This window comes from Oribacterium sp. C9, from assembly GCF_002007235.1.
Lineage (GTDB): Bacteria > Bacillota > Clostridia > Lachnospirales > Lachnospiraceae > Oribacterium.
The window spans coordinates 1-57671 of record NZ_MUHW01000024.1 but is presented as its reverse complement, the minus strand read 5'-3'; the positions used below and the strand labels follow the sequence as shown (position 1 = coordinate 57671).

The window sequence follows — 57671 nt, the reverse complement described above, 5'->3', positions numbered from 1 at the left end:
GAAAGGAATGATCTCGGCATCGTTACCTCCTACTTCTTTCCAGTTTGTGATCTTTCCTGAGTAAATGTCTCTGATCTGGTCAGTGGTCAGGGAATCAACAGGGTTATCCTCATTGACAACGAAAATGAGCGCATCTGTAGCTATGTTTTCGATCCTGTATTTGAACCCGGCGGCATCCATTTCCTTGAAGACCTTGGCATTGGGTTCACCGACGATGAGGATATCTGCATCTCCTGAAAGAAGGTTTCTGAACGACTGGGTGGTTCTGTTGAACTGACAGAGATCCCCGGCTTTTTCAGGGGCAATGTTCAGAAAAGCTCCTGCAATGGCTTTCCCGAGAGGAACTGTGGCTGTTGAGCCATCCATACGAGGGAAGTTTTCTCTGGTGTAACGGTAGTCAGGAAGCTTTATGGGAACTGTAGAAGATACCGTCTCTTCCGCTGTTTCTGCTTCTGTTTTCTCAGGAGCTGTGGTTTCAGTTTTCTTTAAAGCTTCTGTAGTTTCAGGACTTTCTTTAGTGGTTTCCGGTGCTGTGACAGGTTTGTTAACGGAACATCCGGACACAGCAAGAGCTGCCATGGCGATCATGGCAGCTGAAATGCGTTTTCTCATAATAATCTCCATTCCGCCGCTTTGAGCCTAAAAATTCTGTTCTCTACTCTTTCTCATTCTTGTAAATGCAAGGCTCACTACTTCCTGAATGGTGCTTGCTTCTGAAGCTCTGGCTATGCCGTAATCAGCATGTACAGTACAGTTGAAGCCATTCAGAGAATGGATATTATGGATTTCCGTCTGGGCTTTTTGTACGAGATCCATCATGTCATTGAAGCCGGTGGTGGCTTTACAGATCGAGAATTGTCCACCGCTGGCTCTGGCAAGTATGAAGCTCGTTTTGAAAATGCTTCTCAGTATGTCCGCAACCTTACAGAGAAGCTCCTGAGATGCAGTATCCCCATAATCCTCCTGGATGTCTGTGTACTCAGGAATGTCCAGTACAACATGTATATAATTCTCACGATTCTTATGATAGTTGTCATGAAGTTCCAGTGAAGCTACCATAAGTCCGCGTCCGTTCATAAGTCCGGTAACAGGATCTGTGAAGTTGAAGACGCCTGATTCTACAGTGTTCTCTTCGGTATCCACAAAGAATCCCATGAGACCTTGTATCTTACCTTTATTATACAGTGGATACTTGGTTACTGCTATACGGTGGGATACACCATTTACTATATTTTGTCTTAATGCTTCCTTAACAACTTCGCCTTTATTTATGATAGATTCATCTGTTTTTTTCGAGATGGAATTATCTATGTGCCATCCCATCTCCTCACTGGTCCTTCCGACAACCTGCTCTGCAGTAAGACCATAGTAATCGTAAAAGGCTTTACTTGCCCCGAGGAAACGTAAGTTTCTGTCCTTCCAAAAGAACTTAACATCACTCTTGTTCATGAGCAGATCCCAGATATTTTCAGAAACGATATGAGTATTTTCAGTATTTCCAGAATCATTCCGCACAAGCTCTTCTACGACATTCATTACATCAGGATCATTGATTATGGCAGGCTTGCTGCTCACCAGAAGCTTATGGGAGTTGGCGCCTCTGAAGGAGGTGACAGTAAACTCTGTCCACTCAAAGCTTCCATCTATCTGACGCATCCGGAACAGTGCGGAGAAATTTCCTCTTTTATTGTTCTTCAGTATGCTGCGAATGTTTCCATAAGACACGAACTCTGTCCATCTTTTATGCTCGTTAGGATGGATGTACTGCATCACATGCTCGGAATAGTATGAAGTTGTATCCTCTATCACGTCGCCCACCTTTTCTGTAGGGATATTGCTTGCGATGATAGAGCCGGTATGTTCGATCATATCAACATAATGTATGCTGTCATAATTGAACATTATCTTTCTTGCGATGGTGTCAAGCTCGGAGGTGTGGCTTCTGTCATTGTCATAAACCAGGCTGTCCATGGTGGTGTAAAGTATATAGGTCTCGTTACTTGCTGCGATCACTCTGAAGGACAGGCGGTAGTAATTGTTGTTTGCAAGGAAGGTCATGTACTCTTCTGCATTGTGACGTTTTGCCTTGTATGAAAGATCACGGCATTTTCTGCCCTTTGGACTTTCGGGAAGATTCATATCCCTTTCAAATGCAGACAGATCCTCGTATCCTGCTGTCATAAGGATATCTCTGAATTCATCGTTGCAGTACAGTCCCTTAAAGGAGCTGCCGTCTGAAAGGAAGAGAGCCACAGGATTATCGACGATAACATTGGCAAGACCTGCCTTATCGTACATGATTGCATTGTGTCTGGCTTCCCATGTGATGTTACGGGTTGCCAGATAGTCTTCTATCTCATCACAGGGCATGGCTTTTCCGAAGAAGTGTCCCTGTATCTTTTCACAGCCGATGCTTCTCAGGAAATTCAGGAGTTCATAGTTATCCACGCCTTCTGCCAATGTATGTATCCCGAGCTTTTTTGCCATCTCTATCATCATGGTGACGATAGTCTTTGAGCGTTCATTGAAGTTCTTGAAGAAGGCCATGTCTATCTTTATCTGGTCAAACATGAAATCCTTCAGTACGTTAAGGGAGGAATATCCGCTTCCGAAATCATCCATCCATACAGAAAATCCTTCATCACGGAATCTGTCGATGGCTGTAGAGATGATGCCGTTATCACTGACCATGGCGGTCTCTGTGATCTCTATGTTGATGAGATTCTTACGGACGCCGTATTTATTTACGATCTCTGTTATGTAGGAAACGGAATCGCTCACTACGAAATCCGCTCTCGAGATATTGATGGAAACAGGCACTACAGGAAGATCATTGTCCTGCCGCTCACGAAGAAGCTTCACGACCTTTAGGACCACGTAATTGTCCAGCTTGTGGGAAAGCCTGTTCTGCTCAAGTATAGAGATAAAGTGATTTGGTGAAATCAGACCGTACTTAGGGTCTATCCATCTCGAAAGTGCCTCGAAACCGCAGAGTTCACCCGTAAGCGTACGGATAACGGGCTGGAGATAGACCTGTATCCATCCCTTTGCAAGGGCGGTATCCAGATTCTTGATGATGTATTCCTTTTTTTTATTTTCGTCTGCAAGCTTTTCATCGAACCAGACAAACCCTGAATCATAGCTTCCACGAAGGGTATCGCATGCGGTACGTGCTCTGTCACAGGCGATGTCCACTGACAGACCATCGTCGTTGATGGCACAGATTCCCATTCGGACCGGAAGGGTATGTCCGTTATTTATGTTTTGTATCTGTTTAATGATTCCGCCCAGCTCTATGTCTATGCCCACTGCTCTTGTGAAAACGTAGTAACGGTCTTCACCAAAGCGTGAACAGTGCTCTGTTCCGAAATGCTGCTTCAGAATATCAGCTATTCCGCATAGAAGTCTGTCTCCTGCTTCCTGTCCGTAGCTTGAGTTGAAGCCCTTCATATCCTTGAGATCCAGAGTTATGATGACAGCATGGCCGTATCTTTTAAGGAGATCCGGTATATCATTGGCAGCTTTTTCCAAAAAGGACGCACGGGAAAGAAGCCCTGTCAGTGAGTCATACTCCAGCTGTACGGGCATATTGAAGCTATTGAGACTGTTATCTATATCTACAAGTTCAGCTACATTTACTGATTCTCTCATATATTTTTTTTTAGCTCCTGAATGGGGTGTGGTGATTATCCCTATCAATGTGTACATTAAATCTATCATGTTGTGAATCACAATAGTGTCACATTTTAATTTTTCGATGTGACAGATGCGTTAAGGCTGGCGGTTCCGGCGTGTACACTAAGCTTTTATAGATTTTTTATGTCTGATTTATCTGTGACAGTTTTGTGATGGAGACTCTGATATAGTCTCCACATGAAATAAAAAAGTCATGGAGGACGGATTATGATGTTGAACGTATGGACAGCGGTTATGGATTTTACAGCGATTACAGCTTCTGCAGGAATTATAGTATTGATCACAGTCGGAGGACTGCTTAATTTGATGAAAGAAATGGCAGAGCCTGTCAGAGTTAGAGTTAAAAATGATTTTAGGGATAAATCAGTTCATTGAGGGTGTTAAATGAAAAAACGGTGCTGTACTAAGTACAGCACCGTTTTTTCATCTGTTGTGGTATATATTAAGAATCAGAGTACTTCAGTTTTCTTTACGAAATGATACAGAAGTTCTACACAGTTCACCATGTCGCGTACATCCACCACCTCGTAGCTATGCACGTATCTCATAGGAATCTGGATCCCGCCTGAACGGATCCCGCCGTTCAGGGTCTGGATAAATGAAGCATCTGTGGCACCTGCAGCATAGGCCTCTATCTGGTAAGGGATGTCATTTTCTCTGCAGATATCCTTCATTTCCTTTACGATCTTTCTGTCGGAAAGTAGACCGTATATTCCTGTTGTGGTCTTGTCCATGATCTTTATGGAGGCACCCTTTCCAAGTTCATTTACTTGAAGTCCTGCAGAAACGCCGGGGATATCCGTTCCGAGGCTCATATCAAGGGCGATAGCCATATCAGGCTCAATGTTTCTGGCTGCAACTATGGCACCTCTCGCACCTACCTCTTCCTGAGTGGTGAATACAGCATAAAGATCAGGTGTATCATCCTCATCCTTCAGCATCTTGAGAACCTCTATAAGCATAAACACCAGGGCTCTGTCATCCATGGCCTTGCCGCCTATCCTGTGCTTTCCCAGCTCTATGACAGGGTAGTCGATGGATACTGAGTCTCCCACCTGTATGCCCATTTCCAGAACCTCTTCTCTTGAGTCGGCACCTACTTCGATGAAGAACTCTCCTGCTGATTTCGGCATCTCCATGCATCGGTCGGGGCGTCCGGGATGAAGTGAATTTATGATACCGTCAATGTGCTTTCCTGATTCAGTACGTATGATAACGTGCTTTCCGAAGAACTGCTGGGGTGCGATACCTCCGAGGGTCTCCACATAGAGAAAGCCCTTTTCGTTGATATAGCGGATAATGAGTCCTATCTCATCCATGTGGGCAGCCACCATAAGCTTTCCCGGGCGAGTTCCTTTTTTATATGCGATGAGATTACCCATCACGTCGGTGGAAATGCTGACACCATAGTCCTTTATCTCTTTTTCTATAAGGTCATAGACCTCATCCTCCTGTCCTGATGGACCGAATGTCTCTGAAAGTGGTTTTATCAGTCTTCTGAAATCTGATGCTATCTCTTCTTTTGAAAGTTTCATTATTTTCCTCCCCGAGTCAGTTAATGCCGTATTCATATTGCATGTGGCTGACTCGTTAATTTAGTTTTTCTGCATTTTTTGAATTTAGTGATAAATATGGAATATTTTTCATTCGGTCAGCAAAAACATGCCATTCTGTGTCCCGGCTGTCCCGGAACCTCTGTAAGTGCCGGTGCAGTGTTCCTGCACTGTTCACTGCAGTGCGGGCACCTTGTGTGGAAACAGCATCCTGACGGCGGGTTTTCCGGAGAAGGAAGGTCTCCCGCTATAAGCTGCTGTTCATCCTCCGGCATTTCCTTCCCGATCGAAGGGATACTGTCAAGTAGGATGCGAGTATAGGGGTGTTTCGGAGAATTGAAGATATCATCCCTGCTGCCTTCCTCAACAACGTGACCGAGATACATGACCATCACACGGTCTGCCACATGCCTCACTACACTTAGATCGTGGGAAATAAAGATGTATGAGACCCCGAGCTTGTCCTGAAGTTCCTTTAATAGATTTATGACCTTTGCCTGTATGGATACGTCCAATGCTGACACCGGTTCATCGCACAGGATAACATCAGGCTTCTCGATGATCGCTCTTGCGATGCCTATTCTCTGTCTCTGACCTCCCGAAAATTCATGAGGATAACGGTCCAGATAATCCCGGTTCAGACCAACCATATCGCAGGCTTCCAGAATCTTCTCTTCTCTTTCTGCCTGTGTCCTGTATGAGCCTGAAATATCTATGGGCTCTGCTATTATGTCACGTACTGTCATACGTGGATTCAATGCAGAATAAGGATCCTGAAAGATCATTTTTATCTTCTGTCTTGCGGATTTAAGTTCCTTTCCCGACAGCTTTCCGAAATCCTTTCCGTGGAGAGTGATAGTTCCCTCAGTAGGATCAGTGATTCGGATTATGGATTTTGCTGTGGTGGATTTTCCGCAGCCGCTCTCTCCTACTATGGCGAGGGTCTCACCCGGATATAGTGATAAAGAAACGTCATCAACAGCCTTTATGACTGTCTTTCTGTGGGATAAGAAACCGTTGCCATAGGTGTAGTATTTTTTCAGATGCTCGACCCTTAAGATCGGCTCTGTATTTTTTCTTTCGGATATAGTTGTTTCCATAAAGAAGTTACCTTTCGCTAAAATTAACAGCTGTTTTATTCAATTTGCACTGTATGATTCCAAGACACTATGCTGTAGCCCTAAGCATTCTTCTTGATTTATCCTTTTGGATCATCAGGAACTGTGCTGCACAGCTAAGCAGTCTTTATTGATACATCTTACGAGATGATCCGGATACGCCTCATCCAATATGGTAAGCTCAGGTCTCTTAAGCTTACACTGATCTGTGCAGTGTGAGCATCTGGTTGAGAAGAGGCAGCCTTCCGGAAGTTCATATAGCATAGGCACAGAACCCGGAATACTTTCGAGCTTGTCGGTATCGCTGTCCATCTTTGGAATGGCAGCCTCAAGACCTACAGTATAGGGATGTGAAGGCATGGAAAAGATATCTTTCTTATCTGCTATCTCAACCACCTGACCGGCATACATGACAGCCACTCTGTCAGACATCTGTGAAATGACTCCCATGTCATGACTTATGAATATGACAGTGGTCTTAAATTCTTTTCTGAGCTTTTTGATGAGGTAAAGGATCTGAGCCTGTACAGTTACATCAAGAGCAGTTGTAGGCTCATCACATATGAGGAGTCTTGGCTTAAGGCAAAGTGCCATGGCGATCATGATACGCTGTCTCATTCCGCCTGAAAGTCTTGAAGGGATGGCATCAAAGATCTTCTCCGGCATGGGGATACCTACAGAACGGATCATTTCGAGAGCCTGAGAAGAGGCTTCCTTACGTGATATCTTCTTGTGGGCAAGTATGGCCTCGGTGATCTGTTTTCCACAGGACATGAGAGGATTAAGACTTGTCATGGGTTCCTGAAATATCATGGAGATGGCATTGCCCCTTATCTCCTGAAGACGCTTCTTACCTGCGCTTACCAGATCCTCACTATCAAAGAGTATCTCTCCGCCGGTTATTTTTCCCGGCTTATCCACGAGCCCCATGATGGCAGATGCAAGCATGCTTTTTCCGCAGCCGCTTTCGCCTACAACTCCAAGTATCTCTCCCTCTTTAAGATTAAGATTGATATGGGAAAGGACCGGAAGTACTCCTCTCTCCGTAAAGAGATCTACATTCAGATCCCTGATTTCAAGTATGTTTTTTTCTGTATTCTCGGACATATTTACTTCTCTTCTTTTTGATTAATGTCAAAATATGTAATCCTGTCGCCACGGTTTTTTGAAAGACCCTGTCGAGGATGTAGATAGTTCTCACTTATGAAGCTTAGGATCCAAAGCATCCCTGAGGCCGTCTCCCAGCATATTGAAGGCCATAACGGAAGCTATGATGAAAAGTCCCGGAAAAAGGCTGTAGTAGGTGTTGGTCCTTATGTAGGTCTGGGCTGATGAGATCATGGCTCCCCAGCTTGCGGTAGGGCTCGGTACACCTAATCCCAGGAAGCTGAGGCTTGCTTCTGTAAGAATGGCAGAAGGTATGCCCAGAGTGTTTGTGATGATAAGCATGGGGATACAGTTAGGAAGCAGGTGCTTGAAGATGATGCGGGCACTGGAGCCTCCGTTAACTATACAGGCCTGAATGTATTCCTGCTGCTTAAGAGTCAGAACCTGACCTCGTATAAGTCTTGCTGTATTTGCCCAGCTTAAAAGACCAAGAGACAGATAAAGATTCATGAGCCCTGAACCAAGAGCATACATAAGTGCCATGGCAAAGAGCAGGAAGGGAATACTGCTGAAAACCTGAATGAGAAATGAGATAACATCATCGGTCTTCTTTCCGAAATATCCGGCGGAAACGCCCATAAGGTAGCCTATTACCGAGGCTATGAGCTGAGAAATGATACCTACCGAAAGGGAGATCCTGCATCCGTAGATGCATCTTGTGAAAATGTCCCGCCCGAATTCATCTGTGCCAAACAGGTGCCCCTTCACTCCCGGTGAAAGAAGACGCTCGGAAAGCACCTGCTTGTCAGGATCAAAGGAAGTTATAAACGGTGCCGCTATGGCAAGCAGTATAAGGAGTATCAGGATTCCGAGGGAGATCATGGCTACCTTGTTCTTTCTGAATATACGGAAGCTTTCGTAGTAGTAGCCGTGAGGTTTTTCCACCTTCACTATCTCTTTTCCGAAGGAATCCAGTTTAAGTGCTATGCTTTTTTTCATCGTAAACTCCAATCTTATTTATCACCGAGTCTTATATTCGGATTTACCACAGCGTAAAGTACATCAACTATGAAATAGATGAGAACGCAGACAGCGGCAACATATATCACACCGCCCTGAACGAGAGGTATGTCTCTTCTGTTTATGGCGTCGATAAGGAGCTTGCCGATTCCGGGAATATTGAAGACATTTTCAGTGATCATGGAACCGGTGAGAAGTGAACCTATATCAGCACCGATGATGGTGATGACAGGAATAAGAGCATTACGGAAGATATGTACCATGACGATACGAAAGGGATTAAGTCCCTTTGCGTAAGCAGTACGGATAAAGTCCTGCCCCATTACTTCCATCATGGATGCCCTGGTGACTCTTGAGATGGATGCTGCATATCTGGTTCCGAGAGCTATGGCTGGAAGCACATAGCCTATGGAAGTCTGTACGCCTGAAACCGGAAAGATCTTGAATCTGAGACCGATGTAAATCTGGAGAAGTATTGCTACCCAGAAGGATGGTGCCGAGATTCCGAGAACCGAAATGCTCATGAGGAATCTGTCAAGCCAGCTTCCGTGATTTACTGCTGCTATGATGCCCATGAAGAGTCCGATGATGAGAGCTATGATGTAAGCCATGGCCGCAAGATAGGAAGTATACTGAAATGCCTGAAGTATCAGGAACAAAACGGGCTTTTTCTGGAAATAACTGCTTCCGAAATCCCCCTTTACAAGATTGGTTATCCACTGGAGATACTGCTGCCAGAGGGGCAGGTCCAGCCCCATATTGTGTCTTACCTCTTTTATTTTGTTTGCGTCTGCGAACTCTCCCAGCATCATGGCCACCGGATCACCGGGCAGGACATTGAGAATAAGGAAAGTAATGAGTGAGATGGAAAAAATGATGGAAACGGCAAGCAGTGCACGTTTCAGCACATAGCGCCACATAGATATTCCTCCGGAAATAGTATTTAATCCACAAAAGATGCCGTTCGCAAATTACCCGAACGACATCCATTTGAGATATCAGAAACTTATATGTTATTTTCGACCTTTATCAGCTCTGAGCCTTTGCGGCTGCGTCTATATCCACATCGAAGAAATGATAGATGAGGTTTCCGACCTTATAGTTCTTTACATAAGGCTTTGCGATGAACTGGCTCTGCGGATAGTAAAGCGGGATACATGCATAGTCCTCAAGTGAAAGAAGTCTGTCAGCATCCTTGTAGAGCTCGGCGCGCTTTGTCTCGTCAGTCAGAACTCTTGCCTCATCAAGATCCTTGTCGAAGTCGGCATTGTTATAGTATACACCCTGAGCATCTGAGTTCTTTGAGTAGAAGTAGTTGTACATCTGGAAATCACCGTCAGGATAGAGAGCGTTCCATGTCATGCCTGTTACAGGGATCTTTCCTGCTGTTCTGTCTGAAGTCCATGTGGCATTATCCACAACATTGAGATTAAGGTTAATGCCTACCTCCTGAAGATAGCCCTGAAGTGCAGCGAAAACGGTCTGGTCTGTCTGACGCACCTCGGCATCGATGGTGATTCCGTCACCGTAACCTGCATCTGCAAGAAGCTTTTTAGCCTCCTCAGGATCGTAGGTGTAAACCGGAAGTGAGTCGTCATGTCCCGGGATGCTGTTGTTAAGGAAGCTTGTTGCAGGAACTCCTGCACCGTTAAGGATTGTGTCAACCAGCTCCTCACGGTTGATTGCAAGAGAGATTGCCTTTCTTACGTTGATATCCTTGATGTAATCAGCCTTTAAGTTAAGAGAGATAAAGGCGGTTCCCAGAGGATGGTAAGCAGTGATTTCGTCACCGTGGCTCTCCTGATACTGGCTTAAGAGTGAAGCATTGAGATCTGCAAGATCGATGTCTCCGTTCTCATAAGCGATAAGCTTTGTCTGATCGTCGTCGTAGTATATGAAATCGATCTCGTCGAGGTTCACTTCACCGCCATGGTAGTCTTCGTTCTTAACGAGAGTTACCTGTGTGGAATCGTCGTTTGACTCGATCTTGTATGGACCTGTTCCGATGAGGTCTGTTCCGAAGCCCCATTTGTCTCCTGCCGCGCGGCATGCCTCCTCAGGGAAGATGTCTGCATAGGATGTGGCGATGTTCTTTAAGAAAGGTGCAAATGCATAGTCCAGAGTGATGGTGAAATGATAATCGTCCTGAATCTCGAAACCGCTGAGCTCAGTTGCCTTTCCGTCCAGCATGTCCTGTGCGCCCTTGATCATCTTGAAGTAAGCTGTTGACTTTGCTCCGGTATCAGGTGTGAACATACGCTCAAAGGTGAACTTTACGTCAGAAGCCTTAAGCTCTGCACCGTTTGTAAAATGTACACCCTGCTTCAGTTCGAAGCTGTAAAGAAGACCATCCTCTGAGATAGTAGGAAAATCTGTAAGAAGAACAGGAACCTCCTCATTATCCTCTGTGAAACGAAGCATAGACTCTGTTATTTCATCGGCTATAGATGCGGCTCTTGATGAAGTTGAGATCTGCATGTCGAGACCGTCTCCTGCATTTGCCTGTCCGAACTTAAGAACCTTACGTTCCGAGCCGGTGTTATCATTTGCTGCAGCTTCTGTTGTTTCAGTTGACTCTGCTGCCTTTGAAGGTTCTCCTGAAGTTGTTGATGAATCAGGTACATTTCCTGTTGTTGGTGCGCTGCAGGCGCTGAGTGCTGTTGCTGAAACAGCAAGCGCGGATAATACAGCCAAGATTTGCTTTTTCATATTCTTCCTCCTACCCATGGGAAAGTCATCATGTCTGGTTGTTATTTTGTGAAAAACTGACTTCCCGGAATGACTGAGATTTGCTCAGGTGACATATTAATTTCATAGTAATATCTGGAAAAAATAATATGTCATGGAGATATAGTAGTCTTTCGTAAACCGGATTACAATTTGGAATAATTTAGTGTTGGATATAAGTTTGGTCTATAACTAATATTCAAATCACATAATCATAGTCTTTTCTGATGATCCTTCTAAGGAACAGTTCTGTTCTCGGATCCTTAGGCCTTGAAAAGATCTCCTTGGGAGTTCCCTTTTCCACTACTACTCCACCATCCATGAAGATGACCTCATTTGCCACGCTTTCAGCAAAGCTCATTTCATGGGTCACCACTATCATGGTGATGCCGGATTTTGCCAGATCCTTCATTACATTCAGTACCTCTCCCACAAGCTCAGGATCCAGGGCTGAAGTGGGCTCATCGAAAAGAACCACCTCAGGTTCCGGCGCTATGGCTCTCGCTATACCGACTCTCTGCTGCTGACCGCCGGAAAGCTGTGAAGGATAGTAATCCGCCCTGTCCTCGAGACCGACAAGTCTCAGTGCTTTCAATGCCTTCTCACGGGCTTCATCCTTACTGTAGTTGTGGGCGTAGATAAGTCCCTCTGTTATGTTCTCAAGAGCTGTTTTATTGGCAAAAAGATTGTAGTTCTGAAATACAAAACCCGTCTTTTTTCTGATGCGGTAAACATCCTTTTTTCCGGCCTTCACAAGTGAAGTATGAATGTCTCCGAAATCAATGGTTCCCTCATCCGCTCTTTCTAGAAAGTTGATGCTTCTGAGAAGAGTGGTCTTTCCTGAACCGCTGGGGCCCAGTATGACTATAATGTCTCCCTTGTTCACTGACAGGTCCACGCCTTTAAGTATTTCATTATCTCCAAACGACTTGTGCACGTTCTTTAATTCCAGCATAGCTAAATCTCCTTAATCCCTGAATCTTTAAGACTTTTACCCTTTTACCTTGTTTATACTGAGCCACCTTGATTTCCGTCACTCTGAAAGCAAGCTGTATGACAGTGCAGAGGATGATATACCAGACAAGCACTACGAGGTATGCCTCTATATAGTTGTAACCGAAAGCTGCCTGTTTCTTTGCCACTGCCATGATGTCCTGAACCGTCATCATATAAGCGAGAGATGTACTCTTTAGTACATTCACTGTGGTATTACAGATGTTCGGAAGTGCCGAGGTGAGACTTTGGGGGATGATGATCCTCCTCATTGCCTGCCATGGGGTGAGTCCCACGGCAAGAGCCGCTTCCATCTGACCGTGACCTATGGAAAGAAGTGATGCTCTGAAGACCTCACAAAGCACTGCGGTTGTATTCATAACAAATACTGCCAATGCATAGAAAATGGGGTTAATGTCGAAAATTTTTATATTAAGCTTCAGTACTATATTTAAAATATAGTTAAGGAGCGTTGGAAGCAGACTGTAGAAAAACAATATCTGAAGAACTATAGGTGTTCCTCTCACAAAGGAAACATAGAAATTGATAAAAAGATTCTTTTTGTGCCCTATCTTCTTTAGGGAAAGGGCAAAACCGAAGACCAGCGAAATGATCATGGTAAATAATGTGATCTCCAGTGTGACAGGTATAGCTTTCATGACGATGAAGAAAGTTTCCTTCATAAATTTCGTATTCAGTTCCACTTTTATCACCTCCCGAAAGCAAGATTTTTCTTACCTCTGCTTAGATTAAGTTCAGCCGTACCAAGAATCTTTTCCAAAACAACAGTCAGTGTCCAGTAAATCAATGCCAGAGCTATATAGGTTTCCAGTCCGTAGGACCCCTGATTCATACCTATGAGTAACTGTCCTTTACCCATCACATCGATCATTCCTATAGTGTAGGAAAGGGAGCCTTCTTTCATGAGCTTCACAAGAGCGTTTGTGAAGTTCGGAATGGCAACTATCAGTGCCTGGGGTGCAACGATTCTTCTGAAGGCCTGAAATTCAGTGAGCCCCGACGCCAGTGCAGCCTCTCTCTGACCCTTGTCAACAGCCTCGTAGGATGTACGAAATACCTCTGCCATTGTTGCGGAAAAGAGAATGGAAAAGGTGGTTATGACAAAGAACCATTTGCCTGAGTCGTTAATATTTATTCCTGAGGCCTTTAACAGTTCCGGTAATCCGTAATAGACGATGAACAAAAGTACTATGGGCGGGATACATCTGACTATATAGATATATGAATCCACCGCTGCTGCCAGTCTTTTTTTACCTGACAGCTTTCCCACAGCCAGAAGTAATCCAAGCACCCCTCCTATAAGGACCGTTCCTGCCATCGTAGCCAGTGTGACCGGTATAAACGGGACTATCTTCGTAAATGCCTCAATTATATATAATGGATGAAACGGTCTCATATATGTCTCTCCTATAAAAGTGTGGTGTTTATCAAATTGATAAACAGGGCTTTTGCCTTCAATATCTGATATACAGATTCAACTGTAAGTTTCCTTAAACTGCTATAGAGATCTTTCTTTCAGAATATTCTCTTGCAGCCTCTCTTACCCAGTTAAGGTGTTCGAAGTTAATATCTGAGGGAACTGTGCAGTCTGCGCCGAGAATAATGCCTACGGTTGCTGCATCATCAAGTATCCTTACAGTCTCTTTTTCTATCTCCTCTTTGCTTCCTCTGTAGAGGACACCGTTCTCGGTATTGTCAAATCCTCCGATGATGGCCTTTCCTCCGAAGATCTTCTTTCCTTCTGAAAGAGGAACACCTTCCACAACCGAAGCATAGTTTATGACCTTTGCAGGATAGTTTTCATAAACCGTAAGGTCATTTGTTGCCCCATGGTATCCGCAGATGTGAAGGATATTGTATTCGCTCACTGAATTTGCAGCCTCAAGGACTATAAGCTCACTTGGTGCTATGAACTTCAGATACTGCTCCTTCGTTATGCTGGAATCCTGTATATTCTGAAGGCTTAAGTATATTCCGTCTGCTCCACCTTCGCTGATAACAGCCTTTGCAAGCTTTGCTATATCAAGGGCTATCTTGTTAAGTGCATCTCTTACTATCTCAGGATTCTCATCAAGAAGCTTTCCGAAGGCTATACCGTTGAGATTAAGCTGCCACTTCAGGTATGTTGCCGGTGCGAAGACATTGTAAAAAGATGCTATCCTGCCATCGAAGGTTATCTGGAGGTTCTTAACGAGGTTTACCTGCTTGTCTATCCATTCAACGGGATTCACAGGCTGAATCTTGCGAAGATCTTCAACTTCGCTCACCTCATAAATAGTTTCGTTTGGATAAAGGAAGTATCCGTCGCTCATGATCTTAATGAAATCAGGCTCAAATTCCCTGAAGAATCTGTCGTGTCCCTTGAGGTTGGCTTCCAGCACCTCAGGTGAATCGACGCTGGTCTTGTCCGGAGCATAATGAAACCAGAAACCGACAGGCACCCTCTCTGTCACCTTATTGTCAAATGCATCAAATACAAGCTCTCTCTTACTCATAACTACTATCTCCTTCCATATGCTGTTAGTTTTTTTTAAAGCTGATCGCCCTTCTTGTAGCCATCCGGTACATACTTCAGGATATTCTCTCCGAAGTATTCGTTGGAAAGCTTTTCAAGAGTTCCGTCTGCTTTAAGCTTTTCGATTGCTTCATCATACTTATCTGCAAGCTCCTGATTGTTTCTGTTGAACAGCGGCCATGTGGGGATTCCCTCATAAGCAACATAACCGAGTTTGTCTGCAAGGTCGTGATATTCGCCGTTTTCATTGATGACATTGGCTTCAAAGCTTGTCTTGATATTGAAGTATGCATCATATCTTCCTTCGATTACCCACTGGTATGCATCGGAAACCTGGAACTGATCTGATGCCTCAAGAGCGATCTGACTGTCCGGATGACTGTTGTTGAAGTTCTCAACTATTGCGTACTGGGCATTTTGAGGTGCGATAGGAACCAGCTTTCCGCCTGCCTTTGCAAAGGCTTCCAGGTCTGTAAATTTATCTTTATCCTCTGCTCTGTATGCGATACCTATAACGCTTGCCCCGATATAATTCTCCGGGAAAACGTATGTCTCTGATCTTGCTGTTGTCCACCATACGCCCTTGGTTCCCACATCATATTTGCCTGATTCAACTCCTATAAGGAGATCATCATCTGTGGTGGGATTGTAGTGAAACTCATACTCCGGAAGAAGCTCATCCACTGCCTTAAGAACTGCAACCTCATATCCATCGGATTCTCCGCTTTCTGTCACGAAATCATAGGGTTTGTAGCTGCTGGTATGAGCTACCTCTATGACCTTGACTCCGGATTCCTCAGGCTTCTCTGTTTCTCCCGAAGCGGCTTCCGATGTTGCTGCCGCTGTCCCTGCTGTGGTGCCTGAAGGAACAGAGTTGTCAGAGCCTCCGCATGCGGCAAGAAGTGATACCGCAATACCTGTTGTTAATGTAACACCTGTCATTCTTTTCAATTTTCTCATAATCGTCCTCCCGTCCGCGCCGTCCTCCGGTAATTTCAAGGAGATGGAGTCCGGCGCATTTTTATTTTAAATTGAACACAAACACTAAGTTTAAAACTTTAATACGTTAATTCAAGAAAGCACTCCGGATAAAAGAAAAAGAACCTATCAAAAGATAAGTTCTCAGCCATCCGAAAAAATATATATCATGAGCATGTTCGTTGTACAACAAACAGTCCATCCATCATATCATCTGGGTGAGAACCGGGCTTATCGCAACACATACAACACATACACATTTCCATATCAAATCTAACTCTATACATCAGTTTTATCTCCTTTCTTCCAAGCTCCCTTGGATTTGTTGAATGTAATATAACCCTGCATCCCCGCCAAGTCAATGGATCTGACCGGTGGGGTTATTTATAGTTTGCGATAAGAATAGGTGAAGGCTCATTAAAGGATATTAGATACATTTGTCACTTGTTTTTGTTGAAAATGGGTGGAGATAGATTGAACATATCGCAAAAAATACCGCATTAGATAAAACTAATGCGGCAATGGATTAATATTCAGGCTACAGAAGCCTGCTTGTTTTCATCAACTGATTTAACTACATTTCCGTTGTAGATCTTATGATCGAGAAGTCCTTCGGTCTCTGCAACGAGAACAGTCGCTGTGGCAGCTCCTACAACATTGGTGGCTGTTCTCGCCATATCAACTATTGAAGATATAGGGGAAAAAAGTACGATGATTTCGATAGGCAGACCTGCGGCTGCAAAAAGAGCAGTTGCAGTGATAGTTGCTGTTCCCGGAACACCTACCGTACCTATAGATACAAGAAGTGTAAGTGCTATGAGCAGAACATACTGACCTGTTGTATAACTGATTCCCTGCTGATGGATGGTGAAAACGGCGAGAAGTACCGGCCAAATTCCTGCACATCCAGGCATACCGAGATTTGCACCGAGTCCTGTAGTGAAAGCCGCAACATCTCCATCGACACCTATTTCCTCTTTTAACTTACTTACAGTAACCGGAAGTGTTCCTACACTGCTCTGAGAAGTGAAGGCAACAACGCCGGCAGGTGCTATTTTCTTAAGGAATGTTATGGGATTCAGCTTTGCTACAGTTGCAATAAGAATGCTTTCGACACCGAAAAGCTGTAAAGCACAGAGTACATATGCAAGTGCAAGAACGCCGATAAGAGGTAAAAGGTCTTCAACTTTACTTCTTCCTACTGCTCTTGCGATAAGTGCAGTAACAGCATATGGAGTAAAAGATACGATATAAGAAACTGCTTTACCTAAAACAGCATTGGCAGCATCAACAAAGGTCTTAAATGTTTTTACGCTTTCATCTTTTCTTGCAGCTTTGTTATATGCGATTCCAATGATAATTCCGAATACAAGAATTGGAACTACAGAATTACTGCCCCACTGGTCGATTATATTCTTTGGGAAAAGTCCAACTAAGGTATCGACTACTGTAGGAACCTCTTTGGCTTCATAAGCTTCGATGGTGTAGTTAAATCCCTTTCCGATATTTAAAGCAAGTGCTGCTGTAAGTGTAAGTATACTTGCTGTAAATGTGTTTAAAAGAAGAAATAGAACTGACTTTAATCCAATCTTCTGCAGGCTTATTGACTTTCCAAGATTTGTGATACTTGAAATTACGCTGAACAAAAGAAGCGGTATAACAAATGCCTGAAGCACGTTTACATATACTGTTCCGATAGCTGCTACATACTTATAATTTTCTTTAAATATGAGCCCGAGTCCCACACCAAATAATGTGGCAACAATCGTTCGTATACCAAAGTCTATATGTTTCTTCTTTAAAAATGCCAATATGCCGAATAGTACAAGAGCTGCGACGAGTGCAGCTATTTCCAATGCTTTTATTTCCATTATCCAGTCCTCCCTATTGATTATGTTTTTGTCTTTTGAGGTATGTGTCAAATTTTACTGAACAAACATACTTCCGTAAAACACATTAGTCTTATAGGTGGATATAGATTGTTATTATCGCAAAAACTGCCGCATCAGATAAAACTAATGCGGCAGTGGATTAATATTCAGGCTGCAGAAGCCTGGTTATTCTTATGGCTTGCAGAATTATGAAGGATTAATTTATTAACGGATATAGGACTTCTTATCATTCAGAATATGCCTTGGGTCCAATGCCTCCTTAAGCTGGTTCATAAGGTCCACAGCATTACCATCTGTCTCATTGAAGAAATACTTTCTCTTGGATAAGCCGAGTCCGTGTTCTCCGGAAATAAGACCGCCCATTTTATGAACTTCACTGTATAGTTCCGTGAGTACCCTGTCGAGGACTTCTTCCCATTCCTTTTCATCACGATCACCGCGAACCACACAGAGATGTACGTTGCCGTCTCCTGCGTGACCGAAGCTTATCAGGCGGACACCGGTCTTCTCTTCCAGAGAATTAACATATTCAACAAAGTCGGCAGTACGGTCAATGGGAACAACTATATCCAGGGGCTCCTGCTCTGAGACAGCTTCTACAGCATTGACCAAAGCCCCTCGCACTGTCCAGATTTCACCGGATTTTTCTTTGTCGTTTAAGACTACAAAGTCGATGGCACCGGTCTCTTTTGCGATATCAGAAGCTTTTCTGACGGACGCATCTACAGCATCCCTGTTTCCATCAAAGGAAAGAAGAATGTATGAGCCGGCATCAGGTCTTGGGTAAGAAACACCGGAAAACTCTTCACCAAGTGCAACCACCTTCCTCTCCATAAATTCAACAGCAACCGGATTTAAGTCAGCCCGGAGAAGGGTAAGTACACTTTCTATTCCGGTTCTGAGATCAGGATATGGAATGATGACACTGACCTGAGTTTCAGGCTTTGCCACGAGACGAAGAACTGCCTTTGTAACTATAACGAGTGTTCCTTCCGATCCTATGAAGAGATTCTTGAGGGAAAGCCCTGTGGTATCTTTGACATTTTTACTGCCGACAGTGAGAACTCTTCCGTCTGCTGTGACAACTTCAAGAGCTCTTACGAAATCTCTGGTGACTCCGTATTTTACAGCCCGCATGCCTCCTGCATTTGTTGAGATATTCCCGCCTATTGATGACTCCTTTTCACCGGGATCCGGAGGATAGAACAGTCCCCGTTCCTCCACATAGCTCTGTACATCTTTCAGGAGAACTCCCGGCTGAACCGTTACCGACAGAGTATCCTCATCGAATTCTTCTATTCGGTTCATCCCGGAAACATCCAGAATTATCCCGCCATGATCAGGTACAGTTGAACCCACCAGGTTTGTTCCGGCGCCCCTCGGGGTGACGGGGATTCTGTTTTCATAGGCATATTTCATTATACCGCTGACTTCTTCGGTTGTTTTGGCAAGAACTACCGCAGTCGCATTTCCTTCTTTCCGCCCAAGCTTATCACTCAGATACACATTGGGTATATGGTCTGTTATTATTCTTTTTTCATCCTTGATGATCTTGCCCAAATCTTTTCTGTAATCGCTCACGACATATTCCTCTTAAGTTATTTCCCCAATGCATCATATATACGCTTTGATTCCGCGAGGTTTGTACGAATACCCTCGCAGCACTCATGGAACTTTACTTTTTCTTCCACTGACAGAGGAAGCTCGATGATCTCTTCTATACCGTTTCTTCCGATAACTGCCGGAACACCTGCAAAAAGTCCCGATTCCCCATACTGCCCTTCAAGGAGGCAGCTTGCGGGGACGATACTGTGCTTATCCTTGCTTACGATATCAACAAGTCTTGCGGCTGTCAGAGCGATGGCATATTCTGTGCAGAATTTACCGTTGTAGGTAGTCCAGCCCCCTTCCCGGGCACTCTTTTCCATTTCATCCTGATCAAAACGGAAGCGTTCATCATCAGCGGATTTCACAGAAAGAGGGATTCCGTTGAAATTGACGGTGCTCCAGGGAGCGATCTGCTCGTTTCCATGTTCACCTATCATATAAGCCGAGATACTTTTTGCATCTATTCCCGTCTGCTGCTGAAGTCTCAGCTTAAGTCTTGCGGTATCAAGTCCGGTTCCTGTTCCGAATACATGTCCCTTGGGAAGCTCCAGAAGATCGTTGAGCCATTTTGTAATGACATCACATGGATTTGAAATGTTTATGAGTATTCCCTTGAATCCGCTCTTTTTAAGCCTCTCTGCATAGGAGCTGATGGCTTTGATATTGAACTCCATCTCGGTAAGTCTCGTATGTGTACCTTTCAGACTCAGGATGTCACCTACTGAGTTGATGATAATGTCTCTGTCGGAAAGATCTTCTATCTCACCCACCTGAATTTTTACGGGATGTGGCAGAAACTCTGTGCAGTCCAGCACATCCTGTCGTTCAGACTGTGCTTTTCTGACATTGTCAGGAAGATCCACGAGAACAAAATCATCACCAAGTCCCTGCAGTGCAAGGGTGTAGAGCACATGTGCGCCCACATGTCCTATTCCGATGATGCCGATTTTCAATTTACTCATTTTTTTACCTCCTTGAATCATTATTTGTTCGAGCCTGCGGGTATATGGTTCACCATACTCATCAGGTATGTTTCATTGTCTGCAGGGACTCTGCGGATACATGTATATGACCATGATTTTTAATTAATTTTTGATTGCTCACTTCTTCATCTTCAAATGTATGTCCTGAAGTCTGTTGAGTGCGTCTTTCAGAGTCTCGTCCTTCTTCGCAAAGTGGAATCTGATAAGGTGATTTACAGGCTCTTGGAAGAAGCTTGAACCGGGAACAGCACCTACTCCTACCTTTTCTGCAAGGTCATAGCAGAACTGAAGATCACTTTCATAGCCCCATTCCGAAATATCCACCATTACATAGTAGGCACCCTGAGGACGCTGGAACCTGAGACCGGCCTCGGCAAGTCCGTCACAGAACAGCTCCCGCTTGTGGGTGTACTTTTCCTGAAGTTTATCATAGTAGTCCTGTGAGAATCTGAGTCCCGTGATCACAGCTTCCTGAAGAGGTGCTGCCGCCCCGACTGTCAGGAAATCATGAACCTTACGTATACGGTCAGTGATCTCGGGAGGTGCTATGGTATATCCAAGTCTCCATCCTGTGATGGAGTAGGTCTTTGACAGGGAACCTGTGACTATGGTCCTCTCTCTCATTCCCGGAAGGGATGCCATATATACCATCTTGTTCGGCGCGTAAATGATATGTTCATATACTTCATCGGTCACGACATAGGCATCGTAACGTCTGATGATATCCGCTATGGTCTGCATTTCCTCGAGAGTAAAGACTTTTCCTGAAGGGTTTGAAGGATTACATAGCACCAGTGCCTTTGCACCGTCCTTAAATGCCTGCTCCAGAACCTCAGGGTCGAAGTTGAACTCAGGAGGAACCAGGGGGATATAGATGGGCTCGGCGCCTGAAAGGATGGTGTCGGCACCGTAGTTCTCATAAAAAGGTGAGAATATAGCCACCTTATCTCCCGGGTTACAGATGGTCATCATGGCTGCCATCATGGCCTCTGTTCCGCCGCAGGTGATTACAACTTCTGTATTGGGATCGATGGGAATGCCCATATAATGTGATTCCTTCGCGGCCAGTGCTTCTCTTGTGTTCTGAGCTCCCCAGGTGATGGAATACTGGTGGAAGTCCTCATGGGAGACCTGCTCCAGTCGCTTAAGTATCTCTTTTGGAGGTTCAAAATCAGGAAAGCCCTGAGACAGATTAACTGCTCCGAACTTGTTGGAAACTCTGGTCATTCGACGGATGACCGAATCTGTGAAATTTGCGGTTCTGAGTGATAATGGTTTCATGATGATATGGTGCCTCCTGTATATCAATTCAAAAACCGCGGAAAGGCTTTTCTTTCCGCGGGGAATGAGCCGACTTTGTGCCGGGCTGAACTCTTATTTATAATCAGCGAGCAGGTCCTGATCCCAGCCCACGTTAATGAAATAACCACCGTAGGTCTCATCAAATACTTTCTTTGTTTCATCGGACTGGAATGCCTTAACTACAGCATCATATGCTGCTACAAGCTTAGGATCGCTGAGATCTTCTGTCTTTGCAGCGATAAGGTTCCAGTACTTCTCCTCATCAAGAACGCTGTCCTTATAAACCGCATCCTCGGTCTTCAGGCCGAAGTCAAGTGCGTAGTTACCGTTTACAACTGCTGCAGTAACATCCGGTAATGTTGAGGGGATGGTATTGGCAGCAAGCTCCTCGATAGTTATGTTCTTAGAATTCTCTTCGATGTCATCAAGGGTAGGGTTAAAGTTATCATTGTTCTTAAGTGTGATGACACCTGCTGCTGCAAGAACCTTAAGTGCACGTCCCTCATTTGTAAGATCGTTAGGAACAGCGATGGTATCTCCATCCTTTAACTCATCGATTGACTTGATCTTATCTGAGTAAACGTTGAGAGGGATGATGAAAGTGTTGCCGATGGCCTGAATCTTGTAGTCATACTGCTCTACTTCCTTCGCAAGATAGATCTGATGCTGGAAAGCATTGAGGTCGATCTCACCGTTTGCAAGAGCGTTGTTCGGTGTGACATAATCTGTGAACTGAACTATCTCAAGGTTGATTCCTTCATCCTTAAGTTTAGCCGCTGCAGGTGCCCAAAGCTCATCGTAAACAGAACCAACAACACCGATCTTAAGATCGATAGGATCCTTTGTGAAGTCGAAAGCGGTGTCTTCGGTCGCTGCAGTGGTTGCTGCTTCGCTTTCAGCTTCAGTTGTCTTTGCTGCCTCAGTTGCTGCTTCTGTCGCCGCCTCCTGAGCCTTTGTGGTCTCTGCTGTCTTTGCTGCAGGAGCCTCAGATGCTCCGCAGCCTGCCAGAACTGCTGATGCAATTAATGCTGCATAAATTGATTTTCTCATAATCTCTTCTCCTCTTTGATATATTATTTAGTGGACATAAGAATTTGCCTAATGTTCACTGAATACGCCTTCGTGTTTCTCCGTATATATTGCTTGTGCCATGCAAATCCCCATATTTCTCCCCGGGTTTTACAGGTACTTTATGGGGGCTGGTTTTATAAATGAGTAACAGTGAATACCTCAGTGAGTGTTCTTCTTTGCTATCCTGTCTCCTGTGATCTGAACTATGCTGACAGCTGCCACCAGAACTATGACTGTGGCCCAGGTTATGTCCTGCATGTTTCTGTCATGTCCGTATCGGATAGCGAAATCTCCGAGACCGCCTGCTCCTACGGCACCTGCCATGGCTGTAAGTCCCAAAAGACTTATGGCTGTAATGGTAGTTGCTCTTGCAAGGGGTCCTATGCTCTCTCTAAGATAAACTCTGGTGATGATCTCCCATGGACTGCAGCCCATGGATTCAGCCGCTTCTATAAGTCCTTCATCTGTCTGTGCCAATGCTGACTGCACCTGTCTTGTGAAGAAAGGAACAGATCCTAAAACCAGCGGAACGATGGCTCCGGGAACACCTATGGCAGTGCCCATGATGAGTCTCGTAAGAGGCATGACTGCTGTAAGAAGTATGATGAAAGGGATGGATCTGAACAGATTGGTTATCTTGTCAAGAAACTGAAAAAGCGGTCTGTTCTCAAGTACCCCTCCTGGCTTTGTGACTGTAAGGATGATTCCGAAGCTGAGTCCGAATACAAAGCCTACGCCTCCGGCCCAGATGACCATAATGAAGGTGTCATGGATAGACTTAATGAAATCCGGCCATTTGCTCATCAGGTTTGGAAATATATCAGTAAGGATTCCTTGCATCTTTGATCACCTCCACTCCGACGTTTTTGTTTCTCAGGTATTTTACAGCTTCATCTATACGGTCTGAGTCTCCATGAAGAATAACTACTGTTCCTCCTATAGGAGCTCCTCCGACTATCTCCACATCAGCAAGGATGATATTGATATCCAGAGAGAACTCCTTTGCAGTTGTTGATATCAGAGGCTCAGATACATCCTTCTGACGATAGGAAAGCTTTGCAAGTACTTCACCCTTCTCAGGGGTCACTCCCGGAACACCGTCAGCCACCATCTGTTCTATTTTTGAAAGATTTGAAGTGGTCCTGATGAAATTCTTTGTAAGAGAATGCTTCGGATCCGCAAAGACATCAAATACATCGCCAAGCTCAACAACAGCACCGTCTTCCATGACAGCAACTCTGTTGCAGATTTCCTTTATAACTTCCATCTCGTGGGTGATAACAACTATGGTGATTCCCAGCTCCCTGTTCAGTTTTTTCAAAAGCTGGAGTATGGAGCTTGTAGTCTGGGGATCAAGAGCGGAAGTAGCTTCATCGGAAAGCAGGATCTTCGGGTCATTTGCAAGAGCTCTTGCAATGGCAACTCGCTGCTTCTGACCGCCTGAAAGTTCAGAAGGATAAGCATTCTCCTTGTCCGAAAGGTCTACCAGAGAAAGAAGTTTTCTGACCTTCTTCTGTATCTCCTCCCCGGAAAGTCCGCTTCCCTTCAGCGGGAATGCAACATTACCAAAAACTGTTCTGGAAGGCATGAGATTGAAGTGCTGGAATATCATTCCTATCTTTTTACGTTCTTCCCTGAGATCCTTTGAGGATAAGGTCATTAGGTCTGTGCCGTCTATCTTTACACTTCCCGATGTGGGGCGTCCAAGTAAGTTTATACATCGTACCAGGGTCGACTTTCCGGCTCCGGAGAAACCGATGATTCCGAAGATTTCACCGTCTTCTATGGTAAGAGACACATTTCTCAGTGCATCCACCTGTTTGGCACCGGCCTGAAAGGTTTTTACTATATCTGTTAATTCAATCACATCATGCTCCTGTTTCATTAATACTTTCTGGCTGTTTGAAGCTTGATGAAATAGTATCATCCCTATTTGCCATAGTCTAATCGGCGTTCTTTATGTTTCGCTATAAGTAAAATCTATTGAACTAAGAATCTTTAAAAATAAAAAAAGTGCAGCTGACAGATTTTGATCTGAATCAGTTACACTTTTTAATCAAGCCTTAGTCTTCTCCTACGAGATGCACGGTCTCAGGCTCATGTCCCACAGCAGGAAGAAACTTTTCGAAGATGTCCTTTGTCTTTATCTTCATGCTGGAAGTACAAACGCAAGGGTGGCATCCGAGATATTCGCCCTTCTTTACATCCTCATCCACAAGAAGCTGTACGGTATGCTCCTTGTCATTCATGAGACCCATGACGCTTACGGCACCTGGTTCGATATCGAGATACTTCAGCATATCATCAGCATCCGCAAAGGAAAGGCGCGAAGAATTTATTTGACTGGAAAGTTCTTTGGTCTTGAATTTCTTGTCTCCCGGCATCATGAGAAGATAGAATTTTGTCTTCTGTCTGTTGCAGAGAAACAGATTCTTGCACATAAGGGTTTCCAGCACCTTGTCGATGGCCTCGCAGGCCTCCATGGTGTTGGCGACTTCGTGGTCCACACGCTTATACTCTATTCCGAGCTCATCCAGAAAGTCATATACCCGGACTTCTCTCGGAAGTCTTCCTTCCACTGATTCGGGTCTTCCGTCAAATATTTCCATGTTGATTCTACTCCTTGATTATGATTTTTAATACGGTAATATATCAAAGCTTATAATATGTGAAGGTTCCTTCTGCAAAGATCTCTCCGTTGTCATCCTTAACAAAAACCCTGAGTACTATGACTTTTCCTCCGTTCCTTATAAGCTCTGCCGAACCATAAAGATATCTTGTGGTCTTGCTGGTGAGAAAATGGAAATCACTGTCCAGAGTTGTTACATGATCTGCATATCTTCTGGCATTGGCACCCCCTGTTGAATCCGCAATGGTAAAAAGCATTCCACCATGAAGATGTCCGCTTCCATTCATATGATATGGCATGACCTCCACATTTGATGTTATGGAACCGTCCCTCAGATTCTCTTCAAATTCGATACCACAGCGTTCTACGAAACGACTGCGGTTATAGTAATCAATTATCTCATTTCCTGTCATGATTTTCCCTTTCTTTTTTCTGTTGCAGACCGGTTTTATCAGTGAAAACCTGGCTATATTTCTACAAAATACAGGTCATAATGTTTATAGACTGTATCAGAAAACAAATCCGAAGTCGAACTTGTCTCCTGCTGAAAGAGCACTGTCCTTTGCTTCGGTTACTTCAAAGTCTGCACCCTTCCATCCGTTTATCCGAATGATACCTTTGACATTTCCATCGTTTGATTCATATGAAAGCTCGCCGTTTCCTTTGTCGGTGAAAGTTCCTGAGGTCTCTCCGACTCTGTAAAGAGAGATAACTGCCTCATCCTCATTCTCCCAGCCCTTTCTCAAAACAAGAGAGCTGTATACATCACCGGTGCCCTGATTATCAACATATGTACCGTAAATGTCTCTCTCCGGCAAAGTGAAGGATTCACCAGTTATTTTAGCAAGCTCCGAAGCGAGAATATCACATCTGTTTCTTGTTATATTCTGAAGGAATGAATTCTCAAGCATAGGATAGATACTGCCGCTGTCCTCACGACGACCTATGTTTTCTATCATGACCTCTTCCTTCATGGCTATCCAGTTTCGCTCATCCCTGAGTACCCTTTCCTTGGTGGCAGCATCTGCTGAACTTGAGAATCGTTTCCAGAGGCTGTTTAGTTCTTCATCCCAAATCATATATGTGTAGCCTGATGCCATATTGAGCTCCAGCTGTGCTTCACCGATTTTAAAGAGATCCTCGTATTTTTCTGTGACCTTCTCAACTCGCGAAAGTTCATCCGTCAGTGATGATGAAGAAGCAGAAGCATCAGAGATATCCTTTTTGATGTCATCGGTGAAATCGTGGGAAAAGATCACATCCCTGTCCTTTGAAGACCATATATCCCCGGATTTTGAATCTTCTGAAGTTTCTTTTTTCTGTGAAGCATCTTCCGAAGTTGTCGAAGATTCATTTGTATCGGTGTTACCAGGAGCTGATGTCCCGGCTCCGCTTTCTTCTCCGGTGCCAATGCTTCCGGGCGCAGCTTCTGTGCTGCTGATTTTATCCTCTTCTCCCGAAAGCGTAATAGTCACTGTCTTTACTTCGGTTGATTCTGTCTGAGATGCTGCTTCCTCTGACTTTTTTCCACAACTGCCGAGGACTACAGTTCCGACTAACAGACTGCTTATAATGATATTACGTAATTTCATAAATCTCTCCATATTATTTACATGTTTTTCCTATATCGGTGAGAACACCAAAGTGATAGATACATCTATGACATTTATCATATGCTCATTACACCAAGGTCATAGTAGCACATGGGGTTTGACCGTGCTATATGAGTACCTGCATTGACTTTATAAATTTCGGAATTTGTAAGCTTTAAAAAAAGCTATAAAATATAAGCCGCAAACCACTTTAGATTTATAAATAATTTGAAATATATTTATAAAAGAATTTTAAAATCAACTGTTGACAGACATATAGCTGTGTGATAAATTTAACGACGTTAAATTCAGTATGTTACTGTTCGCAGGCATTCACTGTACATAAAACTATTTCGGTTTATGTGGTGGAGTGTCTGTTTTTTTATACCTCTGCGTATACCGCAGAGGTTTTTCTGTTTTCTCTATTTCATTGAGAACAAAGACGGGCTGTATAACCAATCACTCTGAAACAGTTTTATGTACAAGAGATGCCTGAACAGAAAATATTAGGAGGAATTATGAAAGACAAGATTTTTTCAGTTTTACAGCGTGTAGGACGCAGCTTCATGCTTCCTATCGCTATGCTTCCGGTTGCCGGACTTTTACTGGGACTCGGAAGCAGCTTCACTAACCCGACCACTATTGCTACATATCATATGGAAGCAATTCTCGGAAATGGTACAGCCATTAACTCACTTCTCAACATCATGAATTCTGTTGGAAGTGCTATCTTCAGTAACCTTCCGCTCATTTTTGCGGTGGGTGTTGCCATCGGTATGGCAAAGAAGGAAAAGGAAGTAGCAGCTCTTGCAGCTATGATAGCTTACTTCGTTATGAACATCACCATCGAAGCAATGCTCAACATCACAGGTATGGTTGTTGACGGTGCCGTTGCAGAGGGCGTACTCGAAGGTACAGTAACAAACATCGTTGGTATCAACACACTTCAGATGGGTGTGTTCGGAGGTATCATCGTAGGACTTGGTGTTGCTGCTCTCCACAACAGATTCTATAAGATCGAGCTTCCTTCCGCTATTTCATTCTTCGGTGGATCACGCTTCGTTCCTATCGTTTCCACATTTGCATACATCGGTGTAGGAATCTTAAGCTTCTATCTCTGGCCATTCGTTCAGAAGGGAATCTTCGCTCTCGGAGGTCTCGTAACAGGAAGCGGATATGTCGGAACACTTATCTTCGGACTTATCAAGCGTGCACTTATTCCATTCGGTCTTCACCACGTATTCTACATGCCATTCTGGCAGACAGCAGTCGGCGGACAGATGGATGTTGCGGGAAAGCTCATCCAGGGTGGACAGAACATTTTCTTTGCACAGCTTGCTGATTCTCAGAATGTTGCACACTTCAGCTCAGATGCTACCAGATATTTCTCCGGAGAGTTTATTTTCATGATCTTTGGTCTTCCGGGTGCAGCCCTTGCCATGGTTCGCTGCGCAAAGACTGAGAAGCGTAAGCAGGCCGCAGGTCTTCTTCTCTCAGCCGCTCTTGCGTCAATGTTTACAGGAATCACAGAGCCTATCGAGTTCTCTTTCCTTTTCGTTGCACCAATGCTTTTCGTAGTACAGGTAGTTCTTGCAGGTTCAGCATATATGATCGCACATATGCTGAATATCGCAGTTGGTCTTACATTCTCAGGCGGAATCCTTGACCTCTTCTTCTTCGGTATCCTTCAGGGTAACGAAAAGACAAGCTGGATGCTCATCGTACCTGTAGGTATCGTATACTTCCTGCTTTACTACTGCACATTCACATTCCTTATCAAGAAGTTCGATCTCAAGACACCGGGTCGTGAGGATGATGACCAGGAAACACGCCTCTACAGAAAGGCAGACTATCTTGCAAAGAAGAACGGAGACAACGCAGACGCTGCTGTAGCCGTTGCAGACGAAAAGAGCGACCTCATCATGAAGGGTCTCGGCGGAAAGGCTAACATCGCAGACGTTGACTGTTGTGCTACACGTCTTCGTGTCAATGTTAAGAAATCAGAGCTTGTTAATGATGCCATGCTCAAGGCATCCGGTGCAACAGGTGTTGTTCACAAGGGAACTGCCGTACAGGTTATCTACGGACCTTCTGTTACTGTAGTCAAGTCAAACCTTGAGGATTATCTCGAGACTCAGCCTTCTACTGAGTATCATAGCGAGGAAGTTGTGGATGAGGCTCAGCCAACTGTTATCGAAAACAATACTGATAAGAAGGTTAAGCGTACCATCATCATCGGAAGTCCTCTTAACGGTGAGGCTAAGGCTCTTTCAGAGACACCGGATGAGGCATTTGCAAGTGCCATGATGGGTAACGGTACATGTATGATCCCTGCGGATTCTACACTTTATGCACCATGTGATGGTGAGATCTCATTCGTTTTCGATACAAAGCATGCCATCGGTTTCGAAACAGAAACAGGAATCAGTATGCTCTTCCACATGGGTATCGATACTGTAAAGCTTGATGGAAAAGGCTTCACCGTCCTTGTTGAGAATGGTCAGAAGGTTAAGAAGGGTCAGCCTCTTCTTAAGATGGATCTCGATTACATCCGTAAGAACGCTCCATCAATCGCTTCTCCTGTTCTTTGTACCGATCTTGATGACAGCATGAACATCAGACTTCTGAAGACCGGTAATGTTTCTGCCGGTGAGGATCTGATTGCAGTCGACATCATCGCATAATGAGAATATAATTACTCTACCCCTTCCGCAGAACGGGAGGGGTATTTTCGTGATAAGGCCTTCATGCGGCCGTCGTGCCTGCACGAGCGGACATCTGAAGGTCAACGTGAAATCGAGCAGTTTTACAGCTCGGTTTACTACAGGAGTTATGGAAAATGTATCGTGTTCGAAAAGTATTAAATCATAATGCCATTCTTGCTTTGGATAATGATGAATTGAAAACCTATCTGGTGCTCCACAAGGGTATCGGCTTCGGTGCAAAGATATCCGAATTGTTAGATGTTCCGGAGGACGCTTCGGTGTATTCACTGGAAAAATCCACAGAACGCGGCAATGCCATGAATATAATTAACGAAGTAGATCCTGTATGCCTTGAGATCTCCGATGCAGTTCTGGATGAGGCTGAGAAGGTTTTCGGAAAAGTAGACCGAAATATCGTTTTCCCCATGGCAGATCATCTGGCTTTTGCCATACAACGCTTAAAGCGTGATGAGACCATAAGGAATCCTCTTAAGGATGACATTCGTCTTCTCTTCCACATGGAATATCAGGTGGCTGAGACGGTTGTACCTATACTTCAGCAAAGGACGGGACTTTCCATAAATGATGATGAAGTCGGTTTCATCGCATTGCATGTGCACTCTGCCATCGTCAGTGAAAACGTGGCTCAGTCTCTTCAGACTGCTCAGATAGTCAGAAACTGTATTTCCTACATCGAGGAAAAGACAGGTCAGAAGATCGAGGTAACTTCTCTCGGCTACAATCGTATGATGAATCATATTCGTTATATGGTCACCCGTATAGAGACCGGAGAACCTCTCAAGATGAATCTCAATGACTACATGTCGGTGAAATATCCGGATATTTTCCGTCTTTCGGAGGATATCTGTAATCAGATGAGCCGTCTTCTCAGAAAAGATTATCAGGACGCAGAGATCGGCTACCTCGCCATGCATATAGCGAGAGTCATAGATGCGGAATAAAAAAAGAAGCATGAGTAATGAGCTTGAGGCTCGTTATTCATGCTTCTTTTCTTTAGTTACTTATTTCCCTTCAGCTGCAAGCTGTCCTGCGAGTCTTCCGAAGGTTGCAATACGGCCTGCCTGAGTTCCTGAAAGAAGGTTCGGATAGCTGCCGTTGTAGTATCCGCCGGCATCGTTTCCGACTACGAAGAGACCCTCGATAGGCTTAAACTCTGTACTGAGAGCATGCATTTCCTCATCTACCATGATTCCATCCATTGTACAGAGAAGATATCCTCCGGCCTGACGAACACCATAGAATGGAGCCTCTGTAAGGGATGAAAGTCTGAATCCTTCTTTTCCGAAATCCTCATCCTCTCCCTTCTTGTAAAGCTCATTGTAACGGTCTACAGTTGCCTTGAACTTATCTACCGGAAGTCCGAGCTTTTCAGCAAGCTCCTCAACAGTATCAGCCTTTACGATATATCCGTCAGCCTCAAGACCCTGATTCATCCCCTGAACCATCTCCATGGTGAAAACAGAATCTGTGCCGTTGGCATGAGGGTAAAGTCTGCTGCAGCCGTGGGTCTCGAATCTCTTACAGTCCTCAGGATATTTGCTGTCCCAGATCTCACAATAGGTATGGAACGGCTCCTTTGATGCCTGATGTAGGATGTAATCATAGGGCTGTGACTCGTTCATGAAACGCTCACCGTTGAGATTCACCTTGAGGAACGGCTGTGAACCCATCCAGAAAAGTGTACCACGGGTCGGCTCACCAAGCTTTCCTTTTTCATCAGGCTTAACAGCACCGCGCTCAAATATCATAGATGTGTGAGTGGTATCCATCACAGCACCTGCCCAGAGACATGCTCTGATTCCGCTGCCCTTTGCTCCTGCCTTTGAATAGTTCACAGAGGTCTGCTCAAGAGTCCATGGCTGAAGCTGTCTAAGCATATCCTCGTCTGCACTGTATCCGCCGGTTGCGATGATGACGCCCTTTGAAGCATTGTAACGCACATAGTTTCCGTCCTTATCAGTAGCGATAAGACCAGTCACTCTGCCGGCATCGTTCTTTTCAAGCTTTATCATAGTGACCTCATAATGGGTCTCAAGTCCCTTTGCCTCAGCATATTCAAGAACCTTATCCATGGTCTGCTGCTCATAATAGGTCTCGTCGTACTGAACACTGTGACCAACCTCAAGTCCCTGATAGTTCTGCTTCAGCTCGTCGTTATCAAATTCGTGACGGAATTCCATGCCGCCCTGCTTGAGAACATCCTTGTACCAGTCCATGGTCTCACCGGAACGGTCTGCCCAAACCTTTACGATACTGCGCTTCGCATAGCCCTGGCTCCAGTCACAGATGTATTTGATAGCTTCGTTCTTGTCAACATTATGCCCATCCTCTTTCTGCTCAGTTGAATCGCAGGCAGCAAGGGTGTCACGTATTCCGGAGGCCTTGTCATGATCGAACTTTTCTATAAGGATGGTCTTTGCACCCTTTTCAGCCGCTGCGGCAGCCGCAAAAAGACCTGATGAGCCGGCACCAACTACCAGAACCTCACAGTCAACAGTCTCCTTTATATCGCTCTCTGAAACTTCAGGAGCCTCTCCCAGCCAGTCAGAAGCTGTTTCTGCCGCAACCTCTTCGAGAGTTATCTCCTGTCCCGAAGCCTGTGACATACAGTCGAGAACTGCAGTCTTAATGGCATCGCTTGTAACAGTTGCGCCTGAAACTGCATCTATCTCTGCGCCCTGTGCATCCAGAACCTTCTTTGACATCTCATCGCCGATGGCGGCACCGATATTCTGTGTCTCACCTGAAACATCGATCTTTATATCTGTGATGCTCTTTTCATCAAAGCTCATTGTTACCTTGACATCACTTGCCATGCCTCTTGCGGATGCGGAATAAGTTCCCGGTGTGTATGTCAATGTCTTCGTCGCAGCATTGAGAGCTTCCTTCGCAAGCTCTGTCTGAGCGGCAGTTGTTTCCGCTGCCAGTGTTTCCGCTGCCTTTGTTCCTGCTCCTGTTGTTGCCTCCGGCACCTCGGTACTGCGTCCGCAGCCATATATGCCTGCAAATGTCAGTGCCGCAAGTCCTGCACCTATACCCTTCACAAAGCTTCGTCTTGAAACTGTTTTGTTATCCATGTTTTCCTCCTGAAATGTTCACCGTGAAGATAGTTTTATTTGAAACTGTTCCGTTTCCGGTGAATACCTTTACGTCTTTCCTGCCTTGAGGATCCACGTAAAATAGTCATTATTCAAGATGAACATAACACCTTTACAGTTGGTGAAAAAGCAATTATCATTACTGATAAAACGCAAGCTGAACTTGCATTGGAAAGGGACTTACAATGACTATTCAACAGCTTCATATCTTCCGGGTTCTGGCATCAGAAATGAATTATTCAAAGGCCTCCGAAAAACTGTTTATGACGAGACAGGCAGTAAAGCAGAATATCACTTCTATGGAGTCTGAGCTTGGTGGAGCCTTATTTGATAATTTCAAAAACCATATAAGTCTCACTCCGAAGGGACAGTTGCTTCTCCGGGAATGTGTTCCTGTGATAGAAAGTTTTGACAAAATGATGAAGAGTATGTATTCGGATCTGAGTCTGGAAGGGACTGTTTCTATAGGGATAAGTGTTTCGCTTCTTCCGGGATTTCTTCCGGCGCTTCATGAAAAGCTGTTTAATTTTAATCAGGCTTTTCCGAATGTAAACATTAGCCTGCTTGATATGGAAAATGATGAAGTGGTACGGAAAGTTCAGAATGGTGAGCTTTCCATAGGTATCATCATGGATCTGGGGAATACTATAGAGGGCTTTAACCGTTACGAGATCATCGCCTGCAAGCTTGCTGCCATGGTGGAGTCTCATCATCGTTTCTGGGAAGCTGAGGAACTGACTTTAGAGCAGCTTTCCGGTGAGACCATCCAGATTCCCGGAATGAGCGATGCATTTCTCCCTCTGTTTGAGACTATAAAAAAGGAACAGCTCGATATAAAAATCGAGGTGTCCCATCATTACTATCAGGTTTATTACAAGGTTCGGGACAACGGAATCATCGGTCTGAACCGTTACTTTCCGCCGGAAAACGATACTCCCGACAGCACCCGTGACATCCTCCTGAAGGATGCTCCCCCGCTCTGCGCTTCGGTCATCACCAAAAAAGAGCCCGGTATTCCCAAGCTTACAGCTTACATGAATCCGCTTGTAAATGCTCTCAGAACCGGGTATATGAATGAACCATTTGTAAGAGATAAAACGGGGCCGGAGGATAAGAAGTAGCATATAGGGATCTGTCACGTGAATAGATGAGAGTTATTATACAGCTTAAATCGGACATATGCCGAATTTTGAGGTTTTATAACTCTCATCTTCTGATAAAGATATTTCATATAGTCGGAATTTAGACCATATGAAAACAAACGTCTTTTTGGTATTATAAGTTTCAGAATCATTCAATCGATTCAAATTCATAATTTCTTACACGTTCTGTGATTGAGAAAATTTTCCCAAAGAAAAAGTGAAAAATATTTATAGGAAGAGTTGTTATTAAGCATTAAGGCAGAAAAGACTTGTACAAGAGACATTATGCTCATTGACAAAGGAGCAAAAAAGATATACATTCAAGGTACCAAATGATACCTCATAAGGAGGCTTAATTTGACAAATGCAACAAAGTCACGTATTGAAAGTGAACTCGAAATAAAAGCATATCTTCAGAATTTAAATTATGCGTTGAAAAGAGATGCAAAAATCGAATTTCAAGTCAGGCGAGTTGTTGATGATAAACGTGATGAAAAATATACGAACCTGTATACAATCAATACATTATTTCCTAATGAGAATCCACTTGATGTTTTAAAACATGAATTATTACAGATAAAGGTTGAAGATTATATTCAAACCGTAAAAGATCTCCGATTTCCCAAAAGAAGTGAAATGAGGGAATTTGGTAAAGTTTACAATGGTTCGGACGACGTATATATAAAAATACGCGTAGAGCTGATTGGACAATCCGGAGGCGCAACGACATTTGTTATGTCATTCCATTTTGCGGAAAGAGCACTTACATCAGATATGTTTCCTTATAAGAAATGAGGTACTTATATGAATATGAAGATAGTAAACACCAAAAAACATTTGTGTACCTGCTGTATGGAAGAACATGAAGTCAAGACCGTCATAGTACCGGAACATACGGTATTTAAGGGCATAGAAGTCAGCTATGATGCAGAATATATGTATTGTGACTTGGCTGAGGAAATATATATGACCGATCAGCAGATACAGAGCAATGATATCCGTATGAAGGATGCCTATAGAATGAAACAAGGTCTTTTGTCCTCGTCTCAAATTGTAGCCATAAGAGCCAAATACGGTATAAGTCAGAGTGATTTATGTCTCCTATTGGGATGGGGTGGAAAGACCATCACAAGATATGAAAGTCATCAGATTCAGGACAAAGCACACGATATGATATTAAAGAAAATCGATGTGGATCCGGAATGGTTCTTATCACTGTTAACGGATGCCCGGGGAAATCTTTCAGAGGATTCCTTTCGTAAATACTATGACGCTGCCACATCGCTATACGAGAAATATAGGGATTTATATTTAAGGAAGGCAATAGAAGCGCAAAGAATAAGATATATGAAAAAAAGAATTCATCAGGTCGATTCAAAGCTTGTAGCGCAATAGTGATTTGAATGCAGTCTGATGAATTGCTTTGATATAAAGGGAAAGTATTATAATAACCTGAACATCCGTAAATACATAATGTATGCGGATGTTCAGGCAAAAACATATTCTATATATCCATATTGAAACTTAACTTACACCATTTAGTGTAGTCAGGTTTCACTTACATTTTTAAGGATTCACCACATTTTTTGGATTTCCTTCCATAAACGCCCGGATGTTTTCTACTGTTACATCCAGAATCCTTTGGCGGGCGGCACGGGCGGCCCAGCTGATGTGAGGTGTGATGATGCAGTTCTTTGCTGTAAGGAGCGGATTATCACTGCGGATAGGCTCTGTTGAAACCACGTCGAGACCGGCGGCATAGACCTTTCCGCTGTTGAGAGCATCTGCCAGATCCTGTTCCACTATGAGCTGACCGCGGCTGTTGTTTATGAGGATGACACCGTCCTTCATTTTGCTGATGCTATCCTTATTTATGAGCCCTTCTGTCTCAGGGAACAGAGGACAGTGCAGGAATATGACATCAGATTCGCGGAACAATGTCTCTTTATCTACGTACTCTCCTATCTCGCGACCCGCATCACTCTGTGATGGATTGTTGGCAAGCACACGCATGTTGAGAGCCTTCAGTATCTTTCCTGTAGCCTGACCGATACGTCCGAAACCGATTATTCCGGCAGTCTTTCCGGAAAGTTCTATCATAGGGTGATCCCAGAAGCACCAGTCGACATTGTTTTCCCAGCGACCTTCCTTTACTGCCCTGTCATTGTGACCGTAGTGAGAACAGATCTCAAGAAGGAGTCCCACAGCATACTGGCTCACGATATCTGTTCCATAGGCGGGAACATTTAAAACCACGATCCCTTTTTCCTTTGCATATTTATAGTCCACAACATTATAGCCTGTTGCAAGTACAGCTATGGCCTTTAAGTCAGGGCATTGGTCTATAGTTTCTTTGGAAATCGGTGTTTTATTTATGACGATGACTTCTGCATCGCCGATACGCTCTGCGATTATGGGCGCGTCTACATATGATGTGCGGTCATATACGGTGAGTTCCCCAAGTTCTCCAAGGGGTGCCCATGAAAGGTCTCCCGGATTTTCTATGTAACCATCAAGAACAACTATTTTCATTGTAACCTCCATGTTTCATTTTCTAATTCCATGTATCAATTTTTATATGTGTGCCGGTTCTATTTCCAGTTAAGTCGAATACTACTCAGTTTCGAAAAAACAGAATCAGGATAAATAAGTACATATATAGAATTCCGGGCTCAGTCTTCCAGCATTGCCCAGGCACGATTCAGGCAGCGCTTTGTATTTGCAAGTACGATTTCCTCGTCTTCATCAGGTTTTGGTGAGACTTCCATGGAAAGGAAAAGAGGCGCCTCAGGTCTGAAGAAGCCTTCTTCCTTTAAAATCTTCAGGTAGTTGTAAAGCTCTTCTATATCGTTAGCACCGCCCGGGTATCCGAATCTCGGATGATGATCACCGAAATCAGCTTCCTTCGGATCTGCAACACCGTTTCCTATATGGAAGTGACTAAGGTACGGACGGCAGGTGCGGATAACATCTGCAGATTTTTCGTGACAAAGAGGAATATGTGAGAGATCCACCAGAAGTCCGAAATTCGAATGCTTCATCCTGACATCCGCGGCGAAACGGGCAGCCAGAGATGAAGGTCCTATGAGGGAGGCCTTATCGATGTCATAGTCAAAGACCTCAAGCTCCACAAACATTCCCTTCTTTTCCGCATAGCTGCATACTGCGTCGGTGGTCTTCAGAAGCTGGCTGTAGGCAAGCTCCTTTGTCTCCTCCTGCCATTTTCCGGAAAGAAATGCTATTCCTTTTGAGCCGAGATACTCCGCCTCATCTATTGCTTTTATGAGAACCTCTTCCGCTTTTTTTCTTCCATCTTCATCTGTATCGTTTGGATTAAGTTTTGGTCCCAGAAGATTAGGCATGGCTCCGTACCCTACAGAAAGATGTGAAGTTTCCAGAATCTTCTTTAGCTGGGCACGCTCTTCCTCACTTTTACACTGGGTAACCTCTATGGCATCGAAGTAGTCGTCTCTTGCTATCTTTACAGCTCCGTCTACAGTACCTGTTCTCGGATAGCTCATCCAGAGAAGAGTACCGACCTTGAAATATTTATGAATGGATTCTTTCATGGCATGTCTCCCTTACTGCGATACTCCGGGTCTTTCCGTAAACTGTTAAAGACCATCGATATGCAGTTTTTTCCTTCCAATGTCTTAGTATATAGTCTGTCACGATGATTATAATGTTCTTTACCACTGCGAGAAAATCAAGATTTTTTGTTGAGATGAAAAAGATTTTTTGTGGCAAAAATAGAAGTTGCGATGAGCATATCTCATCACAACTTCTATTTGGGATGTGAATAAAACTATTATGTTTCTCAGCTCCTGCTGTCCATATCCACGAAGTCATGCAACTCTCCCACATATTTTGTTGCAGGACGCATGATACGTCCGTCGTACATCTTGTTCTCCATGTTGTGGGAAACCCAACCGGAGACTCGTGCTATGGCAAAAAGCGGAGTGTAGAGCTCATCGGGGATACCCAGCATGCTGTAGGCGAGACCGGAATAGAAGTCTACATTTGTAGGAAGAGGCTTCTTCTTTTTCTCCATGAGAACTTCATGGGCGGTGTCTTCAAACATTTTGTAGAAATTGAAGGTACTGAGCATTCCCTTTTCCTGAGCGAGATTCCTGCAGAGTTCTCTCAGGATTTCCGCACGGGGATCTGATAGTGTATATACCGCATGTCCGAAGCCATACAGAAGACCTGAATGATCGTAGAGCTTTCCATCTAGAATATCCAGTATGACTTTTATGATCTTAGTTTTGTCACAGTTCATGCCAGTGACAGCCTTCACCTCTTCCATCATCTTTGATACGGAGATATTGGCACCGCCATGTCTTGGTCCTTTCAATGCTCCGAGGCTTGCACAGATGGCTGAATAGAGGTCTGTTCCTGTTGAGCCTACAACTACGTCAGTGAAGGTGGAGTTGTTTCCTCCACCGTGATCCGCATGAATCACAAGCAGTGCATCCAGAAGATTTGCTTCTTTATTTGTGAACTTTCCGTCAGGTCTAAGCATGAGAAGGATGTTTTCAGCGATGGAATAGTCCTGTCTCGGATAGTGCATGATCAGTGAATCATGGTATACCTTATGAAGCTTTGACTGATATGCGTAGCAGGCAAGGACCGGAAGCTTTGCGATGAGATTGAGCCCTTTTCTCAGGGTCTCGTAAACATCTGTATTGTCAGGGTCATCATCGTAGTTGTAAAGCTGAAGTGTCAGAGCCTGTAAACGATTCATGAGATTAAGAGATGGTGAGCCGAGGATCTCATTTATCAGGAAATTATCGGGCAGGGAGTATCTGTCTGCGAGACAGCCCTTAAAATTTGCTATCTGATTCTTGTTGGGGAGGAATCCAAAAAGAAGGAGAAAGCAGGTTTCCTCGAAGCCGTAGTTGTCTCTTCTGTTTTTTATGAGGTCATTTATGCTGTAGCCTCTGTAGAGAAGATCTCCTTCGCAGGGAGTGACTTTTCCGTCCGTATCCTTTACATAGCCCACTACATCCGAAACCTTTGTCAGACCTACGAGTACGCCGGTGCCGTCTTCATTACGAAGTCCCTTTTTTACATTGTACTTTGAATAAAGCTCTCCGGGTATATCATTGTGTGTAGAGGACTGGCCGAAGAAACGCGCCAGGATACTGTCGTCGAAATATAAGGTTCTGATGGTATCTGTGGACTTTATTGATGATGACTGTAAAAACATGAATACTCCCCTTTCCTGCCCGCTGAATAAAAGACATATATAAAAGACATGTTAGGCATGTCCTTTATACGTGCAATTATAGACTTTGATAAAAGACATGTCAATTGTGTCTTTTATTCTATATTGGAATAAGAGTTATGAATTTTATCAGGGCAGATGAAGTCAACTGTCCCTTGAACCGGAGATCGATCGGATATATCCTGAAACAAGTAATTTATATAACGCTGAGGGGGACAGCATATTCTGCTGTCCCCCTCAATGGTCTTATGTTCAAAAGTATCTGTATGTCAGTTTTATTATGAAGGAAATAAATCACTTCAAAGTAGCAGCAACTTCATTCATGAGATCCTCTGAAGGATTCTTTCTGTTCTGCTTTGAAACCTCGATGATAAGCTTGTAAAGATCAACACCCTGCTCCTCTGCTACCTTCTTGAAGGTCTTGTTGAAGCTTGAGTGTGCACCTGAGATACCAAGTACCAGATCCAGCGGAGTGATAGGATTATGGAAGTTGTGCTTTTCCATAGCAGGCTGGAGATCCTTGTCGATGAAGTGGAGCATCTTGTAGAGGTCTACGTCCTTCATCTCACCCATGCGCTGCATGATGCCTACGCATGCCTCTGTAGCCAGGTTTCCGGCACTTCTTGCCATACCCATGAGACCGCAGTCAAGTATATCTGCGCCACTCTCGTATGCGGCGATGGCATTGGCAGCTGAAAGGCTCAGGTTATTGTGGCAGTGGAAAGCAACAGGAATTGAAAGAGCTTCCTTAAGCTTCTTTGTGTACTCGGCAACCTCTGATGGAATCATGGTTCCTGCCGAGTCCATGATGGTGATCTCATCAAGACCTGCGGCCTCAAGCATCTTAGCTTCTTCAACCAGCTCATCTGCTGTTAAAAGGTAAGCCTTCATGATTGAGTAGAATGCCTTCATTCCTCTCTTCTTGATGGCCTTTATCGGATCAACTGCGATGCTTCCGTTTCCTGCTGCAGCGCCCACACGGAGGAATGCCATGCCGTTTTCACGTGCGATGTCAATGTTATTCTCTCTGTATCTTGTGGAATTAAGGAACATACCGATCTCGGAACCACGGTTGAGATATTTCTGGGCGATGTCGAGGTACTCCTTATCTGTCAATGCATTTGTGAAGCCTGCAACCTCATATGCACCGATTCCACCGGCATTACCGAACTCAATGATAGGAACATGGCAGGATGTAAGTCCGTCCAGAACCATCTCTGTGATCTCTTTGTCGAAGCCCTTACCTACAACATTTGCACCATCACGTAAAGTACAATCCATTAATGTAACACTCATTATATATTTCCTCCAATATGTTTTATATCTTTGTTATGCAGTAATGCTATCACCCGATATCCACAATGTCTAACAGTCAAAAATTTAAATTTAACAATAAAATGTTGTGCGGCATTGATCAGCAGATACCTGTGAGTTTCCAGTACGGTATGCCGATAAGAAGGAATACTCCGAAGATCATGAAAAGCATGATGGTTCCCTTTACGTACCAGTCTTTTTGTGTAACGTATCCGTTACCGTAGAGATAGATACTTGCGCCGTTACCGTAGTTGCATACCAGTGCACCATATCCTCCGAAGAATGCCATCATTAGAGAAAGCATCATGAGGTTTACCCTGGTAGTAAGACCGAGTGTAAGGATGATAGGATAGATGGATGCGATATAGGCTGCATTTGAAACAAAGAAGTACTTTACTGAGAAGCTCAGAAGCAGAAGGACTATAAGTACTACCATTCCGTTAAGAGCTGAAAGATCAAGTACACTCTGGATCCTTCCTGAGAGCCATGTATAAAAACCACCTGCGTTGATGGCATTTGAAAGACTGAAGAATGCGCCTGACCAGAGGTACATATTCCATGCGGTTCTGTCCTTCATCATATCGTCCCAGGTGATGATTCCTGTGAGAAGCTCAAGAGCGAGCAGTCCAAATGCTACTACATTCATGTTGATTCCGAATTTTGGTCCTACTACCCAGCCAAGGATAGCGAGAATGAACATGAAGAAAAGAAGCTTTTCATCCTTCTTCATTTCGCCCATTTCTTCAAGCTTTGCGTCAACGAGTGGTCTGATATCACCAAAGTTCTTCATTTCAGGTGCAAAGAGCTTGTAAACAAGGAGTGGACATACAAAGAGTACGATAAGACCCGGTACCAGTGCTGCCTTGAACCAGAGTCCCCATGAGAGTTCGATTCCTGTTACATCCTTGATGGTTGATGCGATAACCGCGTTTGAAGCCATACCTGTAAGGAAGAGAACTGCTGTAGACATTGCTACTACATGCTCAAGAAGCTCGAGATAAGCACCAAGCTTCTTCTGATCTCTGTCAGGATATGAACCGAAGGATTCTGCAACTCCACGGAAGATAGGGAAAATGATGGCTGATCTTGAAGTGTTTGAACCTGTTGCAGGGCTTAATATAAGGTCACAGATCATCATGATATATCCGAGACCTAAAGATGTCTGTCCAAGCTTTGTCTGATTGAACTTGCGAAGAAGGACGTAAGCCATTCTCTGTCCGAGACCGGTCTTTTTAAATGCTCCGAATGCAAGAAGCACTGCCAGCAGGAACCATACGCTTAATTTCGCATAGCCTGTGTAAAGAGAACTTGGATCTGCTACAAAAAATGATCCGATTCCTATAACTATAAGGCTTATTACAGGCTCCGGAAAAGGTTTAAGTACGAGACCAAAAAGTAAAGAAATGGTCAGTCCGAAAAGGTGCCATACTTCGGTTTCCAGTCCTACAGGCGTAGGTAAAAGGAAAATAAGCAGTGGTACCAGTACGATAGGTATCATTTTTAAGATTTTTTCTTTCATAATAACTTCCTTCCTTTTTTGTGCTTTTTTCTTAAAAATCATTAATTCTGAACTGATTATAATGTTGGCTTTCACAAGTGTAAAACAAGCTATTTTTTAATATTCACAATAATATGTTGTGAAAAACATGGATATTTCCTATGTCTTATGTTATTATGTCAAGGCTGATATCAAGTGTCAGAATAGCATTTAGTATAGATATTTTTTCTTTTCATAAATGGAGGAATAAATTTGGATACCCAGAGCATCAGATATTTCATAGCATTGGCACAGAATCTGCAGTTCACAAAGACTGCACAGCAGTTCTATACATCCCAGCAGAATCTGAGCCAGCACATCAGTAAGCTGGAGAACTTCTACGGAACGCCCCTCTTCTATCGAAAACCTAAATTAGCACTGACACCTGCAGGAGAAGTTCTTTACGAATCCTTTGTAAAGATCGTGAATGAAGCTGATAATGTTAAGCTGAAGATAAACGATGTTCTTCAGAACAACATCGGAAGTATGACCATAGGGGCCAGTCCCTACAGAGGTCAGTTCTGGATTCCGAGGGTGCTGCCTGCCTTTATGAAAAAATGGCCCAATGTCAGTCTGAAGATCAAGATGCAGAATTCAAGTCTCATGGAAAAGGACATTATAAACGGTGATATGGACTTTTTCATAGGTATAAGAACCAGTGACGACTCTGTCCTTAAGGTCATTCCTCTTATGAAGGACAGAGTCTATCTGGTTGTCACCCGAAATCTGTTAAACAGTTTTTTTGGCAACAATGCAGAAGCTATCATTAGACAGTGTGAGTTCGGTACTACCCTTGAGCCCTTCAGAGATTTTCCATTCCTGAGACTTACTGATGAATTCCGTCTGAGAAAGAAGGTTGATGCCTGTTTTGCGGCTTCAGACATTACTCCTCATAATGTACTGGAAATCGAGAATATAGAGACCATGATAAAGCTTATTCCCGGAGACATTGGCGCCTTTTTCTGTACCGGTCTTCGTATTCCATTCCTTAAAAATGTCTACCCCAATGCCTGCTTTTTCCCGCTAATGATAAAGGATGAATTCATCTACAGCTCCATGAGTATCGTATATCACAAGAACCACTACTTCCCTCAGTATTCACAGGACTTCATCAATGAGCTGAAGAACTTCTTTGGGCAGTTCAGTATAGACGAGACATAAAGAACCATTATTTTACTTTCATTATCACTGATTTCTGAATGCATTTAAGGAAAATGCATTCAGAAATCCTGATTCACAGGATAAACCTTAAAGTGTTCATATCCGTTTTTACTTTATTTTCCGATATATAGAAGAATTACCCCCTTTGCCGTTAGGCAGAGGGGGTAATCTGTTTATAATGAAATGTTGACTAAGGGGGAACGGAAATGAATCATATTCATTTTCTTATGCGCAGCTATGACACAAATTGAGTAGTTGCGGCATCAACAGATCCCTGTGATTGTCCAGTATGGTATACCTACAACAAGGAATACAGCGAATATCATGAAGAGTATGATGGTTCCCTTCAGGTACCAGTCTTTCTGTGAAACGTAGCCGTTTCCATAGAGATAGATACTTGCGCCGTTACCATAGTTACATACAAGTGCTCCGTAGCCTCCGAAGAATGCCATCATGAGAGCGAGCATCATCATGTTTACCTTTGTGGTCATAGCCAGTGTAAGGATAACAGGATAGATAGATGCGATGTATGCTGCGTTTGATACGAAGAAATACTTTACTGCAAAGCTGAAAAGCATAAGTACAACGAGAACTACCATTCCGTTAAGTGCGGAAAGGTCCATGACACTTTCGATCTTGCCTGAGAGCCATGTATAGAATCCGCCCTGATTGATAGCGTTTGAAAGGCTGAAGAAAGCTCCGTACCAGAGGTACATGTTCCATGCTCCTTTTTCCTTCATAAGGTCGTCCCAGTCAAGTATGCCGGTTACGAGCTCGAGAGCAAGGAAGCCGAATGCTACTACATTCATGCTGATGCTGAACTTAGGACCAACTACCCAGCCGAGGATGGCAAGGATAAATATTACGAGAAGAAGCTTTTCATCCTTCTTCATAGGACCCATCTCATCAAGCTTTGAGTCAACGAGAGGTCTTATATCACCGAAATTCTTCATCTCAGGTGCATAAAGCTTATATACGATGATAGGACATGTAAGAAGAACTAAAAGTCCGGGTACAAGAGCTGCTTTGAACCAAAGACCCCATGTGAGCTCGATTCCTGTAACATCCTTGATAGTTGATGCGATAACTGCATTTGAAGCCATACCTGTAAGGAAGAGAACTGCTGTAGACATTGCTACTACATGCTCAAGAAGCTCGAGGTAAGCACCCAGTTTTCTTGGGTTTCTGTCAGGGTATGAATCAAAGGACTCTGCTACTCCACGGAAGATAGGGAATACGATAGCTGATCTTGAAGTATTTGAACCTGTAGCAGGGCTAAGGATCAGGTCTACAAGCATCATGATATATCCGAGACCTAAGGAAGTCTGTCCAAGCTTTGTCTGATTGAACTTACGAAGAAGAACGTAAGCCATTCTCTGTCCGAGACCTGTCTTCTTGAATGCACCGCAGGCAAGAAGAACTGCAAGAAGGAACCATACTCCGAGCTTTGCATATCCTGCAAAAAGTGTAGCTGGCTCTGCTACGAAAAATGAACCGACACCGACAACTATAAGGCTGATGATAGGCTCTGAGAAAGGCTTAAGGATCAGACCTAAAAGCAGTGATATGGTAAGTCCGAAAAGATGCCAGATTTCTGTCTCGAGACCTTCAGGTGCTGAGACAAGGAATGTAAGTACCGGTACCAGTACTATAGGTATCATTTTGAGTATTCTGTCTTTCATATATTTATTCCTTCCAACTATGCTTAGTCAACTTCCAGGCAAAGTGTTGTGCCGGCAGTTACGAAATGTACGTCTGCATCCATCATATCTGCATAGTAGAGAATGAGACCTTCGATAGATCTTGGAATCACCTTTGACTGGCCTGAGTGAGCTACTACTATTGAAGTGATCTCCTTAGGAAAATTGTACTTCTGAGTGTAGTATCCGCTGAGGAATCCGTGCTGGTAGAGCTTTCCTACAGGGCTCTTTACAGCTGTTCCGGGACCGCCCTCTCCCATATCATTTTCTTCCATCTTACATACATCATGAAGAACTGCTGAAAGGATAAGGACATCCATGTCCACCTTATAACCATACTTCTTCACAGCATTTTCGGCGCAGTATACTGCATTGGCTGTTACGTTTTCTGTGTGCTTGATGAGTGCAACACCCGGAGCGCGGATCGCGAACTGAGGATCATTGATATCCTCCCATGAGCTGTTCTCAAATGCCTCGACCCAAATTTCACATGCGGCCTTTGCAAGCGCTCTGTCCTTTACATCAGCAAGCTGTGGAAATAACTTTTCTACTTCTTCTACAGTTAACTTACCCATAATTCCCTCCAACTTATAAGGTTTGCCTGTATCTTTATATCTCCTGTACAAAGTACGGCACATCACTCGGTTAAGATATTCTTTGCATGATTTAATGTACGACCCCATTGCCGTACATTAAATATGTTTGTCTTTTATTTTTATTTAGAAATCGTACATTCCTACTGACTTTCTCTCAGGAATTTTCACGTCGTCATAAGTCTTTGCTGTCTCATAGTCGATGTCAGGAATTGGCCATGTAGGTGTCTTTCCTTCGTACATCTCGAGAACGCCCATTGCTGAGTGGTAAGATGCTCTGAGAGCAGCCTCGATTGAGTTTCCGCCAACGTGTGGTGTGATGAGAACATTGTCAAGAGTTGAAAGTGGCATATCAGGAAGGATAGGCTCGTGAGCGATAGCATCGAGACCTGCTCCTGCGATCTGGTGGTTCTTGCATGCCTCATAGAGATCTTCCTCGTTTACGAGAGCTCCTCTTGCAGTGTTGATAAGGAAAGCTGTAGGCTTCATAAGTGCCAATGTCTCCTTATTTACCATGTTCTTAGTAACGCTTGTGTTAGGAGCGTGAAGTGAAACGAAATCGCTCTCCTTGAAGATTCTCTCAAGATCTCTTGTGACTTCAACGCCGTCAGGGAACTCTGAAGCCGGCTTGTATGGATCGTAGCAAAGTACGTTCATCTCCATAGCGAGACATCTCTTGGCAACACGGCTGCCGATGTTTCCGCATCCAATGATTCCGACTGTCTTACCATTAAGAGTAGTCATATGTGTCTTAAGCTTTGCATCGTAGAAATCTACCTTTAACATCTTCTGAAGACGTGTTACATTTCTGCTGAGGTAAAGCATGTGCATGATAGCTGTCTCTGCAACAGATGTGCTGTTTGCAACCGGTGCATACAGGCACTTTACTCCGTAATCCTTGGCAGCCTGAAGATCAACTGCGTCATAACCTGCTCCGTGACGTGCAAGAACCTTGAGGTTTGGAGCAGCTGCCTCAAATACAGCTCTTGTCATCTTTGTGATTCTTACGATGATGGCATCCGGCTGATACTCCTTCATATCAGCGATAACGTCCTCTGTTTCGAATCCTCTTCCATCGATAAGAGTCATGCCGTGGCTCTCAAGAAGATCTCTTGCGTCCTGTTTTAATTCCTGTGGTAATAATACTTTCCAACCCATTTTTATATCTCCTTTTTAATGTTTGCTTGAAAACTTTTTTTGATGGTTCGATTATAGAGTGGATGATTACAACTGTAAAACAAGCTGTTTTTTATTTTTCACAACAAATTGTTGTGGATTGTGAACTCAGAATCTCGCAGCCAGCTGCTCGATTTCGCGTTGATCACTTGATAGCCTTATCGCAATCTCGCAGCCAGCTGCTCGATTTCGTGTTGCCCGTCCCATGTGCGTTTATGCAAGCATAGCGCCCGCGTGACGGGCTTATCACGAAAAAAGTCCCCTTTCCCTTTCGGGAAAGAGGACTGGGGGGATCTGAGAAGATCAGAAAAGAGGAAATGCTATCGGAGCCCATACAGCGTATACGATAAGGTAGACCAGAGCTACTGGAAGGCCCGCTTTAAGATAATCCGTGAATTTATAATCGGCAGGTCCCATGATAAGTGCCTGTATTCCGGCTGCCATAGGAGTCGCAACGGAAAGAGTCGCACCTGCTATCGTTGCTATCATAATTGCTGTAGGATTGAATCCACCGCCTACGGCAATGGCTGCCGCGATAGGCATTGTCAGATTTATGACCGGTATATTTCCCATAAACTGGGTCATGCAGAAAGGAACCAGAAGGAAAATAGCTACCAGAAGAATCTGACTCATGTTCTGGTTTGTTATAGCGGAAAGAGCATCTGATATGGATGCGGCAAGTCCTGTCTTTGTCATAGCTGTGGAGAAGCTGAGACTTCCACCGAAGATGCAGACTGTGTTCAGGTCAATGGACTGGAAGGCTTCTTTTCCTGTCAGTACTCCTGTTGCTACCATGAGAAGTGAACCTGCAAGAGCTGCATAGTGTGATGGTACACTTATGAAAGAGGAAATGACCATGGCGATAATGCTGGCAAAGAAGATGATTATTCCGAGCTTATCACGTAAAGGATCCAGTTCCGTCCTTGTTTTTTTTACTGTTTCGTGCTCTTCCTGAACGGTAGTTTTGTTATCAGGTAAAAAGCGGTATCCTATGAGTCCGATATACAGTATCACACATATAAGTACCGGTATTCTTACGATGGCTGAATCAAGAACTGACATTCTGAGGGCATCGCCTGAGGCTTCCAGTATCTCGTTTCCCTGCTCTATGAATGCGGCACCCATTCCGAATGGCATAATGGCAAAGGATATGCAGCTTACATCCATGACAGCCTTATATATTCTGCTTTTGCTGTAGTTTCCCTGCTCACAGATCACATCAAGCATGGGAAGCATGGTAGCTCCTGATGCAGTGGCACTTGTAAGCATTGAAAGTATGGATGCCATGATCATGCAGATCCAGCGTACCTTGCTTTCCGAGTTGCCGTATTTTTTTACGAAGTTGTGCATATGCTTAGTGAAGCTTGTCTTCATAAAGCCTGCACCAAGTACAAATACCGCTGCAAATAAGAATACTGTGGAATTTCCAAAGCCTCCCCACGCCTCTCCTGTTGTGAGGACACCGGTTATGTCCAGAGCCAGACAGCAGGCAATAGCTGTCATTCCGTATGGGAGCTTTCCCAGAATATAACTTATCAGCATGAATATGCCGATGATCAATGTAATCTGTGCTGCGTTCACTATTTCAGACTCCTTTGTGCGATTTAACTAAAAATATTGTAGCTTTTCAGATTATACCCACACTATTCACAACAGTAAAACAAGGCATAATTTAAACCCCACAACAAAACGTTGTGGGGTTATGCCACATGTGAGTTTGTGAGAGCGCTACGCCCAATTGTACACTTGATAGCCTTATCGCAATCTCGCAGCCAGCTGCTCGATTCCGCGTTAGCTATCAAATGTATCATTGTGCTTATGTGCAAGCACAACGCCCAATTATCTACTTGATAGCCTTATCGCGAAAAAAAGAGATGGTACTGAAAGTACCATCTCTTTTGAATTATCTGTGATCAAATCACTGTTTTATTACTTGCTGAGCTTTACAACGTTAGCACCTGAGATACGTCCGTATGTAAAGATGTCAGCGATAGCGTTTCCGCCGAGACGGTTACCACCGTGGATACCTCCGGTAACCTCACCTGCTGCGAAGAGACCGTCGATAGCCTTGCCGTCTGCATCAACAACCTGTCCGTCTGTGTTGATGGTGATTCCGCCCATTGTGTGGTGGAGAGAAGCCTTTCTAGGAGAAATAACGATACCTACGTTAGGATCCTTCTCGATAGCTTCAAGATCGATAGCTCCGGCAAGAACGCCCTTTCCGAAGTCAGGATCCTTCTGGTTCTCTACATAAGAGTTGTACTTCTCGATAGTCTCACGAAGTGCTTCCTCTGTGAATGCAGGAGCAACACCTGCAGCTGCTGTCTTTGATGCCTCAGCGAGCTCGGCAAGAGTTGAACCATACCATACGTTGTTGTGCTCTACCATGTTCTCAACAGTTGTTCCGAAGAGAGCTGATGTTGGATCTGCACCCTCGCACTTTCCTGTTTCCTTTGAAGAACCTGCATAGATGATATAGAAGATACCATTGTCGAGACCAAGAGAAGCCTTTGCAAGAACGTCACGCTCTGCATACTCGTTTACGAAACGGTTTCCTTCGCCATCGATCCAGATCTGCTCTGATGCGTCAGCCCAGATTCCGTCTGTCATGGTTCCCTTTACAGGTGAAGATGAAGGCATGAGCTGTGATACACCGAGGTCTACAGTTCCTGCACCAACTTCCTGTGCCATAACGATACCGTCACCGGTATTAGTTCCTACGTTTGTTGTAAGTGTGTGATCTGTGAGATCATCGCCCCAGTACTTATCATACTTCTTAACCATAGCAGGGTTAGCGCAGTATCCGCCGCAGGCAAGAACTACACCCTTGGAAGCATTGAGAGTAACCTTTGTACCGTCAGCCTTTTCAGCATTTACACCAACGATCTTACCGTCAGCATCTGTGATAAGTGACTTACCGGCTGTCTCTGTGTAGATAGTAACGCCTTCCTTTTCAGCAGCCTTCTTGAGAGCCTCGATAAGTGGAGCACCATTCTGGTAAGCATGTGTTCTTGGCCACATAGCACCAAGTACTGTGTAGAGAGAATCACCTGCGCCCTTATGGCTTGCAGTATTGATTCCGAGATCGCCTGTCCAGTCATATGAAGCAAGAGCGTTCTCAGCAAGGTTTCTTGCGAGATCGATGTTTGAAGCAACCCATGTTCCATCGTTCATCTCACGAAGTCCGCCTGTGTAGATGTGCCACATATGAAGTGCGATAGAATCATATCCCGGCATATCCTTGCCGACTTCCTTACCTTCGTTATCCTTGAAGAACTTCTTGAGGTCATCCTGAAGCTCTGTGAGAACTTCCTTCCACTCAGGGAACTGATCGAAGTGAAGATCTGCATCGTCAGTCTTAAGTGCGAGATACTCGTCCAGAGTATTCTTCTCAGCAGCGCTCATAACACGCTCCGCCTGTGCCTCAGGGTCAACACAGTTAAATGCACCGCCGGCCATCATTGTGTCACCGCCGAGAACAGAACCTTTTTCGATGAGAGTAACCTTTGCACCCTGCTGTGCTGCTGAAATAGCTGCTGAAAGTCCGGCTCCGCCGCCGCCTACAACTACTACATCCTGATCATATGTCTCATCTGCGCCTGCTGTTGCATGCCACTCATTGGCATCAAGTACTGAGAGGTCAAGACCTGCTGCCTCAGCAGCCTTTCTTGCTGCACTCATGATAGCGTTAGAGCAAAGTGTTGCACCTGTTACGGCGTCAACCTTTGTTGTCTGATGCTCTACGATCTGTGCAGGAATTCTTTCCTTTGCAACAGTTGTAAGGGACTCAGTCTCACTGATCTCCTTGAGGTCAACCTTTGTGATCTTTCCGTCTTCTACAGTAAGTGTAACTGTAACGGGACCCTGCATTCCCGGAGCGGTTCCCTCAAACTCTCCGCTTACTCCTGCCTCTGCCTTTGCAGCTTCTGTTGTTTCCTCAGCTGCAGCTGCTGTAGTAGTCTCCTTTGCAGCTTCTGTAGTTGCAGGTGGTGTGCTGGTGCTGCCGCAGGCTGTTAATGCCATGGAAGCTGCCAGACCCATAACAAGTGCTCTTCTCTTCATATTCTTCCTCCTTAGATGGCTTTGCCGTATTCAATAAACGACAAATATATGCAAATGTGCTGATTTTTTGTACACATTCGCCCAAATATCTATCATTATAGCACTCGAAAAAGGCATATGCACTAACAAGTTTGTTAAAAAATTGTTTTTTGTTTGCGAACTTCCATTCTGTTGTAATACCGTTCATATATGACTTTGCATCTATTTGGAAATCCTATATTCAGCAAATATCGTTTTATTCAAATTGGTACAAAGATGATTATATGTGGTAACATATTTACATATTACATAGTGTGATAATGTTAAGGGCGGGACGATTTACCGTCAGTTTTTTGACTTTCTTTTCTGATTTTTATTAGCCGGGGGATTTGTTTTATGGATAAATTCCGAATTACCAGTGGTTTCAGGCGCCGTATATTGGTTGTGGAAGATGAAATGATTAACCGGGAGATACTTGGTAATATACTTGGTCCTTTATATGAAGTGGCTTTTGCCGAAAACGGACTGGAAGCATGGAAGCTTCTTAATGATGGACAATATTTATTTTCCCTGATCCTTCTTGATCTTATCATGCCGTTTATGGATGGATTCGAGCTCCTGCAAAAGATAAAAAAAGATGAAGTATTAAAGTCGATTCCTGTCATAGTCATGACTTCTGAAAAGGAAGCAGAGGTACAGTGTATAAGAAATGGCGCAGTCGATTTTATAAAAAAGCCCTACGATATGCCTGAAGTCATTCTGGCAAGATGTGAAAGAACCATAGAATTATATGAGGATAAAAGCATTATCCGTTCTGTGGAAAGGGACTCTTTGACAGGACTTTATTCCAAGGATATGTTTTTGGAGTATGTGAGGCGTATTGACTCGTACAAGCTTAACCGGCCCATGGACGCCATAGTTTTGGATATCGAGCATTTCCGACTCATCAATGAGATGTTCGGAAGAAAAGAAGGTGATAAGCTGCTTTCTTTTACAGCTGATCTTATCCGAAGAAAATATGAATGCACAGCCGCTATAGCATGCCGTGCAGAGGGTGATACATTTTTTATATATTGTGAGCATTCTGATGTGAACATTGACATGGCGAAGGATATACAGAATGAACTCTACTCTGCTTCGGATTCAATGAAAGTAAAGCTTCGTATCGGTATTTACGAAGAGGTGGATAAGAACATAGATACGGAAACGCGCTTTGACAGGGCAAAGCTCGCCTGTGACAGGCTACGCGGAGACTATTCGAAGAAAGTTGCCTATTACAGTGACGAGCTGCAGGCGAGATCCATATATCAGGAACGGCTCATAAGTGATATCGAAAAAGGTATAGCGAATGAAGAATTCAGGGTTGTTTTTCAGCCCAAATATGATATTTCCGGGGACATTCCGAGGATAAAAAGCGCAGAGGCTCTGGTCAGATGGTTCCATCCTGATCTTGGAACAATTCCTCCGACAGAGTTTATTCCTTTGTTTGAAAATAACGGGCTGATCTCCAAGCTTGATAATTATGTCTGGGAAAAAGCTGCAGCCTCGATTCGGGAGTGGAAGGATAACTATGGAATAAGTATTCCTGTTTCTGTCAATGTCTCCAGAGTCGATATTTATGATAACTCTTTAGAGGACAGGATCATGAAGCTGCTGGCGGCTAACCGTTTGGACACGGACGATATCTTACTTGAGATCACGGAATCTGCTTATTCTGAAAATGCTAAAAAGCTTATTGAAGTGACTACTTCTCTAAGAAACAGAGGCTTCAAGATCGAGATGGATGATTTTGGTGCGGGCTACTCTTCTCTTCACATGTTGAATGAGCTTCCCATCGATGTTATCAAAATGGATATGAAGTTTGTTCATAATCTGGAAAAGGATGAGAAAAGTGTCCGACTCATAGAACTGATCATGGATATCGCGAGATTTCTTCAGGTACCTGTGGTGGCTGAAGGTGTGGAGAATGAAGGACAGCTGTCCCGGTTGAAAGCTCTTGGCTGTACTATCATACAGGGCTTTTATTTTTCAAAACCTCTTCCGTATGATGAATTTACAGCGCTATGTGTGAAGTCGGGCTGACAAAGGATTTACAATCACATCATATTTTGGGCTTCTGAAATCGATCTTTATGGAGGGTGATAATGCTGACTATTGAAAAACTGAAAGAATACGGTGCTGACACAGATGAAGGGCTGAAACGTTGTATGGGTAATGAGGGACTGTATCTTAGACTTGCGGCTATGGCTGCTCAACAGCCGGAGTTTGGACAGCTGGAGAATTATATTAAAGATCATGATATGAAGAGTGCTTTTCAGGCGGCTCATTCATTGAAGGGGGTTATCGGAAATCTTTCCATCACACCGCTTTATGAAAAGGTCTGTGAAATTACAGAGCTTTTGAGATATGAATCTCCAGCAGATTATGACGATCTTGTAAAAACGATAATTGAACTGAGAGATAAGTATCGTTCTCTTTGTGAATAAAAACGCAAAAAAAAGACCATAGCCCCATGATGATCAAGGGGTTATGGTCCTTTTGCATTTTAGTATCAGCCCTTCAAACGGAACTTTGAAATAAGGTGATTCATCTGACTTGCCTGATTGCTGAGCTCGTTAGATGCGGCTGCACTTTCCTCTGCTGTTGCAGAGTTTGTCTGTACTACTGCTGAAATCTGATCCAGACCTTCTGAAACATTAGTTACAGCAGTTGACTGCTCAGTCATGGCAACAGAGATATCTTCGATCAATTCTGTTACCTGATCTGTGCTCTCTGCTGCACGGTTCAATGCTTCTGCTGTAGTCTTGGTGATTTCCTCACCTCTTGCAACAGCATCAAGAGCATCCTGAATAAGTGCTGCTGTAGATTTTGCTGCCTCGGCAGACTTCTGAGCGAGATTACCTACTTCATCAGCAACTACAGCGAATCCCTTTCCGGCTTCACCTGCTCTTGCAGCCTCGATGGCGGCATTGAGCGCAAGGATATTTGTCTGGAAAGCGATCTCATCAATTGTCTTGATGATATTGCCAATCTCTGTAGACTTCTCTGTGATATCAGTCATGGCATGAGTGAGCTCTTCCATACGCTTGTTGGACTCACGAACAGCTGAACTGCTGTCACGACATAAATCGTTTGCATTTGTAGTCTTCTCGGAAGTCATATGGATTCCCGAATTTATCTTGTTCATCTCATTTGTGAGTTCTTCAACAGAAGATGCCTGCTCGGTAGAACCCTGTGCCAGAGCCTGTGCTCCGGATGCAACCTGACCTGAACTGCTCTCTACATTCTGTGAAGCATCGCGTATATCCATCATTGTTGAATTGAGCTGCTCTGTGATCACATTCATGGACTGGAGCATCGGAGCGAATTCGCCAACAAAGATATCTGTTTCTGTATTCTCAATCTGAAGATTTCCGTTTGCCATCTCTTCAAGCTTATGGTCGAGGTTCTCGATTATCTGCTGGAAACGGGTGATCATATTGCGCATGCTGTTCACAAGATGACCGATCTCATCATTAAACTTGTAATCCATTTCAGCCTTAAGGATACCATTGGAAAGATCATCAGCGATGGAAGCCAGCTTCTCCAGAGGCATAAGAGACTTCTTAAGAAGGAATGATAAAAGGCCAAGAAGCATGATAAGTGCAAGTGCCTGAATGATTGACATAACAGTCATCAGCTGGTGGAGATCCTCTTTAAGCTCCTTTACAGTAACTGCAGTCTGTACCCACCATGTCTCACCTCCTACCTGAACAGGAGTATAGTAACGACGTACACCTGTGTTCTCACGCATGAAGGCCTGTCCTGCACCGAACATATTCTTATAGAATTCTACAGAAGCTGCAGGAAGAAGATCTGAGAACTGCTTTCCTTCAGAATCCTTGTTGTTTGAATAAATAACATACTGATCACCTGTGTCCAGCTCAACAGTAAGACTCTGATATGTATCTCTGTCTTCGATAAGCATTGAATCAAATATCTTGGTAGAAATATCAATGCAGACTACACCGATAAATTTTCCATCTTTTACTATAGGATATGAAGCAGGAATGATGGTGTTGCCGGTGACATCACTTGTAAACGGCTTACCGTAAATTACCTGATTTGTTTCTCCGGCTCTTACGAAATAATCCATATCCTTGAATAAATCATAATCCAGTGTACCGACAGTCAGGTTCTTCAGATCCTCTCGTGTTACAAATGGCTCATAATACTTGATGTCCTCGCAGAACATATATGGATTGAAAAATACACCGGCTCCCTCGATGTTCTCGTTTGAATCAACGATTGCCCAAAGATCATTTTTGATAACAGTGTCTTCGTCTGCACGTATCTCAGTAAGATTTACTGAAGGCTCGATGATACTTGGATAAAGCTTTTCTCCGGTATCTTTCTTATCAACCATAGTGAGTACTGAATTTACCAGCGGTTTTGCAAGTACATCGTTTCTCTCTACGATAGAACGAACTTCACTGACATTCTTCGCACAGATATCCTGAATGCTACGGCTGGTCATACGGTTCATGACATTTGTGAATAATAAATCAACTACGACATTCAGAATAAGGAATGCCACGAGAGTGAAGGCACCGATTACTAAACTGAGACGCTTGTTCAAACGCATGTTTTTGTACCAGTTGCCGGACTTCTTTTTGTTTCCTGATGATTTTACTGACTTCATAAAACAGAATCCTTTCTTTGAATTGCGCACACTTCCTTTTTGTGCACCTGCCAAATGCTACTCTATATGTTCGTGATATATACAGATTTTTTATTACGGATTTTTTATCATCTGAGTATCACACAAAACGCGGTTTTAGAAGTATAAACAAAATATAAAGAATTTATAAGAGCTTCTATAACTAAATTAGAGCACATATTATCCTGTTCTATTGTTTGTTTCCTACAATGCTAAATTAAAAAATCTCCATAACCCGTTATTTTAAGCGGGATATGGAGATTATATACAATTATAGTAAGGCTTTCTGTCAGTTAGCTGTCGTCTTTGGTGGATTGCCTTTTTGGATAAGACGAGTACTTATTTTTACAGATACTATTCCCAATATGACTCCCAAAACGATTCCTGTAAGAACATCTGTCGGGAAATGCAGGAACATATATAGTCTGCTGAATGCTATCAGTACTGCAAAAATCAAAAATGCTGCTCCGACCTTTCGGTAATTCATGTAAACAGCAGTTGCTGCGCCAAAGGCCCATGCAGAATGGGTAGACGGAAATGAGGTACTCGTCGGTCTGTCTACCAGCAAAGTGAAAGCTGTATCTATATGACATGGACGCGGGCGCGATATTAAGTGCTTAAGTAGCAGCTGACCAAAAAGCAATACACCAAAATATGTAATAATTATCGCTATTCCTGTTTTTCTTGTTTTCTTAAAGATCATCAATAGTACACCGAGGATCAGGAACAGCTGGCCGTAAGAACCTACGATCTTGGATAAAGTAAGAAAAAAGCTGTCTAAAAGAGGTGTACGTACTATTGAATATAGGATAGACAATTCCATATACTATCTCCTCCGTCCGTTGAAAAGAAACAAGTGAAATAAAAAACTGCATTGAAATATAAGAATTACATCGACATTTATTCCATAGCATATAATCTGTTTTTTAAATGGCAGCCCATCAAGAGGGAATTCTTCATAACAGTAATATTGATTTCTTATGTATTTCCAATCGGACGGATAACATATTACTGCTTTTGAAATAAAAAACACTCTGCATAGCAGAGTGTTTCAGACTGTATTCATTTTTCAGCCGGCTCCCATTTACACCTGACCGGTGAAACAATAGAGCCTTCTTTTTTCATCTGAGCAAATGCCTTATCAACGACCTTTCGATCCAGTCCAGTCAATTCAGCAACCTTGCCTGCATTCAAAGGTACTCCGGTTTCTCTCATGATTTCTAAGATCTGTTCTTTTTCATTCATGCCAAGCACTCCATTACTCACCTAGCATCTCAATAATATAATTTTCAATACCGATCTGCTCAATCAGGCAGAGATGGCCCTTGACCCAGTTATAATGATCCTGTTCGTCAATAATGAATTCCTCGATCATATGTCTGGTTACATAGTCATCGTCGAACATGGAGAGTGCCTTACTCATTTCCGGAAGAGCTGTTTCCGATTGCTTTAAGTCATATTCAAGCATTTCCTTGATATCAGTGATTATCGGATATTCCTGAAGCACAACTGCAGGTGTCTCACCAAGTTCAATCAGGCGGGCATTTACCTTCTTCGCCTCATCCCATTCCTCATCGGACTCTGCCATGATCTTGTCTGCCAGCTTGTTTAAACCACGAGCCTTTAAAAGCTGTGCATGAATAGAATGCTGCTGAGAATTACCGAACCATCCTTTTGCTAAATACTTTAAAAATTCAATCTTTGTCATCGCAAACTACCTCCGATATAAAATAAAACCAGCTATTATTGCGCCTCCAAAACATTGTGCACAATTTATATTTATATTTTCATCGATGCAGGCTGTATTTTCAATTTAGAATACCATCATAATCTCTCATAATGAGATAAATAAGCCAATTTCTCTCATTTATAAAAGATATTTTTTTAGAGGCTCCGGAATAGAATACTCATAAACTTCCGCAATTTCTTCCAAAGTTGTATTTATCTGTCCCAGAATCCACTCGCAAGCCAGTCCTACGAATCCATGACAGTAAATTTTTGCATACATCATCTCCTCATGTGTTAACTTTTTGTTACCATTGACAGAGAGAATGTACTTTTCCAGAGCTGCATAATTGATCTCGGTCATATATCGCAAAAATGAATCATGTCCCGAAGTGTTCTGCAGTAGGTTCACCAGATATTCCTTGTTGTTTTTATACAAACATGCTGCGTCATAAAGCGTCTGTTTCCACTTATAATCATTCGAACTAGTCTGATCCATGATCGCTGCAACAGCTCTGGTATGTTCCCATGCAATAAGATCATATTTATCTTTAAAATGCCGGTAAAAAGTTGCCGGTGAATATCCGCAGTTATCAACGATGTCCTGTATCGTGATCTTATCGATACTTTTTACAGCTGCAAGCTCCTGAAAAGAAGCTGTTAAGATTTCTTGGTTATTCGTCAAAAATAGTGGGTAACCATTGATTCTTTTTCGGAAGTTTAGTTG

The 57671-nt window shown here is 43.7% G+C and carries 48 protein-coding genes (1 of these 48 running past the window's edge); 9 read left to right on the top strand and 39 right to left on the bottom strand.

The window, feature by feature from the left end; genetic code table 11:
- Both BXO88_RS13705 and BXO88_RS13700 read right to left on the bottom strand, forming a co-directional pair.
- Positions 1-612, bottom strand: partial view of a PstS family phosphate ABC transporter substrate-binding protein gene (locus BXO88_RS13705; RefSeq protein ID WP_168171720.1) — the start only. Its footprint begins 1968 nt before the window's first position; the window shows 612 of its 2580 coding nt (coding positions 1-612); it begins with the start codon at positions 610-612; its stop codon lies off the left edge, out of view.
- A gap of 27 nt (positions 613-639) precedes the next feature.
- Positions 640-3651, bottom strand: a complete 3012-nt coding sequence (locus BXO88_RS13700) for an EAL domain-containing protein (protein ID WP_168171719.1) — start codon at positions 3649-3651, stop codon at positions 640-642.
- A gap of 252 nt (positions 3652-3903) precedes the next feature.
- On the opposite strand from BXO88_RS13700, the gene BXO88_RS16580 reads away from it, so the two are divergent.
- On the top strand, positions 3904-4071 hold the full coding sequence (locus tag BXO88_RS16580; protein WP_168171718.1) for a hypothetical protein: 168 nt from the start codon (positions 3904-3906) through the stop codon (positions 4069-4071).
- A 74-nt stretch (positions 4072-4145) separates the two neighbouring features.
- Here the strand turns inward: BXO88_RS16580 and BXO88_RS13695 are convergent, their stop codons facing one another.
- The 21 genes from BXO88_RS13695 to BXO88_RS13595 all read right to left on the bottom strand — a co-directional run bounded on the left by BXO88_RS13695 (position 4146) and on the right by BXO88_RS13595 (position 26805).
- Positions 4146-5231, bottom strand: a complete 1086-nt coding sequence (locus BXO88_RS13695; RefSeq protein ID WP_078038293.1) for a M42 family metallopeptidase — start codon at positions 5229-5231, stop codon at positions 4146-4148.
- Between the two features lie 116 nt (positions 5232-5347).
- Entirely contained in the window at positions 5348-6349 is a 1002-nt protein-coding gene (locus tag BXO88_RS13690; protein ID WP_078038292.1) for an ABC transporter ATP-binding protein, read from the bottom strand.
- A 114-nt stretch (positions 6350-6463) separates the two neighbouring features.
- Positions 6464-7474, bottom strand: a complete 1011-nt coding sequence (locus BXO88_RS13685; protein WP_078038291.1) for an ABC transporter ATP-binding protein — start codon at positions 7472-7474, stop codon at positions 6464-6466.
- A 90-nt stretch (positions 7475-7564) separates the two neighbouring features.
- Positions 7565-8473, bottom strand: coding sequence for an ABC transporter permease (locus BXO88_RS13680; RefSeq protein ID WP_078038290.1), 909 nt, complete (start codon positions 8471-8473; stop codon positions 7565-7567).
- A gap of 14 nt (positions 8474-8487) precedes the next feature.
- On the bottom strand, positions 8488-9414 hold the full coding sequence (locus BXO88_RS13675; RefSeq protein WP_078038289.1) for an ABC transporter permease: 927 nt from the start codon (positions 9412-9414) through the stop codon (positions 8488-8490).
- Between the two features lie 109 nt (positions 9415-9523).
- On the bottom strand, positions 9524-11203 hold the full coding sequence (locus BXO88_RS13670) for an ABC transporter substrate-binding protein (protein ID WP_078038288.1): 1680 nt from the start codon (positions 11201-11203) through the stop codon (positions 9524-9526).
- A gap of 217 nt (positions 11204-11420) precedes the next feature.
- Positions 11421-12176, bottom strand: a complete 756-nt coding sequence (locus BXO88_RS13665; protein ID WP_044994356.1) for an amino acid ABC transporter ATP-binding protein — start codon at positions 12174-12176, stop codon at positions 11421-11423.
- Complete coding sequence (locus BXO88_RS13660) at positions 12136-12918, bottom strand: amino acid ABC transporter permease (RefSeq protein ID WP_078038287.1); 783 nt, start codon at positions 12916-12918, stop codon at positions 12136-12138. Before BXO88_RS13660 ends, BXO88_RS13665 begins: the two co-directional genes overlap by 41 nt.
- A gap of 5 nt (positions 12919-12923) precedes the next feature.
- Positions 12924-13631 (bottom strand): amino acid ABC transporter permease, encoded by a 708-nt coding sequence (locus BXO88_RS13655; RefSeq protein ID WP_078038286.1) that lies wholly within the window; start codon positions 13629-13631, stop codon positions 12924-12926.
- A gap of 94 nt (positions 13632-13725) precedes the next feature.
- Positions 13726-14730 carry a uroporphyrinogen decarboxylase family protein gene (locus BXO88_RS13650; RefSeq protein WP_078038285.1) on the bottom strand — a complete coding sequence of 335 codons (1005 nt, stop codon included), beginning with the start codon at positions 14728-14730 and terminating at the stop codon, positions 13726-13728.
- Between the two features lie 35 nt (positions 14731-14765).
- Positions 14766-15710, bottom strand: a complete 945-nt coding sequence (locus BXO88_RS13645) for a transporter substrate-binding domain-containing protein (protein ID WP_078038284.1) — start codon at positions 15708-15710, stop codon at positions 14766-14768.
- Between the two features lie 551 nt (positions 15711-16261).
- Complete coding sequence (locus tag BXO88_RS13640) at positions 16262-17599, bottom strand: dicarboxylate/amino acid:cation symporter (protein WP_078038283.1); 1338 nt, start codon at positions 17597-17599, stop codon at positions 16262-16264.
- 225 nt (positions 17600-17824) lie between these two features.
- Positions 17825-19201: an FAD-binding oxidoreductase gene (locus BXO88_RS13635; protein ID WP_078038282.1), complete on the bottom strand. Its 1377-nt coding sequence runs from the start codon at positions 19199-19201 to the stop codon at positions 17825-17827.
- A 17-nt stretch (positions 19202-19218) separates the two neighbouring features.
- Positions 19219-20190, bottom strand: coding sequence for a lactate/malate family dehydrogenase (locus BXO88_RS13630; RefSeq protein ID WP_078038281.1), 972 nt, complete (start codon positions 20188-20190; stop codon positions 19219-19221).
- Between the two features lie 138 nt (positions 20191-20328).
- Positions 20329-21492 carry a pyridoxal phosphate-dependent aminotransferase gene (locus BXO88_RS13625; protein WP_078038280.1) on the bottom strand — a complete coding sequence of 388 codons (1164 nt, stop codon included), beginning with the start codon at positions 21490-21492 and terminating at the stop codon, positions 20329-20331.
- A 93-nt stretch (positions 21493-21585) separates the two neighbouring features.
- On the bottom strand, positions 21586-22563 hold the full coding sequence (locus BXO88_RS13620; protein ID WP_078038279.1) for a MetQ/NlpA family ABC transporter substrate-binding protein: 978 nt from the start codon (positions 22561-22563) through the stop codon (positions 21586-21588).
- Between the two features lie 180 nt (positions 22564-22743).
- Positions 22744-23424 (bottom strand): methionine ABC transporter permease, encoded by a 681-nt coding sequence (locus BXO88_RS13615; RefSeq protein WP_078038278.1) that lies wholly within the window; start codon positions 23422-23424, stop codon positions 22744-22746.
- On the bottom strand, positions 23405-24451 hold the full coding sequence (locus tag BXO88_RS13610; protein ID WP_078038300.1) for a methionine ABC transporter ATP-binding protein: 1047 nt from the start codon (positions 24449-24451) through the stop codon (positions 23405-23407). The genes BXO88_RS13615 and BXO88_RS13610 overlap by 20 nt, the downstream gene beginning before the upstream one ends.
- Positions 24452-24647: 196 nt before the next feature.
- Positions 24648-25193, bottom strand: coding sequence for a prolyl-tRNA synthetase associated domain-containing protein (locus tag BXO88_RS13605; RefSeq protein WP_078038277.1), 546 nt, complete (start codon positions 25191-25193; stop codon positions 24648-24650).
- 43 nt (positions 25194-25236) lie between these two features.
- Positions 25237-25626 carry a PaaI family thioesterase gene (locus BXO88_RS13600; RefSeq protein WP_078038276.1) on the bottom strand — a complete coding sequence of 130 codons (390 nt, stop codon included), beginning with the start codon at positions 25624-25626 and terminating at the stop codon, positions 25237-25239.
- Between the two features lie 96 nt (positions 25627-25722).
- A complete protein-coding gene (locus BXO88_RS13595) occupies positions 25723-26805 on the bottom strand; it encodes a lysozyme inhibitor LprI family protein (protein WP_168171717.1) in 1083 nt (360 codons plus the stop codon).
- 518 nt (positions 26806-27323) lie between these two features.
- Here BXO88_RS13595 and BXO88_RS13590 point away from each other — a divergent pair.
- Positions 27324-29489 carry a PTS transporter subunit IIABC gene (locus BXO88_RS13590; protein WP_078038274.1) on the top strand — a complete coding sequence of 722 codons (2166 nt, stop codon included), beginning with the start codon at positions 27324-27326 and terminating at the stop codon, positions 29487-29489.
- A 155-nt stretch (positions 29490-29644) separates the two neighbouring features.
- The gene (locus BXO88_RS13585; RefSeq protein ID WP_078038273.1) at positions 29645-30472 is read left to right on the top strand and encodes a PRD domain-containing protein; all 828 of its coding nucleotides are present in this window, start codon (positions 29645-29647) and stop codon (positions 30470-30472) included.
- Positions 30473-30532: 60 nt separating this feature from the next.
- Here BXO88_RS13585 and BXO88_RS13580 read toward each other — a convergent pair whose 3' ends face one another.
- Complete coding sequence (locus BXO88_RS13580) at positions 30533-32608, bottom strand: FAD-dependent oxidoreductase (RefSeq protein WP_078038272.1); 2076 nt, start codon at positions 32606-32608, stop codon at positions 30533-30535.
- Positions 32609-32814: 206 nt separating this feature from the next.
- Here BXO88_RS13580 and BXO88_RS13575 point away from each other — a divergent pair, with 206 nt between their 5' ends.
- The 3 genes from BXO88_RS13575 (at position 32815) to BXO88_RS13565 (ending at position 35166) form a co-directional block, all read left to right on the top strand.
- On the top strand, positions 32815-33750 hold the full coding sequence (locus BXO88_RS13575; protein ID WP_078038271.1) for a LysR family transcriptional regulator: 936 nt from the start codon (positions 32815-32817) through the stop codon (positions 33748-33750).
- 378 nt (positions 33751-34128) lie between these two features.
- Positions 34129-34566 carry a hypothetical protein gene (locus BXO88_RS13570; RefSeq protein ID WP_078038270.1) on the top strand — a complete coding sequence of 146 codons (438 nt, stop codon included), beginning with the start codon at positions 34129-34131 and terminating at the stop codon, positions 34564-34566.
- A gap of 9 nt (positions 34567-34575) precedes the next feature.
- On the top strand, positions 34576-35166 hold the full coding sequence (locus tag BXO88_RS13565; RefSeq protein ID WP_078038269.1) for a type II toxin-antitoxin system MqsA family antitoxin: 591 nt from the start codon (positions 34576-34578) through the stop codon (positions 35164-35166).
- Between the two features lie 171 nt (positions 35167-35337).
- On the opposite strand, the gene BXO88_RS13560 is transcribed toward BXO88_RS13565, so the two are convergent.
- The 5 genes from BXO88_RS13560 to BXO88_RS13540 form a co-directional block, all read right to left on the bottom strand.
- Positions 35338-36303, bottom strand: a complete 966-nt coding sequence (locus BXO88_RS13560; RefSeq protein WP_078038268.1) for a D-2-hydroxyacid dehydrogenase — start codon at positions 36301-36303, stop codon at positions 35338-35340.
- A 140-nt stretch (positions 36304-36443) separates the two neighbouring features.
- Complete coding sequence (locus BXO88_RS13555; RefSeq protein WP_078038267.1) at positions 36444-37340, bottom strand: sugar phosphate isomerase/epimerase family protein; 897 nt, start codon at positions 37338-37340, stop codon at positions 36444-36446.
- 248 nt (positions 37341-37588) lie between these two features.
- Positions 37589-38980: a citrate synthase gene (locus BXO88_RS13550; protein WP_078038266.1), complete on the bottom strand. Its 1392-nt coding sequence runs from the start codon at positions 38978-38980 to the stop codon at positions 37589-37591.
- A gap of 312 nt (positions 38981-39292) precedes the next feature.
- Positions 39293-40294 carry a 4-hydroxy-2-oxovalerate aldolase gene (locus tag BXO88_RS13545; protein ID WP_078038265.1) on the bottom strand — a complete coding sequence of 334 codons (1002 nt, stop codon included), beginning with the start codon at positions 40292-40294 and terminating at the stop codon, positions 39293-39295.
- A gap of 118 nt (positions 40295-40412) precedes the next feature.
- Positions 40413-41831 carry a DASS family sodium-coupled anion symporter gene (locus BXO88_RS13540; RefSeq protein ID WP_078038264.1) on the bottom strand — a complete coding sequence of 473 codons (1419 nt, stop codon included), beginning with the start codon at positions 41829-41831 and terminating at the stop codon, positions 40413-40415.
- Positions 41832-42062: 231 nt separating this feature from the next.
- Here BXO88_RS13540 and BXO88_RS13535 point away from each other — a divergent pair, with 231 nt between their 5' ends.
- Positions 42063-43010: a LysR family transcriptional regulator gene (locus BXO88_RS13535; protein ID WP_078038263.1), complete on the top strand. Its 948-nt coding sequence runs from the start codon at positions 42063-42065 to the stop codon at positions 43008-43010.
- Positions 43011-43273: 263 nt separating this feature from the next.
- On the opposite strand, the gene BXO88_RS13530 is transcribed toward BXO88_RS13535, so the two are convergent.
- From BXO88_RS13530 to BXO88_RS13510, 5 genes are all read right to left on the bottom strand, one after another.
- Entirely contained in the window at positions 43274-44692 is a 1419-nt protein-coding gene (locus tag BXO88_RS13530) for a DASS family sodium-coupled anion symporter (protein ID WP_078038262.1), read from the bottom strand.
- Between the two features lie 23 nt (positions 44693-44715).
- Positions 44716-45285: an HDIG domain-containing metalloprotein gene (locus BXO88_RS13525; RefSeq protein ID WP_078038261.1), complete on the bottom strand. Its 570-nt coding sequence runs from the start codon at positions 45283-45285 to the stop codon at positions 44716-44718.
- 144 nt (positions 45286-45429) lie between these two features.
- Entirely contained in the window at positions 45430-46461 is a 1032-nt protein-coding gene (locus BXO88_RS13520) for a hydroxyacid dehydrogenase (RefSeq protein ID WP_078038260.1), read from the bottom strand.
- Between the two features lie 321 nt (positions 46462-46782).
- Positions 46783-48060, bottom strand: coding sequence for an SLC13 family permease (locus tag BXO88_RS13515; protein ID WP_139355599.1), 1278 nt, complete (start codon positions 48058-48060; stop codon positions 46783-46785).
- Between the two features lie 348 nt (positions 48061-48408).
- The gene (locus BXO88_RS13510) at positions 48409-50541 is read right to left on the bottom strand and encodes an FAD-dependent oxidoreductase (protein WP_078038259.1); all 2133 of its coding nucleotides are present in this window, start codon (positions 50539-50541) and stop codon (positions 48409-48411) included.
- A 375-nt stretch (positions 50542-50916) separates the two neighbouring features.
- Here BXO88_RS13510 and BXO88_RS13505 point away from each other — a divergent pair, with 375 nt between their 5' ends.
- Positions 50917-52602 (top strand): two-component system response regulator, encoded by a 1686-nt coding sequence (locus tag BXO88_RS13505; protein ID WP_078038258.1) that lies wholly within the window; start codon positions 50917-50919, stop codon positions 52600-52602.
- 62 nt (positions 52603-52664) lie between these two features.
- Entirely contained in the window at positions 52665-53006 is a 342-nt protein-coding gene (locus BXO88_RS13500) for an Hpt domain-containing protein (RefSeq protein WP_078038257.1), read from the top strand.
- A gap of 65 nt (positions 53007-53071) precedes the next feature.
- Here BXO88_RS13500 and BXO88_RS13495 read toward each other — a convergent pair whose 3' ends face one another.
- From BXO88_RS13495 to BXO88_RS13475, 5 genes are all read right to left on the bottom strand, one after another.
- Entirely contained in the window at positions 53072-55201 is a 2130-nt protein-coding gene (locus BXO88_RS13495; RefSeq protein WP_078038256.1) for a methyl-accepting chemotaxis protein, read from the bottom strand.
- Between the two features lie 307 nt (positions 55202-55508).
- Positions 55509-56042 carry a phosphatase PAP2 family protein gene (locus BXO88_RS13490; RefSeq protein ID WP_078038255.1) on the bottom strand — a complete coding sequence of 178 codons (534 nt, stop codon included), beginning with the start codon at positions 56040-56042 and terminating at the stop codon, positions 55509-55511.
- A gap of 239 nt (positions 56043-56281) precedes the next feature.
- Positions 56282-56464 carry a transcriptional regulator gene (locus BXO88_RS13485; protein ID WP_078038254.1) on the bottom strand — a complete coding sequence of 61 codons (183 nt, stop codon included), beginning with the start codon at positions 56462-56464 and terminating at the stop codon, positions 56282-56284.
- Between the two features lie 13 nt (positions 56465-56477).
- Entirely contained in the window at positions 56478-56927 is a 450-nt protein-coding gene (locus BXO88_RS13480) for a ferritin-like domain-containing protein (protein WP_078038253.1), read from the bottom strand.
- A 159-nt stretch (positions 56928-57086) separates the two neighbouring features.
- A partial coding sequence (locus BXO88_RS13475) for a TetR/AcrR family transcriptional regulator C-terminal domain-containing protein (protein ID WP_078038252.1) occupies positions 57087-57671 on the bottom strand: 585 nt, incomplete at its 5' end.

Excerpts from the sequence above, each read along its gene's own strand:
- BXO88_RS13700 (WP_168171719.1), bottom strand. The coding sequence starts at position 3,651 with ATGAGAGAATCAGTAAATGTAGCTGAACTTGTAGATATAGATAACAGT.
- BXO88_RS16580 (WP_168171718.1), top strand. The coding sequence starts at position 3,904 with ATGATGTTGAACGTATGGACAGCGGTTATGGATTTTACAGCGATTACA.
- BXO88_RS13695 (WP_078038293.1), bottom strand. The coding sequence starts at position 5,231 with ATGAAACTTTCAAAAGAAGAGATAGCATCAGATTTCAGAAGACTGATA.
- BXO88_RS13690 (WP_078038292.1), bottom strand. The coding sequence starts at position 6,349 with ATGGAAACAACTATATCCGAAAGAAAAAATACAGAGCCGATCTTAAGG.
- BXO88_RS13685 (WP_078038291.1), bottom strand. The coding sequence starts at position 7,474 with ATGTCCGAGAATACAGAAAAAAACATACTTGAAATCAGGGATCTGAAT.
- BXO88_RS13680 (WP_078038290.1), bottom strand. The coding sequence starts at position 8,473 with ATGAAAAAAAGCATAGCACTTAAACTGGATTCCTTCGGAAAAGAGATA.
- BXO88_RS13675 (WP_078038289.1), bottom strand. The coding sequence starts at position 9,414 with ATGTGGCGCTATGTGCTGAAACGTGCACTGCTTGCCGTTTCCATCATT.
- BXO88_RS13670 (WP_078038288.1), bottom strand. The coding sequence starts at position 11,203 with ATGAAAAAGCAAATCTTGGCTGTATTATCCGCGCTTGCTGTTTCAGCA.
- BXO88_RS13665 (WP_044994356.1), bottom strand. The coding sequence starts at position 12,176 with ATGCTGGAATTAAAGAACGTGCACAAGTCGTTTGGAGATAATGAAATA.
- BXO88_RS13655 (WP_078038286.1), bottom strand. The coding sequence starts at position 13,631 with ATGAGACCGTTTCATCCATTATATATAATTGAGGCATTTACGAAGATA.
- BXO88_RS13650 (WP_078038285.1), bottom strand. The coding sequence starts at position 14,730 with ATGAGTAAGAGAGAGCTTGTATTTGATGCATTTGACAATAAGGTGACA.
- BXO88_RS13645 (WP_078038284.1), bottom strand. The coding sequence starts at position 15,710 with ATGAGAAAATTGAAAAGAATGACAGGTGTTACATTAACAACAGGTATT.
- BXO88_RS13640 (WP_078038283.1), bottom strand. The coding sequence starts at position 17,599 with ATGGAAATAAAAGCATTGGAAATAGCTGCACTCGTCGCAGCTCTTGTA.
- BXO88_RS13630 (WP_078038281.1), bottom strand. The coding sequence starts at position 20,190 with ATGAGTAAATTGAAAATCGGCATCATCGGAATAGGACATGTGGGCGCA.
- BXO88_RS13625 (WP_078038280.1), bottom strand. The coding sequence starts at position 21,492 with ATGAAACCATTATCACTCAGAACCGCAAATTTCACAGATTCGGTCATC.
- BXO88_RS13620 (WP_078038279.1), bottom strand. The coding sequence starts at position 22,563 with ATGAGAAAATCAATTTATGCAGCATTAATTGCATCAGCAGTTCTGGCA.
- BXO88_RS13615 (WP_078038278.1), bottom strand. The coding sequence starts at position 23,424 with ATGCAAGGAATCCTTACTGATATATTTCCAAACCTGATGAGCAAATGG.
- BXO88_RS13605 (WP_078038277.1), bottom strand. The coding sequence starts at position 25,193 with ATGGAAATATTTGACGGAAGACCCGAATCAGTGGAAGGAAGACTTCCG.
- BXO88_RS13600 (WP_078038276.1), bottom strand. The coding sequence starts at position 25,626 with ATGACAGGAAATGAGATAATTGATTACTATAACCGCAGTCGTTTCGTA.
- BXO88_RS13595 (WP_168171717.1), bottom strand. The coding sequence starts at position 26,805 with ATGAAATTACGTAATATCATTATAAGCAGTCTGTTAGTCGGAACTGTA.
- BXO88_RS13590 (WP_078038274.1), top strand. The coding sequence starts at position 27,324 with ATGAAAGACAAGATTTTTTCAGTTTTACAGCGTGTAGGACGCAGCTTC.
- BXO88_RS13585 (WP_078038273.1), top strand. The coding sequence starts at position 29,645 with ATGTATCGTGTTCGAAAAGTATTAAATCATAATGCCATTCTTGCTTTG.
- BXO88_RS13580 (WP_078038272.1), bottom strand. The coding sequence starts at position 32,608 with ATGGATAACAAAACAGTTTCAAGACGAAGCTTTGTGAAGGGTATAGGT.
- BXO88_RS13575 (WP_078038271.1), top strand. The coding sequence starts at position 32,815 with ATGACTATTCAACAGCTTCATATCTTCCGGGTTCTGGCATCAGAAATG.
- BXO88_RS13565 (WP_078038269.1), top strand. The coding sequence starts at position 34,576 with ATGAATATGAAGATAGTAAACACCAAAAAACATTTGTGTACCTGCTGT.
- BXO88_RS13560 (WP_078038268.1), bottom strand. The coding sequence starts at position 36,303 with ATGAAAATAGTTGTTCTTGATGGTTACATAGAAAATCCGGGAGACCTT.
- BXO88_RS13555 (WP_078038267.1), bottom strand. The coding sequence starts at position 37,340 with ATGAAAGAATCCATTCATAAATATTTCAAGGTCGGTACTCTTCTCTGG.
- BXO88_RS13550 (WP_078038266.1), bottom strand. The coding sequence starts at position 38,980 with ATGTTTTTACAGTCATCATCAATAAAGTCCACAGATACCATCAGAACC.
- BXO88_RS13545 (WP_078038265.1), bottom strand. The coding sequence starts at position 40,294 with ATGAGTGTTACATTAATGGATTGTACTTTACGTGATGGTGCAAATGTT.
- BXO88_RS13540 (WP_078038264.1), bottom strand. The coding sequence starts at position 41,831 with ATGAAAGAAAAAATCTTAAAAATGATACCTATCGTACTGGTACCACTG.
- BXO88_RS13530 (WP_078038262.1), bottom strand. The coding sequence starts at position 44,692 with ATGAAAGACAGAATACTCAAAATGATACCTATAGTACTGGTACCGGTA.
- BXO88_RS13525 (WP_078038261.1), bottom strand. The coding sequence starts at position 45,285 with ATGGGTAAGTTAACTGTAGAAGAAGTAGAAAAGTTATTTCCACAGCTT.
- BXO88_RS13520 (WP_078038260.1), bottom strand. The coding sequence starts at position 46,461 with ATGGGTTGGAAAGTATTATTACCACAGGAATTAAAACAGGACGCAAGA.
- BXO88_RS13510 (WP_078038259.1), bottom strand. The coding sequence starts at position 50,541 with ATGAAGAGAAGAGCACTTGTTATGGGTCTGGCAGCTTCCATGGCATTA.
- BXO88_RS13505 (WP_078038258.1), top strand. The coding sequence starts at position 50,917 with ATGGATAAATTCCGAATTACCAGTGGTTTCAGGCGCCGTATATTGGTT.
- BXO88_RS13500 (WP_078038257.1), top strand. The coding sequence starts at position 52,665 with ATGCTGACTATTGAAAAACTGAAAGAATACGGTGCTGACACAGATGAA.
- BXO88_RS13495 (WP_078038256.1), bottom strand. The coding sequence starts at position 55,201 with ATGAAGTCAGTAAAATCATCAGGAAACAAAAAGAAGTCCGGCAACTGG.
- BXO88_RS13490 (WP_078038255.1), bottom strand. The coding sequence starts at position 56,042 with ATGGAATTGTCTATCCTATATTCAATAGTACGTACACCTCTTTTAGAC.
- BXO88_RS13485 (WP_078038254.1), bottom strand. The coding sequence starts at position 56,464 with ATGAATGAAAAAGAACAGATCTTAGAAATCATGAGAGAAACCGGAGTA.
- BXO88_RS13480 (WP_078038253.1), bottom strand. The coding sequence starts at position 56,927 with ATGACAAAGATTGAATTTTTAAAGTATTTAGCAAAAGGATGGTTCGGT.